Here is a 56,328-nt window from a genome sequence, read left to right as displayed (position 1 = left end):
CTGTGGCCGCTGCTCGCCAGGCGTTTGAACGTGCGGGCCGTACCGCTGCCGATGTCGATGGTGTGATCGTCGCGTGCTCCAACCTGCAGCGCCCATACCCGGCCATTGCCATCGAAGTGCAAAATGCATTGGGCATCGAGGGCTTTGCCTTCGACATGAACGTGGCCTGCTCGTCAGCCACCTTCGGCATCCAGACCGCCGCCAACAGCGTGCAGCTGGGCCAGGCGCGTTCGGTACTGATGGTCAACCCCGAGGTCTGCACCGGCCACCTGAACTTCCGCGACCGCGACAGCCACTTCATCTTCGGTGATGCCGCCACCGCCGTGCTGATCGAGCGTGCCGACCAGGCCACCTCGAAGCACCAGTTCGAGATTGTCAGCAGCAAGTTGTGGACCGGGTTTTCCAACAACATCCGTAACAACTTCGGCTTCCTCAACCGCGCGGCGGAGGAGGGGGAAGGTGCTGCGGACAAGTTGTTCATCCAGGAAGGCCGCAAGGTGTTCCGTGAAGTGTGCCCGAAGGTGGCTGAGCTGATCGGTGAGCACCTTGAAGCGAATGACCTGCAGCCGAGCGACGTCAAGCGCTTCTGGTTGCACCAGGCCAACCTGAGCATGAACCACTTGATCGTCAAGAAGCTGTTGGGGCGTGAAGCCACCGAGGAAGAGGCACCGGTGATTCTGGACCGTTATGCCAACACCAGTTCGGCCGGGTCGGTGATTGCATTCCACCTGTACCAGGATGACCTGGCCGAGGGTGCGGTGGGCGTGCTGAGCTCGTTTGGCGCGGGGTATTCGGTGGGTAGCGTGATTTTGCGCAAACGCTGATTGCCGGGGCCGCTTTGCGGCCCATTCGCAGCGCAAGGCTGCTCCTACAGGGGAACGCGAACCGCACCTGTAGGCGCAGCTTTGCGCTGCGAATGGGCTGCAAAGCGGCCCCCTACAATGTCACAGACAAAAAAAGGCAGGAAATACCGGATGGGGTCGGCATTTCCCGCCTTGAGTGAAGCAGTGAAGCGGTTGCTTAGAACTTGGCTTCCAGGTCTACCTGCAGCGTGTCTACGTCAGCATTGCTGTTCGGCAACTGCGACAAATCGGTCTTGGCCATCAGGTACGCCGCGCCCAGCGAGAAGTTCTTGTCGATCTCGTAACCGACCTTGAACTTGTGGCCGCGAGAGCCGGTGAAGCCGTTGCCGAAATCGGAGTCGGTGAACAGGCTGACCACGGCGTTACGTTGAACATCGCGGTAGTTGTAGTCCAGGCTCCAAGCGCCGACCTTGGTTTTCAGACCGGCCAGCCAGGCTTGGTCTTCACCATCGGTGCTCTCGGTGTTTTTCACGTATTGGCCGTAGGCCGACAGCGGGATGGCGAAGCCAGTGAAGTCGAGCTGACCGAAGCCTTCCACCAGGTTGAACTCATTGGTGGTGTTGCCGAACGACTGCAGAATGGCCGCTTCCTTGTCGTTGTCGTAGCCATAGATGCTCGCACCTACAGTGACCTTCATCACGTCGGCAGGGGCGAACTTGGCGCCCAGCTGGCCATGGTAGACCTGCGCATCGTGCTTGTACTGCACGCCGTCGCCGTCGACGTTGTCCTTGAGGGTGTACTGACCGGCACTTGCGAACACTTCGGCGCCGCCCAGGTCAGCCTTGTAGGTCGCGGCCACGCCTTCCGGGTTGATGTCGCTGTCCCAGATGATATCGCCCATGCTCACCCACGGCTGTGGCATCTTGCCGCCGATCAGGTGCAGGTTTGGCACTGCGGTCGGGTGCCAGTCGAGGTAGGCCAGGTCGACCCACAGCGATTTCTTGTCGAAATAGTTGTCGAAGCTCTGGTTGGTCGAGCGGCGGTCGGCGCTGCTACCGGTGGCGATACGCACGCCAGCATCGACTTGCGGGTTGATTTCGCTGTAGAAGCCGACACGGGCGCGGACGCGCTGGCGGTCCTGGTTGCCGCTGCTGCTGTTCGGGTCGTCAACGTTGACGTCTTCGTAACGCAGGCGCACATCACCCTTGATCTGGGTCTTGGCGGCCCATGCCACTTTTTGTTCAAAGGAACTCATACGCTCGGACTGCGCTTTCTGGTCGGCCTTTTCCTTGGTCTCTTTTGCCAGATCGCCTTGCAGTTCGTTGTACTGCGCCTGGTTGATCGAGCCATTGGCGCGGAGCATTTCGAGCAGCTTGGCGTCGACAGCAGCACTGGCCGGAGTACTCAGAGCCAGCATCATGCCGGTGAGGCTCACTCCGGTAAGTGTGGAAACAAGACGCATAAGGTTCTCCCTACTAGAAAAAAATGGGGGAGGCTCAGCGCCCGCCCCTGTGTTGGCATGTCTTCGGAAAGGGCCTGAATAGACAGGTTCTGGGGTTCCGGAAAACAGGCGCAAGTATTGCGGGGGGGAATGACAGATTAATGTCTAATTAGTGGCACTGTTGTTAAGTAATCGGCAATGAACGGATTGGCCAGGTGATCGTCATTTGAGTGATGGGCCATTCTTCCGGGATACTGAGGGCCTCAAGATAGCGAGTCGAAACCGTGACTAGCCTGTACAGCCTTGCTCATCTGCGTGATCTTCCGGCGGCCACCTGGGATGCCCTGGTGCCTGCGGGCCAACCGTTTCTGCGCCACGCCTTTCTCACCGCCCTGGAGGACAGTGGCAGCGTTGCCCCCGCGACTGGCTGGGCTGCCGAGCACTTGGTGCTGGAGCGTGAAGGGCAGGTACGCGCCGTGCTGCCGGCCTACCGCAAGTGGCATTCGTTTGGCGAATACGTGTTTGACCACGGCTGGGCCGATGCCTGTGAGCGGGCAGGCATTGCCTACTACCCCAAGCTGCTGGGCGCCGTGCCGTTCAGCCCGGTCAGTGGCCCGCGCCTGCTGGCCGCCGACCCCGCCGATGGCCTGCTGGTGTTGCAAGCATTGCCCGAGTACCTGGGCAAGGGCGGGCTTTCTGGCGCGCACATCAACTTCACCGACCCGGCATTGGACCAGCAGATGGCCGGCTTGCCAGGCTGGATGGAGCGGCTGGGTTGCCAGTTCCACTGGCGCAACCGAGGCTATCGGGACTTCCAGGACTTTCTCGACACGCTCAGCTCGCGCAAGCGCAAGCAGATGCGCAAAGAGCGCGAGCAAGTGGCCGGGCAGGGCATCGACTTTCAGTGGTACCGGGGTGATGAACTGGATGAGGCGCAGTGGGACTTCGTCTACCTGTGCTACGCCAACACCTATGCAGTACGCCGGCGCGCGCCGTACCTGACCCGTGAGTTCTTCAGCCTGCTGGCCGAGCGCATGCCCGAGGCGCTGCGGGTGGTGATGGCCAGGCAAGGCGGGCGTGACGTGGCCATGGCCCTGAGCCTGGTGGGCGGTGACAGCCTGTATGGCCGTTACTGGGGATGCCTGGATGAGTTCGACCGGCTGCACTTTGAGACGTGCTTCTACCAGGGCATGGACTTTGCCATTGCTGAAGGCTTGCAGCGGTTCGATGCGGGGGCTCAGGGTGAGCACAAGCTGATCCGAGGGTTCGAGCCGGTGCTGACGCGGTCGTGGCATTACCTGCTGCATCCCGGGTTGCGGCGGGCGGTGGAAGGGTTTTTGTTGCAGGAGCGGGAAGGGGTGCAGGGGTATGCCGAAGAGGCGCGGGGGATGTTGCCTTACCGCAGGGATTGAATTTTATGTCGCTTTCCCCGGCCTCTTCGCGGGGCAAGCCCGCTCCCACAGGTGCATCACTGGTTTTACGGGCAGTGATGAACCTGTGGGAGCGGGCTTGCCCCGCGAAGAGGCCGGCGCAGGCAACCGCTCATCTCAATCCACCCCAACAAACCCGCCGGTCTGGTGATGCCACAACCGCGCATACAACCCTTGCTGCGCCAGCAACTCACTGTGGCTGCCACTCTCGACGATATGCCCTTTGTCCAGCACCACCAGCCGGTCCATCCGGGCAATGGTCGAAAGCCGGTGGGCGATGGCGATCACGGTCTTGCCCTGCATCAGTGTCTCAAGGCTCTCCTGGATCGCGGCTTCAACCTCAGAGTCCAGCGCTGAAGTGGCCTCGTCCATGATCAGGATCGGTGCGTTCTTCAATAGCACCCTCGCAATCGCGATACGTTGACGCTGGCCGCCAGACAACTTGACTCCACGCTCGCCCACATGCGCATCGAAGCCGGTACGCCCTTGGGCGTCGGTCAACTGCGGAATGAACTCGTCGGCGCGGGCGCGGCGTACGGCTTCAAGCAGTGCCGCTTCGCTGGCCTCTGGGCGGCCGTACAGCAGGTTGTCACGGATCGAGCGGTGCAGCAGCGAGGTGTCTTGGGTGATCATGCCAATCTGCGCACGCAGGCTGGCCTGGCTCACTTCGGCAATGTCCTGGCCATCGATGAGGATGCGCCCACCCTGCACGTCATACAGCCGCAGCAGCAGGTTCACCAGGGTCGATTTGCCCGCGCCAGAAGGGCCGATCAGGCCAATCTTTTCGCCCGGGCGGATGTTCAGATTGAGCCCTTCGATCACGTTGCTGGCTTTGCCGTAGTGGAAGTCCACATCGTCGAAATGCACCGCGCCACGGCTCACCTTCAATGCCGGCGCATTGGGCTTGTCGGTGACGGTGACCGGCTGGGCGATGGTCTGCAGGCCGTCCTGGACCATGCCGATGTTCTCGAAGATGCCGTTGACCACCCACATGATCCAGCCCGACATGTTGACGATGCGGATCACCAACCCGGTGGTCAGGGCAATTGCCCCCACGGTGATCAGCGACTGGCTCCACAGCCACAGCGCCAGGCCGGTGGTGCCGACCACCAGCAAGCCGTTGAGGGTGGTGATGACCACGTCCATGCTGGTGATCACCCGCGAGGCCAGTTGCGTTTTTTCGGTCTGCTCGCGGATCGCCTCACGGGCGTACTGCTGTTCGTAGTCGGTGTGGGCGAACAGCTTGAGGGTGGCGATGTTGGTGTAGCCGTCGACGATGCGCCCCATCAGTTTGGAGCGTGCGTCGGACGAAATTACCGAGCGCGCCTTTACCCGTGGCACGAAGTAGAACAGCGCGGCGATGTAACAGGCGATCCACGCCAACAGTGGCAGCATCAGGCGCCAGTCGGCCTCGGCGAACAGGACCAGCGAGCTGACGGCATAGATCAGCACGTGCCACAGGGCATCCACTGCCTGTACCGCCGAATCGCGCAGCGAGTTGCCGGTTTGCATGATGCGCTGGGCAATACGCCCGGCGAAGTCGCTTTGAAAGAAGTTCAGACTCTGCTTGAGCACATAGGAGTGGTTTTGCCAGCGAATCAGGCTGGTCATGCCCGGGTTGATGGTCTGGTGCACCAGCAGGTCGTGCAGGCCGAAGAACAGCGGGCGCAGCAGCAGGATCACCACCAGCATCCAGATCAGCTCACCGCTGTGTTCGCTGAAGAAGTTGGCATTGGGCGTGCCTTGGGCCAGGTCGATGATACGGCTCAGGTAGCTGAACATCGCCACCTCGATCAACGAAGCGACCAGGCCGACCACCAGCAGGGCGGCGAAGCTTGGCCAGACCTGGCGCAGGTAATACAGGTAGAACGGCCACACCGTGCTCGGCGGTGCTTCGCTCGGTGCCTCGCGAAAAATGTCGATAAGTCGTTCGAAACGGCGGTACAGCATGGGTGACAACACTCCTGTTGGTCCGGCCTTCAGGCGGGTTCACGTCCCTGTGAAACCTGCATTCAGTCGATACGTTTGGCGGACTTGATATAGACCGGATCGGCCGGCACGTCGCGCATGCCCTTTTTCACAGTGGTCGGTGAGTTGACGATCTGGTCGACCACTTCCATTCCTTTGGTCACCTTGCCAAACACGGCATAGCCACGGTCACGGCCTGGGTTGAGGAAGTCGTTGTCAGCCACGTTGATGAAGAACTGGCTGGTAGCCGAATTCGGGTCCGAGGTGCGGGCCATGGACAGGGTGCCGCGGGTGTTCAGCAAGCCATTGCTGGCTTCGTTGCGGATCGGGTCCTGGGTGCTCTTCTGCACCATCTGGTCGGTGAAGCCGCCGCCCTGGACCATGAAGCCCGGGATCACGCGGTGGAAGATGGTGTTGTTGTAGAAGCCGCTGTCGACGTACTGGAGGAAGTTCTTGGTACTGATCGGCGCCTTCTCGGCATTCAACTCGATTTCGACCTGACCGAAGCTGGTGTCCAGCAACACGTGAGGGGTCTTGTCGGACGCCATGACGCTGGTGGCGAAGGCGACCGAGCAGGCGGTGAGCAGGAGTTTTTTCAGCATGGGCTCAAAGATCCTTGAGAGGTGGAAGCAGCTGCAAGAAACTGCAGCAGGGTCTGGTTGAAGACCTCGGGTTGATCGAGGGGCGTAGCGTGCCGGGAATCGTCGATGACTACCAGCCTGGCCTGCGGCATCAGGGCTACGTAGCGCTCTTTCAGATGTATCGGCGTGTAATCGTGGTCGGCGGCAATCACCAGCGTGGGACAGCGAATTTGCCCAATGCGTTCCTGCACGCCCCAGTCAACGATGGCGTCGAAGCTTTTGAGGTAGGCGCGCTTGTCGTTGCGTGCCCAGCGCTGCGCCATCTTCTGGCGCAGGTCAGCTTGGCCGGGCTTGGGGAACAGGCGCTGGGCCAGGCCTTTGCCCACGGTCTCGACGCTGAGCAGGCGTGCCAGGCCCCAACGCTTGGCCCACCAGGCCCAGTCGCTGCGGGTGCGGCGCTTCACCTCTGGGGCGCTGTTGACAATGCACAGGCTGCGCAGCCAGCGCGGGTGATCGACGGCAAACTGGAAGCCGACCATCCCACCCATCGACAGGCCCACGAAGTGCACCGGGCCGGTCTGCAGGTGTTCGAGCAGGGCCAGCAGGTCTTCGCTGAAGGTGGCGATCTGGTAACCGTCGCGGGGTTTGTCGGAGCGGCCGTGCCCGCGAATGTCCATGACGATGACCCGGTAGTGGCGGCTCAACAGCGGTATCTGCAGCTCCCAGTCCTGGCAGCTGGAGCCCAGGCCATGCAGCAGCACCAAGGGTTCGCCCTGGCCATATTCCTCGTAATGCAGTAAGCATCCTTCGTGTTCGAAATAGGCCATGGGCGCGGTCCTCTCAGGCTTGTGGGGGGGCTGCGAAGGGCACGTCCAGAGGCGCGGTGTCGAAGTTGCGCAGCAGGTCGATGAGAATCTGCGTAGCCGGGCCCAGGGTCTTCTCTTTGCTCGAATAAAGGTAGAACAGTGGGTGACGGCTGCCACCCTGATCCAGCGGCAACGGCTTGAGCACGCCTTCACGCAGTTCGCGCTCGATCATGTGCCGCGGCAGCCAGGCAAAGCCCAGGCCGCTGCTGACGAAGGTGGTGGCGGTGCCCAAGCTGCCGACGGTCCAGCGCTGTTCTGCGCCCAGCCAGCCGACATCCAGCGGTTGGGCGCGGCCAGAGTCGCGGATCACCACCTGCAGCTGGCTTTCCAGGTCCTGGAAGGTAATTTCACGGCCCAGGCGGTGCAGGCTGTGTTCGGGGTGGGCAACGGCGATGAACTCTACCGCGCTCAGTTCGGCGCCCAGGTAGCCGCCGATGCTGTAGCTGCTGATGGCCAGGTCAGCGATGCCTTCGCGTAGCACTTCCTCGACGCCCGACAACACCTCTTCACGCAGACGCACCCGGCAACCGCGGCTTTGCGGCATGAACGCACTCAGCGCACGAACCAGCCGGGCGCTGGGGTAGGCGGCGTCGACCACCACGCGCACCTCGGCTTCCCAGCCTTGCTCCATGTGATGGGCAAGGTCTTCGAGCTGGCTGGCCTGTTTGACCAGGTGGCGTGAGCGGCGCAGCAGCACGTTGCCAGCCTCGGTGAGCACCGCTTTGCGCCCATCGATGCGCAGCAGCGGAACACCGAGCTGCTCTTGCATGCGGGCCACGGTGTAGCTGACCGACGACTGCGAACGGTGCAGCGCCTCGGCGGCCTGGGCAAACCCCCCGTGATCGACCACTGCTTGCAGTGTTCGCCACTGATCAAGGGTTACGCGCGGCGCTTTCATGTTTCGCTCCTGTTGTCCTAAGCTGCGCTCTTCCAAGGAGAGCGCCCCATGAAGAAATGTTGTGCGGCAATACTGATGTGCCTGCCCCTCGGTGCCATGGCTTACCCCATCGATGTGGAGAAGCAATTGGAGGATGGGGTCAAGCTCGACTACACGGCCTACGATACCGCCTACGACATTGGCGCCATCACCCTCAACAACTATGGGCAGGTGCCTGCAGCCTGCAAGGTGATGTTCCGCAACGGCCCGGAAGCGCCGCGGGTGCGCCGGGTGAACGTGCCGGCGGGTAAAAGCGTCGACGTCACCGCCAAGTTCAATCGCCAGATCATCAAATTGCGGATCAGCGTGAACTGTACAGCGGAATAAACGGATTAATCGATTGATTGAACCCACTTTTTACGCTTTTTTATCGATAGGTCAAGCCTTAATCTCACCTCCATCGAATCGCACCCTTTTTGCCGATGGAGGCACCCCATGTCCCGCGTACTGATCATCGAAAGCAGCGCCCGCCAGCAGGATTCCGTTTCCCGTCAACTGACCCGCGACTTCATCCAGCAATGGCAGGCCGCTCACCCGAGCGATGAGATCACCGTACGTGACCTGGCTGTGACCTCGGTGCCGCACCTGGATGCCAACCTGCTCGGTGGCTGGATGAAGCCCGAAGAGCAGCGCAGTGCCGCCGAACTCGAAGCACTGGCCCGCTCCAATGAGCTGACGGATGAACTGCTGGCGGCCGACGTGCTGGTGATGGCTGCGCCGATGTACAACTTCACCATCCCCAGCACCCTCAAGGCCTGGCTGGACCACGTGCTGCGCGCCGGCATCACCTTCAAGTACACCCCGACCGGCCCGCAGGGCCTGCTGACTGGCAAGCGCGCCATCGTCCTGACCGCCCGCGGTGGCATTCATGCCGGCGCCACCAGCGACCACCAGGAACCCTACCTGCGCCAGGTGATGGCGTTCATCGGCATTCACGATGTGAATTTCATCCATGCCGAAGGCCTGAACATGAGCGGCGACTTCCACGAGAAGGGCATCAACCAGGCCAAGGCCAAGGCCAAGCTGGCTGCGGTGGCCTGAGCGTCAACGAATTCCCAACCCTGACACCTGTTTTTGCTCCTTTGGGTGTACCTGCCCGGCCTGATGGCCGGGCTTTTTTATGCCTGCGGCCCATGCGATCAATTGTAGGAGCGGCCTTGTGTCGCGAAAGGGCTGCAAAGCAGCCCCATCGTGCTTGAGGTGAAGCGTAAATCTGGGGCCGCTACGCAGCCCTTTCGCGACGCAAGGCCGCTCCTACAAAAACTCAGCCCCCACATTCCGCAGGGTTGAACAGATTGCCCGCAACCCGCTAAGGTCGCCGCCTTGATCCACGAGAGGCAACCATGGGCTACCTGATTATCGTCGCGCTGATTCAGGCGTTTTCCTTCAGCCTGATCGGCGAGTACCTGGCTGGGCACGTCGACAGCTACTTTGCCGTGCTCGCCCGGGTGCTGCTGGCAGGCCTGGTGTTCTTGCCGCTGACCCGCTGGCGCCAGGTCGAGCCGCGCTTCATGCGTTCGATGCTGCTGATCGGTGCGCTGCAATATGGCATTACCTATGTCTGCCTGTACCTGAGCTTTCGCGTGCTCACCGTGCCAGAAGTGCTGCTGTTCACCATCCTCACGCCGTTGCACGTGACCCTGATCGAAGATGCCTTGAACCGGCGTTTCAACCCATGGGCCTTGCTGGCCGCGCTGGTGGCCGTGGCGGGAGCCGCGGTGATTCGTTTCGACAGCATCAGTGGTGAGTTCTTCATCGGCTTCCTGCTGCTGCAACTGGCCAACTTCACCTATGCCGCCGGCCAGGTGCTGTACCGTCACCTGATCGCCCGAAACCCCAGCGACCTGCCGCACTACAAGCGCTTCGGCTACTTCTACCTCGGGGCCTTGATCGTCGTGCTGCCGGCGTTTTTGCTGTTCGGCAATGCCCAGCACCTGCCCAGCACCGATGTGCAATGGCTGGTGCTGTTGTTCCTCGGGTTGTGCCCGACCGCGCTGGGCTTGTACTGGTGGAACAAGGGCGCGTGCCTGGTTTCCGGGGCGACGCTGGCCGTGATGAACAACCTGCATGTGCCGGTGGGGCTGTTGCTCAACCTGTTGATCTGGAACCAGCACGAGCCACTGGGGCGGTTGCTTATTGGAGGCGCGGTGATTCTGGCGTCGGTGTGGATGAGCCGGTTGGGTAGCCGCACTGACGTCGCGCTGACCCGCAAGGCCTGATATGCATACCCTCTTTGTCATCGTCGCGCCGATCTTTGCCCTCATCCTGGTCGGCTACCTGTGCCGTCGCGCCAACAAGCTCGGCGACAAGGCCGCTGCCGAAATCAACAAGATGGTGGTCTGGCTCTGCCTGCCGGCCTTGCTGTTCAAGGTGACCGCCACTGCGACCTGGAGCGAGATCTGGCACCCAGGCTTCATCGTGGCGTTTGGCACGGGCGCTCTGGCCATGTTCGTGGTCACGCTGGCGTGGCGGCTGTACAGCGGCCATAACCTGGTTGCCGCGAGCATCGACGGGCTCAGTGCAGGGTATGCCAACACCGGCTACATCGGCATCCCGCTGTGCCTGTTGCTGTTCGGCCAGGCGGGCTTGCAGCCGGCGCTGATCTCGTCGTTGATCGTGGTGTGCCTGGTGTTCGCCATTTCGCTGACCTTTATTGAGGTCGGGCTGCAGGAAGAGCGGCAGGTCGGCCGGGCGGTGCTGGTGGTGAGCAAGGCGCTGGCGAAGAACCCGCTGGTGATTTCGCCGGTGGTGGGGGGGGGTGGGCCATGAGCGGGTTGGGGCTGGCCGAGCCGGTGATGCATTTTCTCGACATGCTGGCGTTGGCCACCACGCCGTGCGCCTTGATATCGCTGGGCGCATTCCTGGCAGAAAAGCGCGCGGGTGCGCAAGCCAGCCCGTGGCCGTTGGTGGGATTGAAACTGGTTGGGCAGCCGGCCCTGACTTGGGTGCTGGCGTACAAGGTATTCAGCCTGCCGAGCATGTGGGCGGCTTCGGCGGTGCTGCTGGCGGCGCTGCCGACCGGGACCGGGCCGTACATGCTGGCGGAGTACTACAACCGCGAGGCGGGGTTGATTTCGCGGACGATCCTGTTGTCGACCGTGGCTTCGTTGGTGACCCTGACCGGGTTGTTGTACCTGCTGGGTTACGCGGGGTGATTCGGGGGCGCTTTGCGCCCCATTCGCAGCACAAGGCTGCTCCTACAGGGAGCGCGTACCTCCGGTAGGAGCGGCCTTGTGCTGCGAATGGGCTGCAAAGCAGCCCCGGCGATCTCAAGCCTCGCTCATCTCTTCCAACCGGTGCGGCACTCGCCCGCTCAACCCCACCCGCATGTCATTGCCACTCGGCTGTTGATACAAGCTCAAACCAAACTCCGGCAACACCGCCAGCAGATAATCGAAGATATCCCCCTGAATCCGCTCGTACTCCGCCCACACCGTGGTGGTGGTGAAGCAGTAGATTTCCAGCGGCACACCCTCGGCGCCGGTCTGCATCTGCCGGACCATGCAGGTCATGCCCTGATGCACATTGGGGTGGTTCTTCAGGTAAGCCAGCGCAAACGCGCGGAAGGTGCCGATATTGGTCAGCTTGCGGCGGTTGGCGGACAGCTCTGCCACCGGCCCCAGCGCTTCGTTCCAGGTTTGCAGTTCCTGGCGCTTGCCAGCCAGGTAGTCGCCCAGCAGGCGCACTTGGGTCAGGCGCTGTTCCTCTTCGCGGGTCAGAAAACGCACACCCGCCGCGTCGATGAACAGGCTGCGCTTGATGCGCCGGCCGCCTGACTGCTGCATGCCGCGGTAGTTGCGGAACGATTCGCTCATCAAGCGCCAGGTCGGGATCGAGACGATGGTCTTGTCGAAGTTCTGCACCTTCACCGTGTGCAAGGTGATGTCCACCACATCGCCATCGGCACCGACCTGGGGCATTTCGATCCAGTCACCCACATGCAGCATGTCGTTGCTGGTCAATTGCACGCTGGCCACGAACGACAGCAGGGTGTCCTTGTAGACCAACAGCAGCACCGCCGACATGGCACCCAGGCCCGACAGCAGCAGCAACGGCGAGCGGTCGATAAGCGTGGCGACGATGACGATGGAGGCGAAGATCCACAGCATCATCTTGGCCAGTTGCACATAGCCCTTGATCGAGCGGGTGCGGGCATGCTCGGTGCGCGCGTAGATGTCGAGTAAGGCATCCAGCAGGCACGACAGGGCCATGGTCATGAACAGCAGGGTAAAGGCCAGGGCAACGTTGCCGAGGAAGTGCTGCGCCGTGTCGGACAGCTCCGGCACCAGCTTCAGGCCAAACTGCAGCACCAGCGACGGTGTGGTCTGGGCCAGCCGGTGCAACACTTTGTTGTGGCGCAGGTCATCCAGCCATTTCAGCGCCTGTTGGCGCGCCAGCAGGCGGGTGCCGTGCAGCATCAGGAAGCGCGAAATGCGGCCGACGACTAGAGAAATCAGCAGCAGGACGGCCAGGCCGATGGCGGCGTGGAGCATGGGATGTTGATCGAGGGTGCCCCAGAGGTCGAGGGAGTCACGCCAGATTCGTTGGATATCCATGGGGTTTTGAACAGTCTGTATTGCCAAACGAAGCGCCATTAGAGCGCGGATGCCGATAAAGTTGCCAAAAGAAATTCGGCTATGGCGGCAGAAAACGTTACCCTATGCAACTGAATTTCCCGCACTTGCCTGAGGTTACCTCCGTGTTTTCCCAATTCGCCCTGCACGAACGCCTGCTTAAAGCCGTGGCCGAGCTTAAATTTGTCGAGCCGACCCCGGTGCAGGCAGCGGCCATCCCCCTGGCCCTGCAAGGGCGTGACCTGCGTGTGACCGCGCAGACCGGCAGCGGCAAGACCGCGGCATTCGTCCTGCCAATGCTCAATCGCCTGGTCGACCTGAGCGGCCCGCGCGTAGAAATCCGTGCGCTGATCCTGCTGCCCACCCGTGAGCTGGCACAACAGACCCTCAAGCAGGTGCAACTGTTCTCCCAGTTCACCTACATCAAGGCTGGCCTGGTTACCGGCGGTGAGGACTTCAAGGAACAGGCCGCCATGCTGCGCAAGGTGCCGGACGTGCTGATCGGCACCCCGGGCCGCCTGCTCGAGCAACTCAACGCCGGCAACCTGGACCTGTCCCACGTCAAGGTCATGATCCTCGATGAAGCCGACCGCATGCTCGACATGGGCTTTGCCGAAGACATGGAGCGCCTGTGCAAGGAGTGTGAGAACCGTGAGCAGACCCTGCTGTTCTCCGCCACCACAGGCGGCGCGGCCCTGCGCGACATCATCGGCAAGGTGTTGAAAGACCCTGAGCACCTGATGCTCAACAGCGTCTCGCAGCTGGCCGAAGGCACCCGTCAGCAGATCATCATGGCTGACCACGACCAGCACAAAGAGAAGATCGTCCAGTGGTTGCTGGAAAACGAGACCTACCAGAAGGCGATCATCTTCACCAACACCCGTGCCCTGGCCGACCGTATCTATGGCCACCTGGTGGCCAAGGACGTGAAGGCCTTCGTCCTGCACGGTGAGAAAGACCAGAAAGACCGCAAGCTGGCCATTGAACGCTTCAAGCAGGGCAGCTCCAACGTGCTGGTGGCAACCGACGTTGCCGCCCGTGGCCTGGACATCGACGGCCTGGACCTGGTGATCAACTTCGACATGCCACGCAGCGGTGACGAGTACGTGCACCGTATTGGCCGTACCGGGCGTGCGGGGGGCGAAGGCCTGGCGATCTCGTTGATCACCCACAACGACTGGAACTTGATGTCGAGCGTCGAACGCTACCTCAAGCAGCAGTTCGAGCGCCGGGTGATCAAGGAAGTCAAAGGCACCTACACCGGGCCTAAAAAGGTCAAGGCGTCGGGCAAGGCTGCCGGTACCAAGAAGAAAAAGGTCGAGAAGAAGTCGGGTGACAAGAAGGCTGGCGCTAAGCGCAAGCCGACCGCCAAGCCAAAGGCCAACGCGCCACTGGCCAGCTCCGACGGCATGGCGCCGCTGAAAAAGCGCACGCCAGCGGCTGAGTAAGTCGTCTGTAGCCCTATCGCCGCCTTGCCGGCGATAGGGCCTTTACCGCCTCTGCCGTCACTCCGCTTTCTTCTCCGCTGTCTTCAATTCCTTGATTCGCGTATCGATCAGCTGGCACTTGTCCGGCAGGTCCTTGCTCGCCGTCCCCAGCTCCATACCCTGGAGCTCATCGTTGATCTCCTTGGCCTTCTGCGGGTTCTGTTCGGTCAGCTGGCTGACCAGCCCGGCCAGTTCTTCGCGCTTCTGGGTGGCCTCCTCCGGCGTACAGGCCCAAGCGGGCAGTGCGCAGAGCAAGGCGGTTGCACAGGTGATACGCAGCAGCGATTTCATCCTTTCTACCTCTCGCGTTGGCTATGCGCGGTGGAGGGTTCGGCTCCCTGAGAAGTTCAGCATCTGCGACAGGTGGCCTCCAGCTTTGCAGTTCCGTCCTGACTGGATTTTTTTCGCCAGGCCGACCTGCGGGTTCCTGCAAAGCAGGCGGTGACCATTCGCCTGGACGCTGATGTTCTTTCCTGGTTCAAGGATCAGGGCGCCGGGTATCAGACGCGTATAAATCAGTTGCTGCGCCAGTACATGCAGGCTCAGCAAAGACAGCGCTGATATCTTTCTGAACGCAGCCTGTCAGCGGCAGGTCCCAACCTGTGTACCCCTTCCGTCCACAGCAGGAGCCTGCCACCATGAGCACCACCTACGACTGGGACTTGATCGAACGCTTGCTGCATGAAGTGCAGAACAGCGCCGGTCACAGCTTTACGCCACGCCCCTATGCCGAGCAGCACGCCGCGGCGCTAGCCGCCAAAGGCCAGCCGATAGGCGATCTGGACCACCTGAAGACCCGAGCCTGCGAATACGAAAAACTGCTGTTCGAGCGCGGCTTCATCGAAAGTCGGCCTGATGAAGAGGGGGGCAACGGCGAAAACTTTGTCCTCAGCGAACGCGGTTCGCGCCTGTTGAGCCTGATCGACAGCAGCATCCCGGGCTTCGAGCACCCGCGTCAGGTCTTGGATGAACAAGCCGATGCGCTGGATGAAGCGACCTTTGAGCAGGTGTCATCGAAGGCACAGATTGCTTGAGGTCGTTTTGAGGGTGGCATGGGTGGGCCTGTAAACCCGATAATCGGCAGTCTTTGAAGACTGCCGAGCTGATCCCATGCCAATGATTACCCCAAAGGCCCGCCGATGAGCGCGGCCCGGAAGAACCCCGACGCCTTCGCTTTCCAGGTCATGCTTGGGTTGTGCCTGATCTGGGGCTGCCAGCAAGTGCTGATCAAGACGGCTGCCGTCGACATCGCCCCGGTCATGCAGGCCGCCTTGCGCAACTGCATCGCCGCTGTGCTGGTGGGCCTGATGATCTGCTGGCGCGGTGGTTGGGAGCAGGTGGGCAGCACTTGGCGCGCCGGGCTGTTGGCGGGTGGGTTGTTTGGTGTCGAATTTCTGTTCATCGCTGAAGGGTTGAAGCTGACGTCGGCAGCGCACATGTCGGTCTTCCTCTACACGGCACCCGTTTTCACGGCGTTGGGCCTGCACTTCATGCTGCCCAGTGAGCGGCTGCGGCTGCTGCAGTGGCTGGGGATCTTGCTGGCCTTCGGTGGGATTGCCACCGCGTTTGCCGGTGGCATGTCGTTTGAAGAGATGGACAGCCGCACGTTGCTGGGCGATGCCTTTGGCGTTGTGGCGGGGTTGGCCTGGGGTGCGACGACGGTGGTGGTGCGCTGTTCCCGGCTTTCGGAAGCACCGGCGACCTTGACCCTGTTCTATCAGTTGGCAGTGGGCTTTGCCGGGCTGCTGCTGATTGCCTTGCTCAGCGGCCAGATCGGCGCGGTGTCGCTGACGCCTTTGGCGGTGGGCAGTGTGCTGTTCCAGGGGGTCGTGGTGTCGTTTGTCAGCTACCTGACGTGGTTCTGGTTATTGCGCAAATACCTGGCGTCGAACCTCGCGGTGTTTTCGTTCATCACGCCGCTGTTCGGCGTCACGTTCGGCGTGCTGCTGCTGGATGAGCCGCTGAGCGTGAACTTTGTACTTGGCGCGGTGATGGTGTTGCTTGGCGTAGTGCTGGTGAGCGCCGAGCCTTGGGTGAAGCAGCAATTGCGCAAATGGGTGGGGTGATAGCCGCTGCCCTAGGCTTCACTGACCGTCAACCGAAACCCCTGTAGGAGCAGCCTTGCGCTGCGAAGAGGCCAGTGACAACAACGTAGATGCTCGCTGCTGCCACTGGCCTCTTCGCAGCGCAAGGCTGCTCCTACACGGATTGCGCAGTGGTTGAAGGGGCCGCCAGGCAGCTGGGGTTGGCATGGGCTGCAGTCAGCACCAACACCCCGGCCACTGCCAAGCCGCTCGCAGCCAGCATCAATGCCAACTCCAGGCTCCCCGTGTAATGGTTGCTGACTGCCGCCAACAGCGGCCCGCTGAGTTGCCCGAGCGCAAAGCACGCAGTGAGCAGCCCGGCATTACGCTGCGTCGCGTGTGGCGCCAGCTCCCGCGAGCGCTGCATCACCAGCTGCATGCAGGCCAAGAACGGCGCGCCGCACAGCACCACACCCAACCCCAAGCCAAGGCCACCGCCCATCAGGCATGCCAGCACGCCGAGCCCTTGCAGCCACAGGGTGGCGGTCAGCCAGGCAGAGGTCCGGCCGGCCCGGCGCACGCTCACCAGCAGCACGCCCAGCGCGGCTGCCAGGCCAAAGGCCGGCCAGAACAGGTCGGCCATCCACTGGCCGTGAAACTGCTGGTTGGCCATCTGTGACAAGAAGGTGGCCGGCAGGATGTAACCGACGCCGTACAAGGCATAGACCAGCCCAAGGCGCGCAATCCCGGCATTGCCTACCCTACCGGGCTGCGCAGTGGCCGGGTGCACGGTTTGCGCTTGCGCCTGCGGCAACCAGGGCCGTACGGCCAACAGCATCATCAGCGCCGCCACCGCGTAGATCAGCCACAGCGCTGCCGAACCCAGCCCCAGCCCATGCGCCACCAGTGCCAGCAGCCCGGTAACGGCGATCCCCAGGCCCGGCCCGGCAAACACCAAGGCGCCCAAGCGTGGTTGATGGTGTGCATTGGCAGCCTGCTGGCTGAGGCTGGTGATCATCACCAATACCCAGGCGCTGGCCACGCCGGTGCCGAAGCGCAACAGCAGGTGGCTCCAGAAGCCATCGGCGGCCCACGAGGCCAAGGTCAACAGCACGCACAGCCATAGGCCACCCTGTAGGCGCAGGCGTACCTGGGCAGGCTTGCGAGCGAACATGCCATCCACCGCACCGATGAAGTAACCCAGGTAATTGGCCGCTGCGACCAGCCCGGCGGCCGTGAGGTCGAACTGGCCTTCGGCAATCAGTTGCGGCAGTTGTGGGGTCAGGGCGAAGCGGCCGATGCCCATGGCCATCATCAGGGCCACGGCGCTGGCCAGCAGTTGTATACGGGGCGACATGGAAGGGCTCCTGCACGTTGGTAAGCGATGGATGGCAGGTTAGGGGGGTATCGCGTTCAATGAAATTGAATAATGATGATGAAGTTGTTCTGTTTTGGAGAAAGGTATGGAGTTCAGCCAACTGCGCATCTTCCAGGCGGTGGCCGAGGAAGGTTCGGTCACACGCGCCGCCGAGCGCCTGCATCGGGTGCCGTCGAACTTGTCGACGCGCCTACGCCAGCTCGAAGAGCAATTGGGTGTGGAGCTGTTTCTGCGCGAGCGCCAGCGCCTGCAATTGTCGCCCGCGGGCAAGGTGCTGCTGGACTACGCTAATCGCTTGTCGGCGCTACGTGACGAGGCGATGGCGGCCGTGCAAGGTGGCCAGCCGGCTGGGGAGTTTGTGCTGGGCACCATGTACAGCACCGCAGCCACCCACCTGCCAGCGTTGCTGGCGCATTATCACCAGGCGTACCCGGCGGTGAACCTGCAGGTGCGTGCAGCGCCCAGCGGTGAGCTGTTCGAGGGCTTGCTCAGCCATGGCCTGGACGCGGCCTTGGTAGATGGCCCGCCAAGCCTGGCCGGGCTGGACGGTGTGCCGCTGTGCGACGAACAGCTGGTGCTGATCACCAGCCCTGAACACCCGCCCGTGCACACGGCAAAAGACGTGGCAGGCAAAGCGGTGTTCACCTTCCGCCAGGGCTGTTCATACCGGATGCGCCTTGAGGCCTGGTACGCCCACGCCCATACGCCGATGGGCCGGGTGATGGAGATCGAGTCGTACCAGAGCATGCTGGCCTGTGTGATTGCCGGCGCAGGTGTGGCCATGATGGCGCAATCCATGCTCGACAGCCTGCCTGGGCGCGACCGGGTGCGGGTCCACCGGCTGCAGGCACCCTTCGATCAGGCGGTCACGTGGTTGATGTGGCGCCAGGGCATGCGCGGGGCAAATTTGCAGGCCTGGATCGATCTGCAACAAAGCGAAACGATTAACCAATCGTCGGAATGCGCCGTTCAGGCTTGATCCGCGTCAAAATGGCCCTTATCTCTAAGACCAGATGCATGCGCAATACAGGACATCGGGCTATGATCTGTATGAAACATCACTGGATTGATTGACCGTGAGGCTGACCCGTCAAGGGGGCACTATGAAGAAACCACTGTTCAACTGGCTCCACGACTTGGCTGTCGCACTGGGGTTGATTCCACCCCCCCTGCAGCCGGTGCCGATCCCGACTGATGAAGAGCAGCGCAAGCGCCAACCGCGCCGTCGCTGAAATGACAAAGGCCGCCGCATCATTGCTGATGCTGCGGCTTTTTTGTTGCGGTTAATCGTCTGTATGGCCTAGTGCGTATCAGGCCAGCTTGACTGCTGCCATCGATTTACGCGACATCAGGCTGACTGCGACAAAGCTCACCAAGCCAACTGCCAGGCTGTAGTAGATCGGCGTGTTGGCTTCCAGCCCATCCTTGAACATGAACAGCAGCGCAGTAGCGAAGCCCAGCGACATGCTGGCGATGGCGCCTGCGGTGGTTGCGCGTTTCCAGAAGATCGCACCAATCAGCGGGATCAGCATGCCGCCGACCAGCAGGTTGTAGGCCAGGGTCAGGGCGTTGATTACATCGTTCACCACCAAGGCGATACCCAGTACCACCAGGCCGGTCAGCAGGGTGAACAGGCGGCTGATGGCCAGGCTCGACTGCTTGCCGCCGCGCAGTTTGGGCAGCAGGTCTTCAGTCAGGGTGGTGGACGCGGCCAGCAGGCCAGCGCTGGCGGTCGACATCATGGCTGCCAGGGCCGCCGCCATCAGCAGGCCACGAATGCCATCGGGCAGGGTGCTCTTGATCATCTCCGCAAAGGCATTGTTTGGGTTGGCCAGGTCGGGCATCAGTACGTGCGCGGCCATGCCGATCAGGGCGCAGGCCAGGCCGTACACCACGCAGTAGACGCCTGCGGTGGTACCGGCACGTTGGCAGACCTTCTCGTCACGGGCAGTGAATACGCGCTGCCAGATGTCTTGGCCGATGAGGATGCCGAAGAAGTAGATCAGGAAGTAGGTGATGATGGTGTCCCAACCGATGGTGGTCAGCTGGAAGCTGGCCGCAGGCAGTTTGGCCACCAAGGTGTCCCAGCCACCGGCCTTGTACAGGCATACCGGCAACAGGATGAACATCAGGCCGACGGTCTTGATGACGAACTGGACGATGTCGGTCAGGGTCAGCGACCACATGCCACCGATGGTCGAGTACAGCACCACCACGCCACCGCCGAGCATCAGCGACATCCAGAACGGCAGCTCGAGCAGCACTTGCAGCACGGTCGCCATGGCCAGGGTCGAGGTCACGCCGATCATCAGCGCGTACGCCAGCATGATCGCCGCACTGGCCTGGCGTGCCATCGGGTTGTAGCGCCGCTCCAGAACCTGGGTCACGGTGTAGATGCGCAGGCGCAGCAGCGGTTTGGCGAGGAACAGGTTGAGGGCGATGATGCCCAGGCCCAGGGCTGCGCACAGCCAGAAGCCAGAAATGCCGTGGACATAGCCCAGGCGCACAGTGCCGACGGTGGAGGCGCCGCCGAGTACGGTAGTGGCCATGGTGCCCATGTACAGGGTCGGGCCGAGGTTGCGTCCGGCCACCAGGTAGTCTTCCTGGGTTTTTGCCCGACGCATGCCATACCAGCCAAGCCCGAGCATGCCGGCGGTATAGATCATTACAACGATGATGTCCAAGGCCATTGGGGGTCTCCCGATTATCTTTATTATGGCGAGATCGACCGCACGGGCTTAGCGCCACCCGGCGGTCTAGTCTTGTGTTGGCGGGCCTCAGTGGCCCTCCCTCATGGCTCCTGCCGGGGTATTGCAGTCAAGCGGTGCCGTGCTATCGCCAGGATCAGCGACGCACGACGCCCGGCAGCACGCAGAGCATCTCGAACAGCAGGTTGGCGCCGAGCAGCGAGGTGTTGCCGGTGGTGTCGTAAGGCGGGGAGACTTCGACGAGGTCACAGCCGATCAGGTCCAGGCCGTGGCAGCCGCGAATGATCTCCATCGCTTGGATCGTGGTCAAGCCTCCAATTTCAGGCGTGCCGGTGCCAGGGGCCCAAGCGGGGTCGATACCGTCGATGTCGAACGACAGGTAAACCGGGCCGCCGCCGACTTTTTCACGGACTTCGGCCATCAGCGGTTCCAGCGATTTGTGCCAGCATTCCTCGGCCTGCACCACGCGGAAGCCCTGGCGACGGCTCCAGTTGAAGTCGTCGGCGGTGTAGCCCTGGGCGCGCAGGCCGATCTGCACCACGCGGTCACAGTCGAGCAGGCCCTCTTCCACGGCGCGGCGGAAGGTAGTGCCGTGGGCGATCTTCTCGCCGAACATGTGGTCGTTGACGTCGGCGTGGGCATCGATGTGCACCAGGCCGATCTTGCCGTGCTTTTTATGCAGGGCGCGCAGGATCGGCAGGGTGATGGTGTGGTCGCCGCCCAGGGTCATCGGGATAACGTTGTGCTCGACGATTTCGTCGTAGGCTTCTTCGATGATGCGCACGGCATCGAGCAGGTTGAAGGTGTTGATGGCCACGTCACCGATGTCGGCGACCGACAGCGAGTCGAATGGCGCAGCCCCGGTGGCCATGTTGTACGGGCGGATCATCACCGACTCGGCGCGGATCTGACGCGGGCCGAAGCGGGTGCCGGAGCGCAGCGAAGTGCCGATGTCCAGGGGCACGCCGATGAATGCGGCATCCAGGCCGGCGGCGCTTTGCAGGTGGGGGAGACGGAGCATGGTGGCGATGCCGCCGAAACGCGGCATTTCGTTGCCGCCCAGTGGTTGGTGGAGAGTCTTGTCCACGGTGGGCCTCATCAGTCGGTCGATTGTTGTGTTTGTTCGAACCTGTGCCGCGGCGCGCCTGTGTAGTCTGGTTGTGCCGGCGGGCAGGACATTTCGGCCGAGTTTGCGCAAGGTAGTGCGTAGGAAGAATCGCTACCGGCAAATACTTACTTCAGGAATTTCTGAACTAATGCCCGCGCAACCGGTTAGACTTCACGCATTTACTGTTGCGGAACCGTTGCACCATGACCTCGACCCTGCCCGATCTGAAACTCCTGCGCATCTTCGTCAGCGTGGTGCGTCACCAGGGCTTCGCCAACGCCCAGCGTGATTTGAACCTGTCGACGTCAGCCATCAGCACGTACATGAGCCAGCTGGAGGGCGGGCTGGGGATTGTGCTGTGTCACCGTGGTCGCGGCGGTTTCAGCCTCACCAGCAAGGGCGAGCTGTTTCATCAGGAGAGCCTGCGCTTGCTGGCCGAGCTGGATGGCTTTGAGCAATATGCCGCGGCCCTCAAGGGTGAATTGCGCGGCACGCTCAACCTGGGCGTGATCGACTCCACCGTGGGTGACCGCGCGCTGCCTCTGGCCGAAGCCATCGGCGCCTACAGCCAGGAGCACCCGGCGGTGCACTTGCACCTGTCGGTGTCCAGCCCGTACGAACTGCAATTGGGTGTACAGGACAACCGCCTCGACCTGGCCATCGGGGCGTTTTCTTCGCGCATGAGCGGCCTGGTTTACCAGCCGCTGTACCGTGAGCAGCACTGGCTGTACTGCAGCAGCCGCCATCCGTTGTTCAACGAGCGGCGCATCCCTGAGCAGGTGGTGACCCAGCAGCGCATGGTCGGGCGCGGCTACTGGAGCCAGGCAGAGCTGGCCCGGCATGGCTTCAAGCACAGTGCGGCGACGGTGGAAAGCATGGAGGCGCAGCTGATCCTGATTCTCTCGGGTGCCTACATTGGCTACCTGCCAGAGCATTACGCCCAGGCTTGGGTGGAGAAGGGCGATCTACGGGTGTTGTCGCCGTCTACCTTCGGCTATCAGGCACCCTTTTCGTTGATCATTCGTCGTGGCCGCAGCCGCGAGCCGTTGATTCAGACGTTCCGTGACCTGCTTAAAAGCCAGCTCAACGTGGGCTGATACACAGCCTGTTCATGCATTCCGTCGGGACGGGCTCAATTCCTACAGAACTTGACCGCTAACCTGATAGCGCTCTGCTAAACATCAACTTGCGCTGATGATTCCTCCCTATTTCATCCTGCAAGGATCGCCCAAGATGCGCATGAATTTGCCCGTCACTGAGCACGAAAGAACCTTCTCCAGCGATCAACGCCTGATCTCCACGACGGACCTCAACAGCCGCATCACCTACTGCAATGACGCCTTCGTGGCGATCAGCGGTTTTACCTACGACGAACTGGTCGGCCAGACCCACAACCTGGTGCGTCACCCCGACATGCCCCCGGCGGTGTTCGGGCACATGTGGGACACCATCAAGCAAGGCAAACCCTGGATGGGCGTGGTCAAGAACCGCGCCAAAAACGGTGATTACTATTGGGTCAGCGCTTACGTCACCCCGGTGTATGAGCAGGGCAGGGTCAGTGGCTATGAGTCGGTGCGTTCAGTGCCGACGCGTGAGCAGATTCGCCGTGCCGAAGCGCTTTACTCGCGCTTGCGTGCCGGCCGTTCGCCGGTGTCGTGGGCGGCGCGGCTAGGGCATGCATTGGGGCACGGCTGGCCACTGATCGGCGCGGGCCTGCTGTCGGCGGCAAGCTACCTGTGGCTGCCGCCCTACGCGGCCCTGGGGGTGCTGATGACCAGCCTGTTGCTGACCTGGTACCTGGTCGAGCATCACCACAGCCAGGCCATTCGGCGCACACTTGGCGAGCACCCGAAAGCCTTCACCAGCCCGTTGGTGGCATTGACCTACAGCGACAACCTGGGCCTACAGGGCCAATTGGACATGGCCATCATCAGCGAAGAGGCCCGTTTGCAAACCGCCTTGACCCGCCTGGTGGATGCCGGCGTTGGGGTGAAGTCGCGGGCGGCGCAGTCGGCTGACCTGTCCGACGCCCAGGCGCAGATGCTTGACCGCCAGCGCAACGAAACCGACCAGTCCGCCACGGCCATCGCGCAGATGGCGGCGACTATCCAGGAGGTTACCCACAACGTGCAAAGCACTGCCCATGCGGCAGGCGATGCCGACCAGTTGGCGCAGCAAGGCAGTGAGTTGGCCCAGCAGAGTCTCAAGGCCATGGGCAGCATGAGCGATGCGGTCAACGACATCGGGCAGGCGGTCAACGCGTTGGCTGAGCAGACCCAGTCGATCGGTAGCGTGGTCGATACGATCACCTCGATTGCCGAGCAAACCAACCTGCTTGCGCTCAATGCCGCGATCGAAGCAGCGCGCGCCGGGGAGCAGGGGCGCGGCTTTGCCGTGGTGGCCGATGAGGTCCGCTCTTTGGCCCAGCGCACCCGTGCCTCGACCGAGGAGATCCACCAGATCATCGCCTCGTTGCGGGCAGGGGCAGAGCGGGCGGTGAGCACGGCCAGCCGCGGCGAGCAGATTTCGCGCGACAGCGTACACAGTGTCGAAGCGGTGCAAGCGGCGTTGACCGGTATCGCCCAGGCGGTCAGCCGGATTACCGGTATGAGCCAGCAGATGGCGACCGCCTCTGAGCAGCAAAGCCATGTTGCCGAGGATATCAATCAGCAGATCGTGAGGATTGCACAGCTGTGTGATCAGAGCGCCGGGCAGGCCAGGCAAGGGGCGGAAATCAGCCAGGACCTGGAGCGTATGGCGGAGTATCTGCATAGCTTGGCGGAGCGTTTCAACCGCTGATGTTCGGCGTATCCCACAAGGAAGTGGGGCTTTTCTGCAGGGCTATGGCACACTGCGCCCGGTAAGGAGAAGCCGATGCCCAGACCCCGCTGCGAGCGCTGCCAGCGCCCGCTCGACCACTGCCTTTGCCCACTGATACCCTCGCTCGACAGCCGCACCCGCGTGGTTCTGCTGCAGCACCCCAGTGAAAGCTCGCACGCCCTGAATACCGCCCGCCTGGCCGCCCTTGGCCTGGTCAATGCCCAATTGCGCGTTGGCGAGGTGTTCGACGACCTCGTTGAATTGCTGCAGACGCCAGGCTACCGGCCGGCGCTGCTGTTCCCGGGTGAGCATGCCCAGGTGCTGACGGCTTATGGTGAGGTGGATGACAGGCCCTTGCTGTTGATCGTGCCCGACGGTACCTGGCGCAAGGCACGCAAGCTGCTGTACCTGAATCCTTTGCTGGAGGCCCTGCCGCGTGTGACGCTGGGGGCGGTCGCGCCTTCGCGCTACCGGTTGCGCAAGGCGCCGGAGCCGGGGGCATTGTCGACCCTTGAGGCGGTGGTGGAGGCGCTGAACGTGCTGGAGCAACCTGTCAGCTTCGATGCATTGCTCAAACCGTTCGAAGCCCTGATCGAGGGGCAGATCAAAGCCATGGGCGCCGAGACGTTCCAGCGCAATCACGGCACCCCATAAACGTGTAGGAGCAGCGCAAGGCTGCTCCTACACGTAAGGCGTATCAGCCAACAGTCAGGTTGCCCCGACTGTTGATCAACGCATCTCAGGCAGCTGTGCGTCGGTCTTCACCTCATTGCTGGCGATGGCTTCTGGCGGCAGCGAAATACGCTGCTTGCTCAACAGCTCACCCATGGTTGCCAACACGCGGTACATCGAGAATTCCTCGGTGTAACGTACTTCGGTGTAACGACGGTCGGCGTTGTACAGCTCGTTCTCACTGTCGAGCACGTCGAGCAGGGTGCGTTGGCCAAGGCCGAACTGATCCTGGTAAGCCGCGCGCACGCGCTTGGTGGTTTCGGCGTATTCACGCGCAGTCGGGGTCTGCTTGCGTGCGTTGTTCATGGCGTTCCAGGCCAGGCTCAGGTTCTCGGTCAGTTCGCGCAGCGCGTTGTTGCGGATGTCCAGGGCCTGGTTGATCTTGTGGGCATCGGACTGCAGGCGGGCCTTGTCGCTGCCGCCGCGGAACACGTTGTAGTTCAGCTCGACACCGGCCTGCCAATCGTTGTTGCTGTGGCCCTTCTCACCGCCAAGGTTGTTGTTGGCACCCGTGGCCAGCACAGCGTCCAGGCGTGGGTAGAAGGTCGACTTGGCCACTTCGTACTGCCGCTCGGCCGCATTGACGTCGGCCTGGGCGGACTTGATGTAAGGGTTGTTCTGGCGCATGGCTTCCCGGGCATCGTCGAGGGTGCCAGGAATTTCAACCTTGATCGATTGCGGCCCTTCCAGTTCATCGGGGTGTTTGCCGATGACGCTGAAGAAGTTGGCCTCGGCATCGGCCAGGTCGACTTCGGCGGTGTCCAGGTTGTTCTCCGCCAAGGCACGGCGGGCGCGGGACTGATCGAGGTCGGCGGTGCTGCCGACACCGCGCTCGGTGCGCAGGCCGATCTGGTCGTTCACCCGCAGGTGGGCTTGCAGGTTGTTCTTGGCCAGCGTCACCAGCTCACGGCGCTTGAGCACTTCGAGGTAAACCTCCACTGCGCGCAGGGCAACATCCTGGGCGACCGCCTGGGTGTAGTAGGCGCGGGAGGTGGCGACCGCTTCGGTGCGGCCTACTTCGTTCGAGGTGTTGAAGCCATCGAACAGCATCTGCCGCAGGCGCAGCTCAGACTGGGTGTAGCTGAGGGTGGCCTTGTCATGGTTGCGCGTACCGTCTGGGTTGGTGCCGCGGGTATTGAGGTTGTCCGAACGCTGGCGGCCATAGCCTGCGACCAGGTCAACGGAAGGATAGTAGCCGCCACGCGCGAATTTCACGTCTTCATCGGCAGACAGCTTGCTGTTGCGGTTGGAGCTGATCTGCGGATGGTAGTCCACGGCGCTCTGAACAGCCTCGGTAATCGACATCGCCTGTACGTTGGCACACGCCATTGCCAACAGTAATGCACTGGTGATGGGGGTCAAAACGCGCATGGGTACCTCTCCCTGATCCTAAAATAAGTCCTGCTGGTCGCCAAAAAAATGACGATATAGTTATCATGCAAATCGTTTCAGGTTTTTAACAACAGAGCTAAGAACATTCAATCAAAGTGATAAGAAGATTTTCTCATAACAGATATTGATATTTGACTTATCAGGTCTAAGAGGGCGTGGGCGACGCTGAAGGGCCACCGAAATCAAAGCGGCTGAAAGTCTCGTTATACAAGGTTTACAGCGAGTTCCAGAACTTTTGTAGCTAAAAAAAAGGTTGGATAGGCGAAATAGATATTTGGCGACAAAAAAATGACGATCGAGGATTTAAGCCCGCTATGTGTTCACCAAGAGGGTGCTATTACTGGCGCACGCAGCATTGATCACTGCTTGCGCAGGGTCTTTTGCTTGAGGATATAGAGACTGACCAGCACCGCGCTGGTGAGCATGAACGCTCTAGCCCAGAACAGCGGTACCAAGTAGCACGACAGGCCAATGCTGGCCCACATCAGGCCGATGGCGTAAACCTTGCCTTTTAGTGGTATGCCTTCGCCACTGAGGTAATCACGGATCCACGGCCCGAGCTTCGGGTGATGGACCAGCCAGTAGTGAAAGCGAGGCGAGCTGCGCGCGAAACACGCCGCCGCCAATAGCAGAAAAGGGGTGGTGGGCAACACCGGCAGGAATATCCCCAGCACCCCCAGCGCAACGCTGAGCCAGCCGACGGCCAGCAGCAGGTAGCGCACAGCCGACTCAGTGGTGGCGAGGCTTGAGCAGCGCCGGCTTCTCGTCAGGGGCGTGCAGCAGCAGGAACAGCGCGCTGAGTGCTTCCGGGATTTGCACGATCATGTCGTCCTGCAGGTTGGCATTGCTGGCGATGTCGGCGAACTCTGGTTGCTCGTCGAACAGGCCCGAACCGACCATGATCGGCAGCAGCATCTCGCTGACTTCTTCTTCAGCGTTCTCGAACCAGGCCTCTTCACGCAGGAACACGCCCTCCATGAAGCCGATGCACCAGCCGCGCAGATCGGAATCGTCCGGCTCGTCGGTCAGGTCCAGGTCGCACGGCAGGTCGAATTCTTCGTCGCTGGCCAGTTGACGCGCGATATGCGCCTTCAGTGCCACCAGGGTCGCTTCGATCTCGGTGCGCTGGGCCTCGCTGGCGTAGTGGGGTTCTTCGGCGAACAGGGCGTCGATCCACTCGCGCTCCGGTACGTCCTCGGCATTGATCGACAGGGCCGTGAGGTAGCCGTGAGCGGCGACGTAGTCCAGCGCTTCTTCGTGCAGCTCGTCGGCGTCGAGGAAGGCTTGCAGGCGGGTGAGTTGCTCGGCGAAGGACATTACAGGGCTACCTTGGGGAATAAACGATACCGAATTCTAGCACCTTGCAGCGTTGGCGGGGCAAAGGGAACGTCTGTCACAGCGGCACCCTGCGTGGGTTAGCACTGGGGTATAATCCGCGATTTTTCATCCAGGGGCGGTCTTTGTCGGCCGTCTGGTAAAAACCGCTTACGCATTCGGCGTGTGCGGGGCGGGTTTTTCGTCCAGCCTGTCTCCAGGATGGTACGGCGATTTGTGGAGTTGCACATGCTCGAACAGGCTCAGCGCGTTCTCAAGGATATCTTCGGCTACGACAGTTTCCGTGGGCGCCAGGCAGCAATCATCGAATGCGTGGCCAACGGCGGCGATGCGCTGGTACTGATGCCCACCGGCGGCGGCAAGTCGCTGTGCTTCCAGGTGCCGGGGCTGCTGCGCCCAGGCCTGACCGTGGTGGTTTCGCCGCTGATTGCGTTGATGGACGACCAGGTCGCTACGCTCGACGAGCTTGGCGTGGCCGCGGCCGCACTCAACTCGACGCTGAGCGCCGAGCAGCAACGTGAGCTGGCCGGGCGCATGCGCCGCGGTGAGCTGAAGATGCTGTACCTGGCGCCTGAACGTCTGGTTCAGCCGCGCATGCTCGACTTCCTGCGCGACCTGGACATCTCGCTGTTCGCCATCGACGAGGCCCACTGCGTGTCGCAATGGGGCCACGATTTCCGTCCGGAATACCTGCAGTTGGGCCAACTGGCCGAGCTGTTCCCGCATGTGCCGCGCATCGCCCTGACCGCCACCGCCGACATGCGCACCCGCGAAGAGATCGTCCAGCGCCTGCACCTGCAGGGCGCCGAGCGTTTTCTTTCCAGTTTCGACCGGCCCAACATCTTCTACCGCATCGTGCCCAAGGAGGCGCCGCGCAAGCAGCTGATGGCCTTCCTCGGCGAGCGTCGCGGCAACGCAGGCATCGTCTACTGCCTGTCGCGCAAGAAGGTCGACGAGACCGCTGCCTTCCTCTGCGACCAGGGCTTCCCGGCACTGCCGTATCACGCCGGCCTGGCTGCCGAAACGCGATCCGCCAACCAGCACCGCTTCCTCAACGAGGAAGGCTTGATCATGGTCGCCACCATTGCCTTCGGCATGGGCATCGACAAGCCCAACGTGCGCTTTGTCGCCCACCTCGACCTGCCCAAGTCGCTCGAGGCCTATTACCAGGAGACCGGCCGTGCCGGCCGTGATGGCTTGCCGTCCGATGCCTGGATGGCCTACGGCCTGCAGGACATGGTGATGCTCAAGCAGATGCTGCAGAACTCCGAGGGCGACGAGCGCCACAAGCGCGTCGAGCAGCACAAGCTCGACGCCATGCTGGCCCTGTGTGAAGAAACCCGCTGCCGCCGCCAGTCGTTGCTGGCGTACTTCGACGAAACCCTTGAGCAGCCCTGCGGGCATTGCGACAACTGCATCGACCAAGTGCAGACCTGGGACGCCACCGAACCTGCTCGCCAGGCGCTGTCGGCCGTATTCCGTACCGGCCAGCGCTATGGTGTCGGGCACCTGGTGGACGTCCTGCTGGGCAAGGACACCGAGAAAGTGCGCAATTTCGGCCACGAGAAGCTTTCGGTGTTCGGTGTCGGCAAGTCGCTGGCCGAGGTCGAGTGGCGTTCGTTGTTCCGCCAGTTGGTCGCACGCGGCCTGGTAGATATCGACCTTGAAGGCTACGGGGGCCTGCGCCTTTCCGACAGCTGCCGGCCGCTGTTGCGCGGCGAGGTGACCTTGCAACTGCGCCGCGACCTCAAGCCGCAGACGGTGGCCAAGAGCGCTGGCAGCGGCGGCAGCCCGGCCAGCCAGTTGGTGCGTGCCGAAGAACGCGAGCTGTGGGAGGCGCTGCGTACCCTGCGGCGCAAGCTGGCCGAGGAGCACAGCGTGCCGCCTTACGTCATCTTCCCCGATTCGACGCTGCTCGAAATGCTGCGCAGCCAACCCGCCAGCCTCAGCGACATGGCCCAGGTCAGCGGCGTGGGTGCGCGCAAGCTGGAGCGCTACGGTCAGGCCTTTCTGGAGGTGCTCAACAACAGCGGTGGCACCGATGAGGCGCCCAAGGTGGTGCTCGACCTGCGCCACGAGCTGGTCAGCCTGGCGCGCGCGGGCATGACCCCCGCGCAGATCGCCGGCCAGCTCAATTGCAGCGAAAAGAACGTGTACAGCCTGCTGGCCGAGGCCATCGGTCGCCAGGAACTGAGCCTTGATCAGGCCCTCGACCTGCCGGAAGACCTGATGATGGAGGTGCAGGACGCCTTCCTCGACGGCGAAGGCGAGCTGCCGCCGGTGTCGACTATCGCGCCCTTGTTTGGGCCACGGGTACCGGAGGGGGTGCTGTATTGCATACGCGCAGCATTGGCCGCGGAGTTCGACGTTTAACAGCCGGCAGGTTCGAGGCCAGAACCGCCAACTGCTGACCTTTGTCATGCTTTTTGACGATTATCGAACACTGGCAAGCGCCCGAGCCTTGCCACGTGGTCCGGGGCATGGTTAGCTGCCTAATAATTAGATCTATTCAATGAGTTGCTTATGCCCCTGACCGACAACCAACACCGCTTCGGCATGCAGCTGGCCCAGATGTCCCGGGGCTGGCGTGCCGAGTTGGACCGCCGCTTGGCCGGGTTAAACCTGTCCCAGGCGCGCTGGCTGGTGTTGCTGCACCTGGCCCGTTTCGAAGAAGCACCGACCCAGCGTGAGCTGGCCCAGAGTGTGGGTGTCGAAGGCCCGACCCTGGCGCGCTTGCTCGACAGCCTGGAGGCGCAGGGCTTGGTGCGCAGGCAGGCAGTGCTTGAAGACCGGCGGGCGAAGAAGATTTTGCTGTGCCCACCGGCCAAGCCGCTGATCGAACAGATCGAGACCATTGCCAACGCGCTGCGGGTAGAGCTGTTCACCGGGGTGGATGAGGCGGACCTGGAAGTGTGCATGCGGGTGCATGCGAAGATTCTGGGTAACCTCGAAAAGTCCTGATTTCGGGGGCTGCTTTGCAGCCCATTCGCGGGACAAGTCGGATCGCCGCACCGCCGCTCCCACCCGAACTATGTAGCCTCCAAGGCTAGCGCCGCACCTGTGGGAGCGGCGGTGCGGCGATCCGACTTGTCCCGCGAATGGGCCGGATACGGCCCCATCGATTCAGAAGGTATGCCCCAGGTTCAGGTAAACCGCCTGCTCATGCGCACTGTTGGCCCCATAGCTCAGGTTCAACGGCCCCAACGGTGTCTCCAGCCCCAGGAAGATACTCGCCGCATTGATGTAGCCACTGTCGAACTCATTGTCGTTGTTCCACGCCCGCCCACGTTCCAGCGAGCCGCCGATGTACAACGGGAAGTCCAGCGGCACGTAGGCCCGTGGCGTCAGGCGGCGGTAATAGACCATGCGCAGCAAGCTGATGTTCTGCCCCGACACCGAGTCTTGGCGGAACCCTGACAGCTCCCGCGCGCCGCCCATCACGAAGCTTGAGGTCACCACCTCGGCATCATCCAATGTGCGCCCGTAGCGCCCGCCCAGCACCCAGGTATTCGGGCCACTGCTGATGGCCTTGTCCAGGTTGAACAGCCACTGGCGGTAGTCCTGGTCGGAGTCGAGCGATTTGTCGTACTTGCGCAGTGTCAGGCCGATGTCTTCGCCGCTGTGCGGGAAGTACACGTTGTCGAGGGTATCGAACGAGTACTTGAGCTCGTAGAACCCTTCATTGAAGCTGACCTTGGGCAGGTCCTGGTCACCGATACGCACTTCGGCTTCCCCCCAGGCCTTGCCCGCGCCAAGGCGCACTTCGCCATAGGTGCCGATCTGCCGGCCGAGGTTGAGGCCAAAACCATAACGTTCCAGGCGGTACTCGGCGATCGGGTCATTGTCCAGGGTCGCTTCGATGTTGCGCGAGCCTATGTCCAGGTAGGGCGCGACGAAGTAGCGCGAGCCCACATCCAGCGGCTGATAGAACTCGCTGTAAAGCTCTTGCTGGTCGCCGATTTGGGCGCGGGTCAGCCATTCGGCGCCCAGGCTGTTGATGCCGTTGACCCGGTAGCTGGCGCCGAGGTTGAAGGCGCTGTCGCCGCGCAGGTCATCCGACAGGTTCAGGCCCAGGCGCAAGTAGTCGGTGCCGCCGCGCCTGCCGCGGGCATTGATCACCAAGGTGTTGTCAGCGCCTTTGTGCACCACGCGGTACTGCACCCGGTCGAAGTAGTCCAGGCCATACAGCGTGCCCATGTCGGTCTGCAGGCGGTCGAGCTCCAGCGGCGCATCGATCGGCTGGCGGATATAGGAGCGGATCACGTCATCGCTGACCTTGGAGTCGTTTTCCACCCGGATCGCAGTGATCACCGGCGTGCGTTGACGCGGCGAGCGGGCAACGGCCAGGCTGCTGTCGCCCTCGGGCTGGCGCAACGCGGCCAGGCGCGGGTCGAGCAGGCGGGTGGCGCGGTAGCCGGCTTCGATCATCTCGCGGGCGCGGCCGAAGTCGGTCACGCCAAATGCGGCCAGCGTCGGCTGGATCAGGATGTCGTCGCGGTGCAGGCTGGCCAGTTGTTCTTCAGAGTTGCGCCGGGTCATCAGGGTGATCGACTGGTTCAGCACATCAACCACCGTGGCCAGTTGCTTGCGGTCACGCAGCGGCGTACCGATGTCGACCACGATAGCCAGGTCCACACCCATGTCGCGGGCCACATCCAGCGGGATGTTGTCGACCATGCCGCCATCCACCAGCAAGCGGCCATCCAGCTCGACCGGGGCGAACACCGCGGGGATCGACATGCTGGCGCGGATCACCTGGGGCAGGTGGCCGCGGCGGAACACCACCTTTTCGCCGCTGGCGATGTCGGTGGCCACCGCACGGAAGGGGATGGGCAGTTTGTCGAAGTCGCGGGTGTCGGCGGTATGAGCCAGCTTGCTTTCCAGCAGCAACGCCAGGTTCTGGCCCTGGATCACGCCCAGCGGCAGGCCCAGGCTGCCGTCGTCGCGAAAGCTCAGCTTCTGCTTGACCAGAAAATCACGGTCGTCCTGCTTGCGCCGGAACGGCACATCCTTGCGCGGGGGCGCATCCGACAAGGCCTGTTGCCAGTCCAGGGTAGTGGCTAGCTTTTCCAGTTCTTCGACGCTGTAACCCGAGGCGTACAGCCCGCCGATCACCGCCCCCATGCTGGTGCCCGCGATGGCGTCGATGTGCACGCCTTGTTCCTCCAGGGCCTTGAGCACGCCGATATGGGCCAGGCCGCGTGCCGCGCCGCCAGAGAGCACCAGGCCAACCTTGGGCCGTACCTGCTCGGCGGCATTGACCGTGGCAGCAACCAGCATCAGCAAAAAGCAGAACAGCGAACGGCGCATCGTGAGTCTCAAACCGTGGGCGAAAGACCGCTAGTATAAGCGGCCCCTTACCTGGAGATGCTTCGCAATGGCCATCAGCAAGCCTGAAATCGTCATCACGTATTGCACGCAGTGCCAGTGGCTGCTGCGCGCTGCCTGGCTGGCCCAAGAACTGCTCAGCACCTTTGCCGACGACCTTGGTCGGGTAGCACTGGAGCCGGGTACCGGTGGCATCTTCCGCATCACCTGTGATGGCGTGCAGATTTGGGAGCGCAAGGCCGACGGTGGGTTCCCGGAGGCCAAGGTGCTCAAGCAGCGGGTGCGTGACCAAATCGACCCGCAGCGCGACCTGGGCCACAACGATCGCTGATCAGGCGCCTTCGGCCAGCGGCCGTGGCTTTACGGGTTGTTCGGCTGCCAGGCGGCTGGACAGCACGATGGCGAAAATGATCAGCGCGCCACCCAGCAGCATGCGTACCGTGGGCGTTTCGGCGAACACGGCCCAGGCCACGGCGATGCCGTAGACCGGCTCCATGCCGAACACCACGGCAGCCGTGCGCGCCTTGATCACGGCCAGGCTGGCGACAAACAGGCTGTGGGCCACGCCCGTGCAGAAGACGCCGAGCAGGGCGATCCACAACCAGTCCATCGGCGTCACCGCGCCCAGCCCAGGTGCTGCGTACGGCAACAGGCAAAGGCTGACCACCAGGTTTTGCCACAGTGCTGCCTGCACGGCGGGCAAGCGGCCGGAGCCGGCGCGGTTGGTCAGCGACAGCAACGAGAACAACAGCCCCGACAGCAGCGCCCAGAGCAGGCCGCCAGTGGCCTCGCTGGCCAGGTCGAAGGCCGGTGTGACCAGCACCAGGCCGATGCTCACCAGCAGCACCAGCACGGCTTCGTTGCGGCGGATGCGTTCGCGGAACAGCAGGCCTTCGAGGATCACGGTAAAGGCTGGAAAGCTGGCGAAGCCCAGGGTGGCGATGGCCACGCCGCCCACCTTGACGGCGATGAAGAAGCTGACCCAGTGCCCCGCCAGCAGCACGCCGCCGAGCAGTAGGCGGCGCACATCCTGGCCACTGAGCCGGTGCCAGCCTTGGCGGGCAAAACTGGCGAACAGGGCCAGGGCCAGGACGGCAAAAACGGCGCGGCCGAAAACGATGATGGCCGGGCTGGCGCTGGCGGCCAGCTTGCCGAAGACGCCGGTAAGGCCGAAGAACAGCGCGCCAATGTGCAGGGCGCCTAGGGCTGTGCGGTGGTTCATGGTGGTCCTTGAGCAAGAGTATGTCAGTACTGGCGCTTTCGCGGGGCAAGCCCGCTCCCACAGGTACGGCGCAACCCCCGAAGCATGTGGGGGCGGGCTTGCCCCGCGAAAGGGCCAGTGCAGGCACAGTGTAAGTCTTCAGGCAGACCCGTTCTGTCGCCCATCTAGCGTCCGTTATCGCCAGACTCTCGCCGCAACGCCAAAGGCGTACAGCCAAACGCTCGCAACATCGCCGCCGAAAACGCACTCTGCGAGCTGTACCCCACACGCGCCGCAATCTCCCCCATTGGCAGCACCGTCTGCTCCACCAGATGCCGTGCCTTGAGCAAGCGCCGCTGGCGCATGTAGTCCATCGGCGTCATCGCGCATTCGGCAATAAAGCGTGCATGCAGGCGAGCAGTGGACAGCCCGGCCAGGCGTGCCAGGTCGGCGACCTGCAACGGGTAGGCAGCATGTTGCTCGATATGCGCATCGAACGCCGCATAAGGCAGGCGCTGGCTGGCCCTGATGCTGGCGGCTGCCGGCGGGGTAAGGCTGGCCAACAGCAGCGCCGCGCCTTGGCGGGCGATCAGCGGGTCGCCCATGGGGCTGGCCGCCAGCCAGTCCACCAGCTGCTGCTGGCGAGCGTCCAAGCTCAAGGCCGCGGGACGATCGAGCAGCCGGCGGCTGGCATCGGCATGCTCGCCCAGTTGCTCGCGCAACCACTGCTCCCCAGGCACGTCCAGCACCAGGCAGTCGCTGCCAGCGCCGCTGGAGCAGGTGTGATGTGCGCCGGCTGGCACCACCATCAGGCCCTGACGATCAACCCGTGCTCCCTGGCCCTGGACCTCAAATTCCAAGCGGCCGCTCAGGCCGAACACCAGTTGCGGATATTCGTGGCTGTGGGTGATCAAGCTGTCTCGGTAACGACGCAGCGAAAGGATCGGGCCGGTGGTCATGGGGAGTCCTCGCAGGGCATAAGCGCATTGTGCCTCATTCACTGCAAACCATCATTCGTAACCCTTTTGCCACCGCACTGTCATCCGTGCCTGCCAGTCTCCAGCAAACTGCGCCGGAGCCCGCCCATGACCCATGCCGAACTCTCCCGTCCCTTACGCAAGCAGCGCGTGCGCACGTTATGGATTTCCGATGTACACCTGGGCACACGCGATTGCCAGGCCGAGCACTTGTCGCGGTTTCTCAAGGGCTACCAGGCGGATCGCATTTACCTGGTCGGCGATATCATCGATGGCTGGAAGCTGCGCGGCGGCATCTATTGGCCGCAAGCCCACACCAACGTCATCCGGCGCCTGTTGACCATGAGTAAGCGAGGCACCGAGGTCATTTATGTCACCGGCAACCATGACGAATTCCTGCGCCGTTATTCGAAGCTGATGCTGGGTAACATCCAGTTGGTGGATGAGGCCGAGCACCTGACGGCCGATGGGCGCCGCCTGCTGGTGATCCACGGCGACCAGTTCGATGTAATAACCCGCTACCACCGCTGGCTGGCGTTTCTAGGTGACCGCGCCTATGAGTTCACCCTCGTGCTCAACCGTTGGCTCAACCACTGGCGTGCCCGTTACGGCTATGGCTACTGGTCGTTGTCGGCTTACCTCAAGCACAAGGTGAAGGGCGCTGTGAGCTTCATCAGCGACTTCGAGGATGCCATTGCCCACGAGTGCACCCGCCGCGGGTTTCAGGGGGTGGTATGCGGGCACATCCATCACGCCGAGATCCGCAAGGTGGGGGAGGTGGAGTACCTCAATTGCGGGGATTGGGTGGAGTCGTGCACGGCCTTGATCGAGCACTGGGATGGCAGCATCGAGCTGTATCGCCTGGCGGATGCGCAGGCGCGACACGCTGAAGGCCGCAAAGTGGCCCAGGCCAGTTAAAGGCTGATCTTGCCCAGCAAGATGTCACGGAACATGGCGAAATCACCGATCAGGCTGTAAAGCGGATAGGTAAACGTCGCCGGCCGGTTCTTCTCGAAGAAGAAATGCCCGACCCACGCAAAGCCATAGCCAAACAGCGGCACGGCCAGCAGCAGCAACCATTTGCCGCTGCCGATGGTGTACGCCAGCAAGGCAATCACCAAGCTTGTCCCGACAAAATGCAGGCGGCGGCAGGTGGGGTTGCTGTGCTCACCCAGGTAGTAGGGGTAGAACTCGGCAAAACTGCGAAACTGCGCTGTGCTGTTCATGGCACTGCTCCGGGATTAATACTTCTGGATAAGATGCACGGCGTGGAGCCTGAATCGAGTCTAGAGTCATTGGCGGGGCCTACCAGTGACAATAGGCGCCAATTGAGTATCCTTGGGGTTCACCGCAGGAGCGGTCAGCATAAGAAGCCTGTCATGAGTGAAAGAACCACGTCAGCCAGCTGGGCATCAGGGATCGTCAAGGCACTCGAGCTGGAAGGGCTCGATTGCCCAGCCATGTTCAAGCAACTCGGGCTCGACTTCGCCGCCCTCGACGACCCCGACGCGCGTTTCCCTCAGGATTCCATGACCCGGCTGTGGCAGCTAGCGGTGGAACTGTCGGGCAACGAAGCCATCGGCCTGAACATGGCACGGGTAGTTCGCCCGGCTTCGTTCCATGTGGTGGGCTATGCGTTGATGTCCAGCCGCACTTTGGCCGAAGGCTTCGAGCGGCTGGTGCGTTACCAGCGCATCATTGCCGAAAGCTCCGACTTGAGCTTCCGCCTCGGCCCTGAGGGCTATTCGCTGATTCTGACCGTGCATGGCGACCATCTGCCACCGACCCGGCACAGCGCCGAAGCGTCGTTGGCGTGCGCGCTGTCGTTGTGCACCTGGCTCAGCGGGCGGGTCATACAGCCTCGCCGGGTATTGGTGCAGGGGCCGCAGCCGAAGAACATCGAACCCTACAAGGTCGCCTTCCATTCACCGTTGGTGTTCGATGCACCGCACGATGCGCTGGTGTTCGAGCGTGCCGACATGGAAGCGCCACTGCCGACGGCCAACGAGGCCATGGCCATATTGCACGACCGTTTTGCCGGTGAGTACCTGGCGCGCTTTTCTGAAAGCCGGGTCACCCACCGGGTGCGCCAAGTGCTGTGCCGCATCCTGCCCCAGGGCGAGCCTAAGCGTGAAACCCTGGCCCAGGCCCTGCACCTGTCTCAGCGGACCTTGCAGCGGCGCCTGCAAGAGGAGGGCACCAGCTTCCAGACCTTGCTCGACGATACCCGCCGCGAGCTGGCCGAGCAGTACCTGGCCCAGCCCGGCATGACGCTGCTGGAAACCGCCTACCTGCTGGGTTTCGCCGACCCGAGCAATTTCTACCGGGCGTTCCGCCGCTGGTTCGATGCCACCCCCAGCGAATACCGCGCCCGCCTGGGCGCGGAGCCTGAAGGGGTCAGTGACGCCAGAACGCCGGCATGCACAACACTAGCACCGTGATGATCTCCAGCCGGCCGAGCAGCATGCCGCCGGCGAGGATCCACTTGGCGGCGTCCGGCAGCGTCGCATAGTTGCCGGCTGGGCCGATCACTTCGCCCAGCCCTGGGCCTACGCCCGACACGGTGCCGGCAGCACCGGTCAGCGCGGTCATCCAGTCCACGCCCAGCAGCGACAGCAGCAACGCCATCACGCAGATGGTGATCGCGAAAAAGAACGAGAACGTCAGGATCGAGCGCACGATTTCTTCGTCGAGGCGGTGCCCGTTGTACTTCTGCTTGATCACTGCGCGCGGGTGGATCAACTGGTTAAGGCTGGCCTTGAGCAGGATGTAGGCGACCTGGAAGCGGAAGATCTTGATGCCGCCTGCGGTCGAGCCGGAGCAGCCGCCGACGAAGCCCAGGTAGAAGAACAGCATCAGCGAGAAATTGCCCCACAGGCTGTAGTCGCCCAGGGCGAAGCCGGTGGTGGTGACCACCGAGGTCACGTTCAGCGCCACGTGGCGCAAGGCATCCAGCCAGTGCAGGTTGGTGGTGGCCCAATACCAGGTACCCAGCACGACCCATGTGACCACCAACATGCCGAGCAACCCCTGAACCTGCTGGTCGCGGATCAACGCCCGGCGGTTGCCGCGCAGGGTGGCCACATACAAGGTGAAGGGCAGGCTGCCGAGGATCATCACCACCACCGCGACCCAATGCACAGCAGGGATATCCCATTTCGCCAACGACTGGTCGGAGGTCGAGAAGCCCCCGGTGGAAATCGCCGACATGGCGTGGTTGATGGCATCGAATGGCCGCATGCCGGCCCACCAGAAGGCCAGCGCGCCGAGCACGGAGAAACCGACGTACACGCCGACGATCGACTTGGCGACCATGTGTGAACGCGGCATGACCTTTTCGGAGCGGTCCGAGGACTCGGTCTGGAACAGGCGCATGCCACCAATGCGCAGCAGCGGCAGGATCGCCACGGCCATGGCGATAAAGCCGATGCCGCCGAGCCAGTGCAGCATCGAGCGCCACATCAAGATCCCCGGCGACATGCTGTCCAGGCCGCTGAGCACCGTGGCGCCGGTCGCGGTGATGCCGGACATGCTCTCGAAGAAGGCGTCGGTGTAACTGATGTGTTGCGTCAACAGGAACGGCAAGGCCGCGAACACGCACACCACCAGCCAACTGCTGACGGTCAGCAGGTACATGTCGCGCGGGCGCAGGTGCACGTGCTCGGGCCGGCCCTGCACGACCATGAGCAGGCCGGCGATGAAGGTGATCAGGCTGGACCAGAGGAACGACGGCATGTCGCCAGTGCGCTCGAAGATCACCAGGGTCGCCATGGGCACGACCATGCTGACGGCCAGGGTGATCAGGAAGATGCCGATGATGAAACCAATGATCCTTAAGGTCGGCAACGCCATGTGATCTGCTCTGACTCTGAACGGAAGGGCGCCATTCTACCTATGGGTCTGGTGATGTAAACGCTAGAATGGCCGCACATTCACCTGCCAGGAGGGTAGCCGATGGAGGCTCTCGACGCATTGCTCAACCGTGTTTCCGTGCCACGTCTGACCGACCCCGCGCCAAATGATGCCCAGCGTGAGGCGTTGTTCCAGGCTGCATTGCGTGCACCGGACCACGGCCAGCTGCGCCCGTGGCGGTTCCTGACCATCGAAGGCCAGGGCCGTGAGAAGCTGGGCGAGCTGTTCGCCGAAGCGGTGCAGCACAAGGGCGATGCCAGCCAGGCAGCGCTGGACAAGGCACGCGCCATGCCGCTGCGTGCGCCGTTGCTGATCGTGGTGATCGCCAAGCTGCAGGATCATTTCAAGGTGCCCAAGTCCGAGCAGCGCCTGGCGGCCGGGTGTGCGGCCCACGGGATTCTGATCGCGGCGCATGCCCAGGGTGTCGGTGCGGTGTGGCGTACCGGTGACATGGCGTTCGATGCGCATGTGCACAAAGGGCTGGGGTTGGCCGAGCATGAGGAGTTGATCGGTTACCTGTATGTCGGCACGCCGGTGAACGAGCCGCGTACCGCGCCGGTGCTGGACACTGCTGATTTTGTCAGTGCCTGGGGCGAGTAAACGCTGAGATTGTTGGGGCCGCTATCGCGTAACCCGTGTAGGAGCAGCCTTGTGCTGCGAATGGGGCGCAAAGCGGCCCCGCCCCAGGCTCAACCAACAACCTGTGCCACAGGCAACTCCAGCCGTGCCACAAATCCCCCTTGCGGATGGTTCGCCAGCACCAGGCTGCCGCCATGGCGCTCGGCTGCCTTGCGCGCAATCGCCAGCCCCAATCCATGCCCAGCGGCTTGCTGCCCCGGGGCGCGGAAAAACGGCTCACCCAGCTGCGCCAGGTGTTCTGCCGCCACCCCAGGCCCATGGTCACGCACGCTCAGCACGATGCGGCCCTGCTCACGCTCGGCGCTGACTTCGATCGGCTGCCCGACCGGGTTGAAGCGCAAGGCATTGCGCAGCAGGTTGTCGACGGCGCGCTCGATCAAGGTTGGCCAACCCTGCAAGGTCAGCCCAGGTTGCGCCTGCAGGCGGACCTCCTGCTCCGGCGCGCTGAGCAACGCATCCTTGCGCACGCCGCCCAGCAAGGCGTTGAGGTCGACCGGCTCGGCATGCGCCTGCTCGGCATCGACACGGGCCAGGGCAAGGATTTCGCTGATCAGGTCTTCCAGCCGGTCGCATTCGCGGGTCAGGCGCGGCCACAGCGCCTGACGCTGCTCGGGCTCAGCCCGTTCGGCCAAGGCCAGCGCGATACGCAGCCTAGCCAGCGGTGAGCGCAGTTCATGGGAGACGTCGCGTAGCAACTGGCGCTGGCTGCCGATGGTGCTCTGCAGGCGGGCACCCATCTTGTTGAAGTCGTTGGCCAAGACCCCGAACTCGTCGCGCCGGGCGGCCAGGCGCGCCAGGCTGTTCTGTTGGTAGCTGGTCTGGCCGAGGTCGTGCACTGCGCTGCGCAGGCGGCTCAAGGGGCGGGTGATGGACAGGGTCACCAACAGGCTGAACAAGGTCAGTACCACCAAGGCGATGCCCAGTGCACTGAGTGGCCAGAGCAGGCTCTCGCGGTGCCACGCGTCCAGCTCGGGGTGCGGGATCCGGTAAATCAGCAGGTACGTCTCACCGCTGTAGGGGCTGGTGTATTCCTCGGTCAGGCGCCGCCACGGCAAGCGCCGCTCGTCATTGTGCTGGCGCGCCTCGAAGGCCGCTGCGCGGCGCGGGAAGGTGCCGGGCACCACCGCCTCGCCGCTGTCGTCGAGCACTTGCACATCGATCTTGAAGCGCTGCTTGCGGCGTTCGAGGAACTGCTGCGCCGAGACCGTGCCTTCCTGTTCGTAGTGCTTGGCCCAGTGGCTGGCGAGGGTGTTGAGGCCTGGGTGGCGGCTGAGGATCCAGGCGTCCTGGTTGAGCATGTGGCCCAACAGGATCGATAGCCCGGCAACCAGGGTGATGGCCAGCCAGAAACTGGCCAGGATGCGCCAGAACAGTGAACGCAAGTGCACCTCCTGCAAACGGGAAAAGCCCGGCCCGCAAGGGTGCGGGCCGGGCGTCGGGCGGTTAGCTTACTGGGCCTTCGCGGCTTTTTCAGCTTTCCAGGCCTGGAACGCTTGCCATTCGGCTTTCTTTGCAGCCCGCTCTTTCTGCAGTTCGTCGAACTGCTTTTGTTGCTCAGGCTTGAGCAGGGCGCGGACCTGGCTGTCGGTCTTGTCGTGGCTGGCCTTGAGTTCATCCTGCATGGCTTTCTGGTCGGCGGCCGGCAGCTTGGACAGGTAGCGCTCAGTGATGTCGCGGCGTTGCTTCATCTGCTCGCCCATCAGCTTGCCGATCTGCTGACGCTGGTCGCGGCTCAGGTCCAGTTGGGCGAAAGGCGCATCACCGCGATGATGCGGGCCGTCGTGACGCGGGCCGCCTTCAGGCATGGCCATGGCCACGGTCGGCAGGGCGGCGGCGAACATCAGGGCGATAAGGGTCTTGCGCATGGTGTCTCTCCTTTCATAGGCCGGTGGTTACCGGATGAGCACAGTCTACGCAGCCCACCGTCAAGGGCGGTCAGGGGAGGGTAAAGGCTGGGTAAAGATGGCGGCTGAGATTTTGGGGCCGCTGCGCAGCCCATCGCCGGCAAGCCAGCTCCTACAGCGATAGCGCTGCCCTTGAACACTGCACTGCTCATGTGGGAGCTGGCTTGCCGGCGATGGGCTGCGCAGCGGCCCCAGCGATCTCACAAGCTGTAGTAATAGCCCCGGCTACGCAACGCAACGATGCGCGGGCGGCCATCGGCATGGGGCCCGATTTTCTTGCGCAGGTTGCTGACGTGCATGTCCAGGCTGCGGTCATACAGGGTCAGCTTGCGGCCAAGACCAATCTGCGCCAGTTCCTGCTTGTCCAGCGGTTCACCGGGCTGGCGCAGCAGGGCTTCGAGGATGCGGCTTTCGGACAGGGTCAGGGTCATCTCGCGGCCATCGATGCTGGCCACGCCACGTGCCGGGCTGTAGATCAGGTCGCCAATCTCTACCTGGGTGGTGGTGGCGGCCGGGTGGCTGCGGCGCAACACGGCGCGCAGGCGGGCAGTGAGCTCGCGGGGGTCGCAGGGTTTGGCCAGGTAATCGTCGGCGCCCAGTTCGAGGCCAAGGATGCGGTCCAGCGGCTCGCCGCGCGCCGACAGCATCAGCACCGGCAGCTCGGCATGGTCATTGCGCAGTTGTTTGAGCAGCTCCAGGCCGCTGCCGTCAGGCAGCATCACATCCAGCACCACCGCCGCTGGCGCATGCGCGGCCAGGGCCTGACGTGCGCTCAGGCCATCGTGGCAGGCACGTACAGAAAAACCTTCCTGGGTCAGCCAGCTGCCGAGCAGCTCGCACAGCTCCTGGTCATCATCAATCAGTAACAGCTCACTCATGACTCACTCAACTCAACCATCGACGGCGTCATATTGGTCCGCCAGTGGCAAAGATACCGCAGACTGATGGCAAGTGTGTAACCAGTAGCACCGCGTGGCCTGCTTTCGCGGCCAAGCTCGCGCCGGCAGGTTTGCGCAAAGCGCGAAGCTTGCGCTGTCCCTGTGGGAGCGGGCTTGCCCGCGAAAGTAGGCGACACGGCCTTGAATCAAGGCAGAACTTGCTTGAATGGCTTGACGATGACGCTGTCGTACACGCCCGCGGCAATGTACGGATCGGCATCGGCCCAGGCCTGTGCAGCGGCCAGGGAATCAAACTCAGCCACGATCAGGCTACCGCTGAAACCGGCTTCACCTGGGTCATTGCTGTCGATGGCAGGGTGTGGCCCGGCCAGCACCACGCGGCCTTCGGCCTTGAGTTGCTGCAGGCGCTCGATGTGCGCAGGGCGGGCAGCCAGGCGCTTTTCCAGGGAGTTCGCGACGTCGCTGGCGATGATGGCGTAGAGCATGTCAATCCTTGGGTTTGGAGGTAGAAGGGTCGTCGTGCAGGTGACGCGACAGGTAGACACCTTGGGCAACCAGGAAGATCACAGTCATGCCCAGGCTGCCGAACACCTTGAAATCGACCCAGAAGGCCTGGAAGGTGAAGGCGACGAACAGGTTGGCCGCGCCGCAGACCAGGAAGAAGCAGATCCAGGCCAGGTTCAGGCGGGTCCAGATGGCATCGGGCAGGGTCAGGGCGTGGCCCATGATGCGCTTGATCAGCACCCGGTCACCGATGAAGTGGCTGCCGGCGAATGCCAGGGCGAACAACCAGTTGACCACCGGCGCTTTCCATTTGAGGAAGGTTTCGCTGTGGAAGGTCAGGGTCAGGCCGCCGAACACCAGGCAGGCGACCAGGGTCAGCCATTGGCCTTTTTCCAGCTTGCGCTGGCGCAGGAACAGGGCACCGTACACCACCAGGGAACTGGCGATGAGCATGGCCGTGGCACTGTAGATACCGCCGAATTCGAAGCTGTGGCCGGCGACCTCCATGGGCCGCGGGTCGAGCTTGTAGACGATGAAGAACAGCAGCAGCGGGATGAAATCGATGAATTGTTTCACAATGGCAGCCAGAATCGGGATGTGACGGCATAATAACAAACATCGATTCCAGCGGTAGCGCTCCTCCATGAATGTTGATCTGCACTGTCACAGCACGGCCTCCGACGGCGCCCTGTCGCCCACGGTCCTGGTCGCCCGGGCCCATGAGCACGGGGTGCAAACGCTGGCACTGACCGACCATGACACCCTCGAAGGGCTCGTCGAAGCACGCCAGGCCTGCCACGCGCACGGCATGCACTGGGTCAGCGGGGTAGAGCTGTCGTGCACCTGGGGCGGGGCAACCATCCATGTGCTGGGCTATGACTTCCCGCTCGACGCACCGCCCTTGCTCGACGCCATCGAGGCGTTGCACCGTGGCCGCTGGCTGCGCGCGGAGGAAATCGACAAACGGCTGGCGGCCAAGGGCATGCCGGGTGCGCTCGACGGTGCCAGGGCCGTGCAACAAGAACTCGGCGACAGCGGCAACGCCCCAGCGCGCCCGCACTTTGCCGAGTTTCTGGTGCGCGCAGGGCACGTCAAGGACCGCGGCGAGGCCTTCCGCAAGTGGCTGGGCGCCGGCAAACTCGGCGACGTCAAGCAGCATTGGCCGACCCTGGACGAAACCGTTGCGACCCTTCGCCAGTCCAATGCTTGGGTGAGCCTGGCCCATCCGATGCATTACGATCTGACCCGCAGCAAGCGCAGACGGCTGATTGCCGACTATATTCAGGCAGGCGGGCAAGCACTTGAGGTGGTCAACGGGATGATGCCAGCCGAGCAGGTGGGCACGATGTCTATCCTCACCCGTGAGTTCGGCCTGCTGGCAAGCGCTGGCAGTGACTTCCACGGCCCCGGCACCTGGGGAGAGATCGGTGCCTACCGGCCTTTGCCCGAGGACCTGCCACCTCTGTGGCGCCGATTCAGCCATGAACAGCCTATGGCGGTATGAACAGGAAGACTATGTGAGCCAATTTTTCCAGATACATGCGGAAAACCCGCAAGCGCGCCTGATCAAACAGGCCGTCGAAATCATTCGCAAGGGCGGTGTGGTGGTCTATCCCACCGACTCGGCCTATGCACTGGGCTGCCAGATCGGTGACAAGAACGCCATCGAACGGGTCCGCCGTCTGCGCCAGTTGGACAAGCAACACAATTTCACCCTGTTGTGCTGCGACCTGTCGCAAATGGGCCTGTTTGCCAAGATCGATACCTCCACGTTCCGTCTGCTCAAAGCGCACATTCCGGGGCCCTATACCTTTATCCTCAATGCCACCCGGGAAGTGCCGCGGCTCTTGATGCACGAGAAGCGCCGCACCATCGGCCTGCGCGTGCCCTCCAACCCTATCGTCCTGGCGCTGCTCGAGGAGCTGGGAGAGCCGTTGATGAGTGTGAGCCTGATCTTGCCGGGCGATGAAGAACCCATGACGGACCCCTACGAGATCCGCCAACGCCTGGAACACCATGTCGACCTGATCATCGATGGCGGCTTCGGCGACCTCAAGGCATCCACGGTGATCGACCTGACGGGCGATGAGCCTGCCTTGATCCGCGAAGGCTGTGGCGACCCGTCCCCGTTCCTGGTCAACGCGTGAGCCAGGTGGAAGCGCCCGAGGCGCCGGCCGAGGAGGTCGAGTCGCCTCAACAGTTGCAACTGGCGCTGGTCTACGGCGAAGCCCTGACCGAGATGCCGGTGGACTTGTACATCCCACCGGACGCCCTGGAAGTCATTCTTGAAGCGTTCGAAGGCCCGTTGGACTTACTGCTGTACCTGATCCGCAAACAGAACATCGACATCCTCGACATTCCCGTGGCAGAGATCACCCGCCAGTACATGGGGTATGTCGAGCTGATGAAAAGCGTGCGCCTGGAGCTGGCTGCCGAATACCTGGTCATGGCTGCCATGCTGGCCGAGATCAAGTCGCGCATGCTGTTGCCACGTTCCACCGAGGTCGAGGAAGAAGAGGGCGACCCGCGCGCCGAGCTGATCCGCCGCTTGCAGGAATACGAGCGCTTCAAGGCGGCGGCTGAAGGTATCGACACGTTGCCACGGGTGGGCCGCGACATTGTCGTGCCACGCCTGGAGGCCCCCCAGGCCAAGGTGCGCAAGCTGCTGCCACAGGTCAGCCTGGAAGAGCTGCTGGTCTCGATGGCCGACGTCATGCGCCGCAATGACCTGTTCGAAAGCCACCAGATCACCCGCGAGACGCTGTCGACCCGCGAGCGCATGAGCCAGGTGCTCGACCGCCTCAAGGGCGGCGCCTTTGTGCCCTTTGTCGAGCTGTTTGCGGCTGAAGAGGGCAAGCTGGGGGTGGTGGTGACGTTCATGGCGATTCTTGAGCTGGTGAAGGAATCGCTGATCGAACTGGTGCAGAATGAGGCTTTCGCCGCGATCCACGTGCGGCTTCGCGCCGAGTTTGTTGAAGAACCTGATGAACCTGAATGAACCCCGCGACCTGGCGTCGCTGATCGAAGCCTTTCTGCTTGCCTCGGGCAAACCGCAGTCCCTTGAGCGCCTGTACGAGTTGTTCGAAGAGGCGGAACGGCCGGAGCCCAAGGTGTTCAAGAAGGCCCTGGAAGTACTCGGCAAGTCGTGCAACGGCCGCGCTTTCGAACTCAAGGAAGTGGCCACCGGTTATCGCCTGCAGATCCGCGAAGACTTTGCCCCTTGGGTCGGGCGCCTGTGGGAGGAGCGGCCGCAGCGTTATTCCCGTGCGTTGCTCGAGACCATGGCGCTGATCGCCTACCGCCAGCCCATCACCCGTGGCGAGATCGAAGACGTGCGCGGTGTGGCGGTGAACAGCAACATCATCAAGACCCTGATGGAGCGCGAGTGGATCCGCATCGTCGGCTACCGCGAAGTGCCGGGCCGGCCGGCGATGTTCGCCACCACCAAGGCCTTTCTCGACCACTTCAACCTCAAGAGCCTTGAGGAGCTGCCGGCGTTGGCCGAGTTGCGCGAGATGGAGCCCGAACCCTTGCTCGACCCCGACGAGGCGCCGGTGCCTGCGCACCTTCAGGCGTTGGCCGATGCAAGCCTTGGGGATGAGGCTGAAGCCGAGGCGCCGAAGGATGAGACCAGCTTCCGCAGCTTGCTGGTGGAGTTGGATGCGATGGAAGAAGGGTTGAAGACCGACTTCGATGATTTACGTGAGCAGGACGTGGTTGAGCCAGAGCCTTCGGTTGAGGGTGAAGACCCGGTACAGCCCTGAGCCCTCTACCACCAGTGCCGGCCTCTTCGCGGGGCAAGCCCGCTCCCACAGGTAAGTAGCAAGCTTCAGGCATTCTGTATGGGAGCGGGCTTGCCCCGCGAAGAGGCCGGCACTGCCAACGCCAAACCATTGGGCAGAAAACCCATCCAGCCCCCACAAAACCCACTACGCTCCAGTGCGTTCCCGACACGAACCGCGTATGATGCGCGGCCCTTTGGCGCGTTCGTCGCCAAGACCCCTTTTTCATTCCTACACCGGGAGGTGCCCAGATGAGTGAGCAAGACCTGCAAAATACCGAAATTACCCCTCCATCCGGCGAAAAGCTGCAGAAAGTGCTGGCGCGCATTGGCGTTGGTTCGCGCCGTGACGTCGAGGCCTGGATCAGCCAGGGCCGGATCAAGGTCAATGGCGTTGCCGCCACCCTCGGCCAGCGCGTCGACCTGCACGATGCCATCGCTGTCGACGGCAAGCTGATCAAGCGCGAGGAAGCCGCCGAGGCCACCCGCCGCGTGATCATGTACAACAAGCCCGACGGCGAGATCTGCACCCGTGACGACCCGGAAGGCCGCCCGACGGTGTTCGACCGCCTGCCACGCCCGAAAGAAGGGCGCTGGATCAACATCGGCCGCCTGGACATCAACACCACCGGCCTGTTGCTGTTCACCACCGACGGTGAATTGGCCAACCGCCTGATGCACCCGTCCTACGAGATGGACCGTGAATACGCGGTGCGTGTACGGGGTGAGGTCGACGACGAGATGATCGAGCGCCTGAAGGCGGGCGTGATGCTCGAAGACGGCCCGGCCAAGTTCACCGACATCCAGAAGGCCCCGGGCGGCGAAGGCTTCAACCATTGGTACCACTGCGTGGTGATGGAAGGCCGTAACCGCGAAGTGCGTCGCCTGTGGGAGTCCCAGGGCATGGTGGTCAGCCGCCTGAAGCGCGTGCGTTTCGGCCCGGTGTTCCTCAACTCCGACCTGCCGATGGGCCGCTGGCGCGAAATGACCCAGGGCGAAATCGACATCCTGGCCGCCGAAGTGGGCCTGCAGCCGGTGGCGCTGCCGACCTTGAACCTCAAGGCCAAGGACAAGATGGAGCGCATGCAGCGCAAGTCGAGCCGTCCGATGGGGCGTGGCGAGCGCGTGCGTAACCTGCGCCCAGCCAGCGATGCGACGGCTGGCGAGCGCCCAGCGCGTCAGCCGCGTGACACCGCCGCCGAGCGCCCAGCGCGCCCGTCGCGTGATGAAGCGCCACGCAAAGGCAACCGTGGCAGCACGGTGGCCGAGCGCCCGAGCGAGATGCGCAAGCGTACCGGCAAGCCAGAGGGCGACAAGCCGGCAGGCCGTGGCCGCGGCAAGCCGCGCGGTTGATCCGCAGCGTGAGATAAAAAACCAGCCTTCGGGCTGGTTTTTTTTCGCCTCCACCCAACCGAATGAAGCGCGGACCTGGGGCGTGAAGCGGCCCCAACTCATTGATCAATCACCCTTTTTCTGACGAGTGGAAAGCTGGCAAACCACCGTGTAACGTTTTTTATACAAAATCATCCCTTTCTGGCCATCGAATGCGTATTTTCCTAGACCTGTAAACAGAACTTGCCGCGCCCACGTCGCCAGCACACCCCGTCTACCCTGCCTACCTATTGCCCAAACCCCCGCCGCACGCTGATATAGCAGGCATTGCCGTGTGCAAGAGCTCGCCCACAGAGGCGTGCTGACAAAACAACAAATGGAGGCGCCATGTACGCCGATCACTCCGCCTTTCAAGGCTCACACCACAGGATCGCTGCGTTTTTTCCCAAGGAAATGACGCAACGCGTTGACGCCTGCGCGCTTGCAGGGGTATACAGTGCGCCGCGTTTTACCTGTGACCCTCTTGCGTACCGCGCACTCTTGATCACACCCGGCTGAACCGCCTCGGCGGCGCCCGCGTTCAAGAAACCCAAGGTAACCACCTTGCCCATTCCGCTGCGCCACGAGCGCGGTGGGTCCGATTTCGTCACAGATAAAAACAATGCAGGTGACTTCGTTCATGAGTGGACAAAACATGCATTCAGGCGAGCTAAAGCGGGGCCTGAAGAACCGCCACATCCAGTTGATCGCTCTCGGCGGTGCGATTGGTACGGGTCTGTTCCTCGGCTCGGCAGGCGTGATGAAATCCGCCGGCCCGTCGATGATCCTTGGTTACGCCATCTGCGGCTTCATCGCCTTCATGATCATGCGCCAGTTGGGCGAGATGATCGTCGAAGAGCCGGTGGCCGGTTCGTTCAGCCACTTTGCCCACAAATACTGGGGCGGTTTCGCGGGCTTCATGTCGGGCTGGAACTGCTGGGTGCTTTACATCCTGGTGGGCATGTCGGAACTGACGGCGGTCGGCAAGTACATCCACTACTGGTGGCCGGAGATCCCGACCTGGGTCACGGCGGCGGGCTTCTTCCTGCTGATCAACTTCATCAACCTGATGAACGTGAAAGTATTCGGTGAGGCCGAGTTCTGGTTCGCGATCATCAAGGTCGTGGCCATCGTCGGCATGATCGGCCTGGGTGCCTACCTGCTGACCAGCGGCAGCGGTGGCCCGGACGCGTCGGTGACCAACCTGTGGGCACACGGTGGGTTCTTCCCGCATGGTGTCAGCGGCCTGGTCATGGCCCTGGCGTTCATCATGTTCTCCTTCGGTGGCCTGGAGATGCTCGGTTTTACCGCAGCCGAGGCCGACAAACCGAAAACCGTGATCCCCAAGGCTATCAACCAGGTCATCTACCGCATCCTGATCTTCTACATCGGCGCGTTGGTCGTGCTGTTGTCGCTGACCCCATGGGACAACCTGGTCGCCAGCATCGACGCGTCCGGCGGCAGCTACGGCAGCAGCCCGTTCGTGCAGGTGTTCTCCCTGCTGGGCAGCGATGTGGCCGCCCACCTGCTGAACTTCGTGGTCCTGACCGCAGCATTGTCGGTGTACAACAGCGGCACTTACTGCAACGCCCGCATGCTGCTGGGCATGGCCGAGCAGGGTGATGCCCCGGCGGCCCTGGCCAAGGTTGACAAGCGCGGTGTGCCGGTGCGTTCGATCCTGGTCTCGGCGGCGGTGACCCTGATTGCCGTGCTGCTCAACTACTTCATCCCGCAGAATGCGCTGGAGTTGCTGATGTCGCTGGTCGTGGCGACCCTGGTGATCAACTGGGCGATGATCAGCTACTCGCACCTGAAGTTCCGCCAGCACCTGAACCGCACCGGCCAGAAGCCGCTGTTCAAGGCGCTGTGGTACCCCTACGGCAACTACATCTGCCTGGCTTTCGTGGTGCTGATCCTGGGCATCATGCTGCAGATCCCGGGTATCCAGATCTCGGTGTATGCGATCCCGGTGTGGGTGGTGGTGATGTTCCTCTTCTACCTCATCAAGCCTAAGCGTGACGCGCAGGCTAACGGGGCTGCCAGTACCGTGGCCAAGTAATCGCCATAGGCGGCAAGAAAAACCCGATGCCAGGTGACTGGCATCGGGTTTTTTGCGTTACGCGCCCCTTGTAGGAGCAGCCTTGTGCTGTGAAGAGGCCAGTGCAACCAGCACAAAACTCAGATCTGCTCCAACAACCAACTGCGAAACGCCCGCAACGACGGCAGCGCTTCGTTGCGTGGCGGATAGATCAGGTAATAGCTGCGTTGGCTGGCAAACGCCTCGCCGGGGCTGAACAGCTCGCCCTTGGCCAGTTCCTCTTCCACCAGTATCCGCGGCACCAGGCCGATGCCGATGCCGGCGCGCACCGCCTGGATCAAGTGCGACGTCAGCTCGAAGCTCGGGCCCAGGCGCATCGCCCGGTGCGGCAGGCTGTGGTGCGAGAACCACTCGCCCCAGGCATGCGGGTTGTTGGCGACGTTCAGCAGCACTTCTTCGCTAACCCGGGCAGGGCTCCAGCCATGCGCGTCGGCGCCGGCCTCTGGCGGCAGAATCACCAGCAGTTCTTCGGCGTGCAGGCGGTGGCAGATCAGCCCCGGCAGGTCGTGGCTCGCCACACCGATTGCCGCATCGATCTCGCTGGTGTCGAAATTGATCGCTTCGATCCGTGAATGGATATGCACCAGCATGCCCGGGTGGGCGCTGTAGAACGCATGCAGCCGCGGCAGCAGCCATTTCGAGCCGAAGGTGGGCAGGGTGGCCAGGCGCAACGTGCCGACACCCGACTGGTAGGCCAGCGCCTGCAAGGTGGCGCTGCGGATGCGCCCCAAGGCTTCGCTCAGCTCGCGCTGGTACAGCCGGCCGACGTCGGTCAGCTGCACCTGGCGCCCCTCGCGGCGGAACAGCGTCAGCCCCAATTGCTGCTCCAGTGCCTGCACCTGGCGGCTGACAGCGCTTTGGGTCAACGACAGTTCGGCGGCGGCGCGAGTATAGCTTTCATGCCGGGCGGCAGCCTCGAACGCCAGCAGCAGCGACATGGACGGTGTCAGGTGGCGGTAATTCATTCATAAAAGTCATCGATAGCGGCAGGATTATCCGTTTGCCCTTGGCGCGAAACTACAGGAACATTGGCCTATTCGTCATCTGGTGTGAATCAACCCATGCCGGCTTGACAGGTTTTCCGTGAATTAGCCCATATCAAGAGGCCATCCGTCGATGATCGCCCAGCTGCCGACCAGTGCACCGACCGCCAACTACCCCGAATTCCTCGAGGCCCTGCGTAACAGCGGCTTCCGTGGCCAGATCAGTGCCGATTACGCCACCCGTACCGTGCTGGCCACCGACAACTCGATTTACCAGCGCCTGCCCCAGGCAGCGGTGTTCCCACGTGACGCCGATGACGTGGCGCGGGTCGCCGCGCTGATGGCGGACGCGCGCTTTGCCCAGGTCAAGCTGACCCCGCGTGGCGGCGGCACCGGCACCAACGGCCAGTCGCTGACCGATGGCATCGTCGTCGACCTGTCGCGGCACATGAACACCATCCTCGAAATCAACGCCGAGGAGCGTTGGGTGCGGGTCCAGGCCGGTGTGGTCAAGGACCAGCTCAATGCCGCGCTCAAGCCCCACGGGCTGTTCTTCGCCCCTGAGCTGTCCACCTCCAACCGCGCCACCGTCGGCGGCATGATCAACACCGATGCCAGCGGCCAGGGCAGCTGCACCTACGGCAAGACCCGCGATCACGTGCTCGAACTGCACAGCGTGCTGCTCGGCGGTGAGCGCCTGCACAGCCTGCCCATCGATGACGCTGCGCTGGCGCAGGCCTGCGCAGCGCCAGGCCGGGTTGGCGAGGTCTACCGTGTGGCCCGCGAGATCCAGGAAACCCAGGCCGAGCTGATCGAAAGCACCTTCCCCAAGCTCAACCGCTGCCTGACGGGTTACGACTTGGCACACCTGCGCGATGAACAGGGGCGCTTCAACCTCAACAGCGTGCTGTGCGGCGCCGAAGGCTCGCTGGGCTACGTGGTCGAAGCCAAGCTCAATGTGCTGCCGATTCCGAAATACGCGGTGCTGGTCAACGTCCGCTACACCAGCTTCATGGACGCCCTGCGTGACGCCAATGCGCTGATGGCGCACAAGCCGCTGTCGATCGAAACGGTCGACTCCAAGGTGTTGATGCTGGCCATGAAGGACATCGTCTGGCACAGCGTGGCCGAGTATTTCCCGGCTGACCCCGAGCGCCCGACCCTGGGCATCAACCTGGTGGAGTTCTGCGGTGATCAGCCGGACGAGGTCAATGCACGGGTGCAGGCGTTCATCCAGCACCTGCAGAACGACACCAGCGTAGAGCGCCTGGGGCACACCCTGGCCGAGGGCGCCGAGGCGGTCACTCGCGTCTACACCATGCGCAAACGCTCGGTGGGCCTGCTGGGCAACGTCGAGGGCGAGGTGCGCCCGCAGCCGTTCGTGGAAGACACCGCAGTACCACCGGAGCAGTTGGCCGACTACATCGCCGACTTCCGCGCATTGCTGGATGGCTACGGCCTGGCCTATGGCATGTTTGGCCACGTCGATGCCGGTGTACTGCACGTGCGCCCGGCGCTGGACATGAAAGACCCGGCCCAGGCCGCGCTGGTCAAGCCGATCTCCGATGCCGTGGCGGCGCTGACCAAAAGCTACGGCGGCCTGCTGTGGGGTGAGCACGGCAAGGGCCTGCGTTCAGAATACGTGCCCGAATATTTTGGCGAGCTGTACCCGGCGCTGCAGCGCCTGAAAGGCGCTTTCGACCCGCGCAACCAGCTCAACCCCGGCAAAATCTGCACCCCACCCGACAGCGCCGAAGGCCTGACCCGGGTCGATGGCGTGACCTTGCGCGGTGACCTCGACCGCACCATCGACGAGCGTGTCTGGCAGGACTTCAGCAGCGCTGTGCACTGTAACGGCAACGGTGCCTGCTACAACTACGACCCCAACGATGCTATGTGCCCGTCGTGGAAGGCCACCCGAGAGCGTCAGCATTCGCCCAAGGGCCGTGCCTCGTTGATGCGTGAGTGGCTGCGTTTGCAAGGCGCGGCGGATATCGACGTGCTGGCGGCGGCGCGTAACAAGGTGTCCTGGCTCAAGGGCCTGCCGGCACGGCTGCGCAACAACCGCGGGCGTGACCAGGGGCAGGCGGACTTCTCTCACGAGGTCTACGACGCCATGGCCGGTTGCCTGGCGTGCAAGTCCTGCGCGGGGCAGTGCCCGATCAAGGTCAACGTGCCGGACTTCCGCTCGCGTTTCCTCGAGCTGTACCACGGCCGCTACCAGCGCCCATTGCGGGATTACCTGATCGGTTCGCTGGAGTTCACCATCCCATACCTGGCGCATGCGCCGGGGCTGTATAACGCGGTGATGGGCTCGAAGTGGGTGAGCAAGCTGCTGGCCGACAAGGTCGGCATGGTCGACAGCCCGCTGATCAGTCGTTTCAACTTCCAGGCGACCCTGACCCGCTGCCGCGTTGGCGTGGCTAGCGTGCCAGCGCTGCGCGAGCTGACCCCGGCCCAGCGTGAGCGCAGCATCGTGCTGGTGCAAGATGCCTTCACCCGTTACTTCGAGACGCCGCTGCTGGCCGCGTTCATCGACCTGGCGCACCGCCTTGGCCACCGGGTGTTCCTGGCGCCGTACAGTGCCAACGGCAAACCGCTGCACGTACAGGGCTTCCTTGGCGCGTTCGCCAAGGCGGCGATCCGTAATGGCACCCAGCTCAAGGCCCTGGCCGATTGTGGTGTACCGCTGGTGGGGTTGGACCCTGCGATGACCTTGGTCTATCGCCAGGAGTACCAGAAGGTGCCAGGCCTGGAAGACTGCCCGAAGGTGCTGTTGCCGCAGGAATGGTTGATGGATGCATTGCCCGAGCAAGCGGCTGCCAATACTGGCAGCTTCCGCCTGATGGCGCACTGCACCGAGAAGACCAACGTGCCGGCCAGCACCCGGCAATGGGAGCAAGTGTTTGCCCGCTTGGGCTTGAAGCTGGTGACCGAGGCTACGGGTTGCTGTGGCATGTCCGGTACTTATGGGCATGAAGCGCGAAACCAGGAGACCTCGCGGACCATCTTCGAGCAGTCCTGGGCGACCAAGCTGGACAAGCAAGACGAGCCGCTGGCGACGGGGTATTCGTGCCGTAGCCAGGTCAAGCGCATGACCGAACGGCAGATGCGCCATCCGCTGGAAGTGGTGTTGCAGTACGCGCAGCGTTAAACCTGCACCGGCCTCTTCGCGGGCAAGCCCGCTCCCACAGGGATACCGTTGACTCGACGGTTGTGGTGATTCCTGTGGGAGCGGGCTTGCCCGCGAAGAGGCCGGTACAGGCAGTGCACAATCAGGACTGCTGCAGGGTATCCCGAGCCCGGCGCGCCTGCCTGTACAGGTAAAGGCTCAACACCAGCCCGCACGCCGCAGCCCCCGCCGCAAACAAGAACATCGAAGCAAACCCGAACCCCGCCGCCACTGCACCCACCAGCGGGCCGGTAATCCCCAGCGACAAATCGATGAACAGCGAATACGCCCCAACCGCCGCGCCGCGGTTGGCCGCCGACACTTGGTTCACCGCCTCCACGCCCAGCGCCGGGAACACCAGCGAAAAACCAAACCCGCTCAGTGCCGCACCTGCCAATGCCAGCTCGGCACTGGGTGCCAGCCACAGCATCAACAACCCCACGGTCTCCACCGAAAGGCAGGCAATCGCCACGCGAAAACCACCGATGCGATTGATCAGGTTGCCGAACAGCAAGCGGGCACTGATGAAGCTGGCGCCGAACAGGCTCAAGGTCAGTGCGGCATTCGGCCAGTCGCGGCTGGCGTAGTACAAGGTGATGAACGTGGCGATGGTGCCAAAGCCGATCGAGCCCAAGGCCAGGCCTGAGCCATGCGGGAACACCTTGCCCAATACGCTCAGGAAGGGCAGGCGCACGCCGCTGACGATGGGCGCCGCGCGCTTGGGCCAGGCCAGCAGAAGGCCGGCTGCGCACAGCAGCATGATGCTCACGCCCATGCTCCATAGCCCCAGTGTCTTGACCATCAGCACCCCCAGCGGCGCGCCAATGGCCAGAGCGCCATAGCTGGCAATGCCGTTCCAGGAGATGACCTTGGCGGTATTCTCAGCGCCCACTCGGCCGATGCCCCAGCCGATCGCGCCAGAGCCCACCAGGCTTTCGGCGCTGCCCAGCACCAGGCGGCCGATCAGCAAGCAGGTCAGGCTCAGCCAGGGCAGGTGGGTGAGAAAGGCGCAAGCCAGCATGAATACGCCGCTGAGCCCACAACCGGCCAGGCCATACATCACCGCCTTCTTGCTGCCGAGGTTGTCGATGATGCGGCTGGCCGTCGGGCGGCTGAGCAACGTGGCCAGGTATTGCACACTGATCACCAGGCCAGCGACCACGGCGCTGAAGCCCAGGTCGTTGTGCACATAGCTGGGCAATACGGCCAGGGGGATGCCGATGTTCAGGTAGCCGATAAAGGTGAAAAGGACGATGGAGACGACTTGCAGGGTAACCGCAAGGGGGCGCGGTGAGTGGGGCATGGGGGCCTTCGTGGCAGAGTTCTGGACGGTGTGAAAACGTGATGACGGGGGTGGCCCGCAGGTCAGCCGTTTTCACACAGTCGGGGGATGCGCAGTTATTCCTGGTCAGCGCTGGATTGATCGTCACCATCCTGGTCGACGGCAGGCGTCGGCTCGGCATGGACGGTAACGGTTTGCTCTTCTGGGTTCAGGCTTGGGAAGGGAAGATTCGGGATTTCATGCATCTCGTCGTTCCTCGCAAGTGTGAGTGAAAAGGCTGCGCCAGGCGCGTGTGGGGCTTTAAAAAGCTGGGGCAGGATACAGCAGTCTGGATGACAGTTTGAAATTTTTCCCGTTCGTTTGTCGGTTTTACGGGCGAATAACGGACATTTGCCTTACAAAAAACGGGGCCATTGCGGCCCCGTTTTCGCTAGTTACTTACGGCCTTCGGCCGTCTCGGCGACCTTGTCGGTGCGCGCGCACATGATGAAGTCGTTGCGGTGCAGGCCTTTGATCGAGTGGCTCCACCAGGTCACGGTGACCTTGCCCCACTCGGTCAGCAGGCCGGGGTGGTGGCCTTCGGCTTCAGCGATTTCACCCACGGCGTTGGTGAAGTCCAGGGCGTGCTTGAAGTTCTTGAACTTGAACACGCGCTCCAGCTCCATGTGGCCGTCGCGCACTTCGATGTTCCAG

The 56,328-nt window shown here is 62.8% G+C and carries 53 protein-coding genes and 2 pseudogenes (2 of these 55 cut by a window edge); 28 read left to right on the top strand and 27 right to left on the bottom strand.

The window, feature by feature from the left end; translation table 11 throughout:
- A protein-coding gene (locus tag HU764_RS19065; protein ID WP_186704189.1) for a beta-ketoacyl-ACP synthase III crosses the window boundary here: on the top strand, window positions 1–824 show its 3' portion. 298 nt of this gene lie to the left of the window's left edge; only the last 824 of its 1,122 coding nucleotides appear in the window; the start codon falls outside the window, past its left edge; the stop codon is at window positions 822–824.
- Window positions 825–1,020: 196 nt separating this feature from the next.
- Here HU764_RS19065 and HU764_RS19060 read toward each other — a convergent pair whose 3' ends face one another.
- Window positions 1,021–2,265, bottom strand: coding sequence for a putative porin (locus tag HU764_RS19060; RefSeq protein WP_099455012.1), 1,245 nt, complete (start codon window positions 2,263–2,265; stop codon window positions 1,021–1,023).
- Between the two features lie 263 nt (window positions 2,266–2,528).
- On the opposite strand from HU764_RS19060, the gene HU764_RS19055 reads away from it, so the two are divergent.
- On the top strand, window positions 2,529–3,656 hold the full coding sequence (locus HU764_RS19055) for a GNAT family N-acetyltransferase (protein ID WP_099430153.1): 1,128 nt from the start codon (window positions 2,529–2,531) through the stop codon (window positions 3,654–3,656).
- Between the two features lie 135 nt (window positions 3,657–3,791).
- Here the strand turns inward: HU764_RS19055 and HU764_RS19050 are convergent, their stop codons facing one another.
- The 4 genes from HU764_RS19050 to HU764_RS19035 form a co-directional block, all read right to left on the bottom strand.
- Window positions 3,792–5,624 carry an ABC transporter ATP-binding protein gene (locus HU764_RS19050; protein ID WP_027593144.1) on the bottom strand — a complete coding sequence of 611 codons (1,833 nt, stop codon included), beginning with the start codon at window positions 5,622–5,624 and terminating at the stop codon, window positions 3,792–3,794.
- A gap of 62 nt (window positions 5,625–5,686) precedes the next feature.
- Complete coding sequence (locus HU764_RS19045; RefSeq protein WP_186681932.1) at window positions 5,687–6,244, bottom strand: peptidylprolyl isomerase; 558 nt, start codon at window positions 6,242–6,244, stop codon at window positions 5,687–5,689.
- Entirely contained in the window at window positions 6,238–7,050 is an 813-nt protein-coding gene (locus tag HU764_RS19040) for an alpha/beta fold hydrolase (RefSeq protein ID WP_027593142.1), read from the bottom strand. The genes HU764_RS19045 and HU764_RS19040 overlap by 7 nt, the downstream gene beginning before the upstream one ends.
- A 13-nt stretch (window positions 7,051–7,063) precedes the next feature.
- Window positions 7,064–7,987: a LysR family transcriptional regulator gene (locus tag HU764_RS19035; RefSeq protein WP_027593141.1), complete on the bottom strand. Its 924-nt coding sequence runs from the start codon at window positions 7,985–7,987 to the stop codon at window positions 7,064–7,066.
- Between the two features lie 48 nt (window positions 7,988–8,035).
- On the opposite strand from HU764_RS19035, the gene HU764_RS19030 reads away from it, so the two are divergent.
- The 4 genes and pseudogenes from HU764_RS19030 to HU764_RS19015 all read left to right on the top strand — a co-directional run bounded on the left by HU764_RS19030 (window position 8,036) and on the right by HU764_RS19015 (window position 11,181).
- Window positions 8,036–8,353: a 3-phosphoglycerate kinase gene (locus tag HU764_RS19030; protein WP_099430150.1), complete on the top strand. Its 318-nt coding sequence runs from the start codon at window positions 8,036–8,038 to the stop codon at window positions 8,351–8,353.
- A 108-nt stretch (window positions 8,354–8,461) separates the two neighbouring features.
- The gene (locus tag HU764_RS19025; RefSeq protein ID WP_186704188.1) at window positions 8,462–9,067 is read left to right on the top strand and encodes an FMN-dependent NADH-azoreductase; all 606 of its coding nucleotides are present in this window, start codon (window positions 8,462–8,464) and stop codon (window positions 9,065–9,067) included.
- A 302-nt stretch (window positions 9,068–9,369) separates the two neighbouring features.
- Window positions 9,370–10,245 (top strand): carboxylate/amino acid/amine transporter, encoded by an 876-nt coding sequence (locus HU764_RS19020; RefSeq protein WP_186681928.1) that lies wholly within the window; start codon window positions 9,370–9,372, stop codon window positions 10,243–10,245.
- A gap of 1 nt (window position 10,246) precedes the next feature.
- Window positions 10,247–11,181: pseudogene (locus tag HU764_RS19015) on the top strand (AEC family transporter).
- 114 nt (window positions 11,182–11,295) lie between these two features.
- On the opposite strand, the gene HU764_RS19010 reads toward HU764_RS19015, so the two are convergent.
- Entirely contained in the window at window positions 11,296–12,582 is a 1,287-nt protein-coding gene (locus HU764_RS19010) for a mechanosensitive ion channel family protein (protein ID WP_186703662.1), read from the bottom strand.
- Between the two features lie 104 nt (window positions 12,583–12,686).
- On the opposite strand from HU764_RS19010, the gene HU764_RS19005 reads away from it, so the two are divergent.
- A complete protein-coding gene (locus HU764_RS19005; protein ID WP_085272470.1) occupies window positions 12,687–14,048 on the top strand; it encodes a DEAD/DEAH box helicase in 1,362 nt (453 codons plus the stop codon).
- A 57-nt stretch (window positions 14,049–14,105) separates the two neighbouring features.
- On the opposite strand, the gene HU764_RS19000 is transcribed toward HU764_RS19005, so the two are convergent.
- Complete coding sequence (locus tag HU764_RS19000; protein WP_099455003.1) at window positions 14,106–14,378, bottom strand: hypothetical protein; 273 nt, start codon at window positions 14,376–14,378, stop codon at window positions 14,106–14,108.
- Window positions 14,379–14,483: 105 nt separating this feature from the next.
- On the opposite strand from HU764_RS19000, the pseudogene HU764_RS18995 reads away from it, so the two are divergent.
- The 3 genes and pseudogenes from HU764_RS18995 to HU764_RS18985 form a co-directional block, all read left to right on the top strand.
- Window positions 14,484–14,648, top strand: a pseudogene (locus HU764_RS18995) (BrnA antitoxin family protein); the annotation flags it as partial.
- A 77-nt stretch (window positions 14,649–14,725) separates the two neighbouring features.
- A complete protein-coding gene (locus HU764_RS18990; RefSeq protein WP_027593132.1) occupies window positions 14,726–15,121 on the top strand; it encodes a hypothetical protein in 396 nt (131 codons plus the stop codon).
- A 105-nt stretch (window positions 15,122–15,226) separates the two neighbouring features.
- Window positions 15,227–16,153 (top strand): DMT family transporter, encoded by a 927-nt coding sequence (locus HU764_RS18985; protein ID WP_027593131.1) that lies wholly within the window; start codon window positions 15,227–15,229, stop codon window positions 16,151–16,153.
- A gap of 133 nt (window positions 16,154–16,286) precedes the next feature.
- On the opposite strand, the gene HU764_RS18980 is transcribed toward HU764_RS18985, so the two are convergent.
- The gene (locus HU764_RS18980) at window positions 16,287–17,468 is read right to left on the bottom strand and encodes an MFS transporter (RefSeq protein WP_186703661.1); all 1,182 of its coding nucleotides are present in this window, start codon (window positions 17,466–17,468) and stop codon (window positions 16,287–16,289) included.
- A 106-nt stretch (window positions 17,469–17,574) separates the two neighbouring features.
- Between HU764_RS18980 and ptrR the strand changes: the two genes are divergently transcribed.
- Both ptrR and HU764_RS27875 read left to right on the top strand, forming a co-directional pair.
- Window positions 17,575–18,468, top strand: a complete 894-nt coding sequence (ptrR, locus tag HU764_RS18975) for a putrescine utilization regulator PtrR (protein ID WP_186681922.1) — start codon at window positions 17,575–17,577, stop codon at window positions 18,466–18,468.
- Between the two features lie 124 nt (window positions 18,469–18,592).
- A complete protein-coding gene (locus tag HU764_RS27875) occupies window positions 18,593–18,721 on the top strand; it encodes a PA1414 family protein (RefSeq protein WP_256214945.1) in 129 nt (42 codons plus the stop codon).
- A gap of 78 nt (window positions 18,722–18,799) precedes the next feature.
- On the opposite strand, the gene HU764_RS18970 is transcribed toward HU764_RS27875, so the two are convergent.
- On the bottom strand, window positions 18,800–20,179 hold the full coding sequence (locus HU764_RS18970; protein WP_027593128.1) for a sodium:solute symporter family protein: 1,380 nt from the start codon (window positions 20,177–20,179) through the stop codon (window positions 18,800–18,802).
- A gap of 154 nt (window positions 20,180–20,333) precedes the next feature.
- On the bottom strand, window positions 20,334–21,284 hold the full coding sequence (gene speB / locus HU764_RS18965; protein WP_027593127.1) for an agmatinase: 951 nt from the start codon (window positions 21,282–21,284) through the stop codon (window positions 20,334–20,336).
- Window positions 21,285–21,508: 224 nt separating this feature from the next.
- Between speB and HU764_RS18960 the strand changes: the two genes are divergently transcribed.
- The 3 genes from HU764_RS18960 (at window position 21,509) to HU764_RS18950 (ending at window position 24,779) form a co-directional block, all read left to right on the top strand.
- Window positions 21,509–22,402, top strand: a complete 894-nt coding sequence (locus HU764_RS18960; RefSeq protein WP_027593126.1) for a LysR family transcriptional regulator — start codon at window positions 21,509–21,511, stop codon at window positions 22,400–22,402.
- Between the two features lie 136 nt (window positions 22,403–22,538).
- On the top strand, window positions 22,539–24,104 hold the full coding sequence (locus HU764_RS18955; protein WP_186703660.1) for a methyl-accepting chemotaxis protein: 1,566 nt from the start codon (window positions 22,539–22,541) through the stop codon (window positions 24,102–24,104).
- A 75-nt stretch (window positions 24,105–24,179) separates the two neighbouring features.
- Window positions 24,180–24,779 (top strand): tRNA-uridine aminocarboxypropyltransferase, encoded by a 600-nt coding sequence (locus HU764_RS18950; RefSeq protein ID WP_186681916.1) that lies wholly within the window; start codon window positions 24,180–24,182, stop codon window positions 24,777–24,779.
- Window positions 24,780–24,854: 75 nt separating this feature from the next.
- On the opposite strand, the gene HU764_RS18945 is transcribed toward HU764_RS18950, so the two are convergent.
- The 3 genes from HU764_RS18945 to HU764_RS18935 all read right to left on the bottom strand — a co-directional run bounded on the left by HU764_RS18945 (window position 24,855) and on the right by HU764_RS18935 (window position 27,566).
- Complete coding sequence (locus HU764_RS18945; protein WP_099454995.1) at window positions 24,855–26,228, bottom strand: TolC family outer membrane protein; 1,374 nt, start codon at window positions 26,226–26,228, stop codon at window positions 24,855–24,857.
- A gap of 380 nt (window positions 26,229–26,608) precedes the next feature.
- Window positions 26,609–26,971, bottom strand: coding sequence for a YbaN family protein (locus HU764_RS18940; protein ID WP_027593122.1), 363 nt, complete (start codon window positions 26,969–26,971; stop codon window positions 26,609–26,611).
- A gap of 7 nt (window positions 26,972–26,978) precedes the next feature.
- Window positions 26,979–27,566: a YecA/YgfB family protein gene (locus HU764_RS18935; RefSeq protein ID WP_010955200.1), complete on the bottom strand. Its 588-nt coding sequence runs from the start codon at window positions 27,564–27,566 to the stop codon at window positions 26,979–26,981.
- 246 nt (window positions 27,567–27,812) lie between these two features.
- On the opposite strand from HU764_RS18935, the gene recQ reads away from it, so the two are divergent.
- The gene (recQ, locus tag HU764_RS18930; protein WP_085272475.1) at window positions 27,813–29,957 is read left to right on the top strand and encodes a DNA helicase RecQ; all 2,145 of its coding nucleotides are present in this window, start codon (window positions 27,813–27,815) and stop codon (window positions 29,955–29,957) included.
- A 150-nt stretch (window positions 29,958–30,107) separates the two neighbouring features.
- The gene (locus HU764_RS18925; protein WP_027593119.1) at window positions 30,108–30,545 is read left to right on the top strand and encodes a MarR family transcriptional regulator; all 438 of its coding nucleotides are present in this window, start codon (window positions 30,108–30,110) and stop codon (window positions 30,543–30,545) included.
- Between the two features lie 162 nt (window positions 30,546–30,707).
- On the opposite strand, the gene HU764_RS18920 is transcribed toward HU764_RS18925, so the two are convergent.
- Window positions 30,708–32,894: a patatin-like phospholipase family protein gene (locus HU764_RS18920; RefSeq protein ID WP_186703659.1), complete on the bottom strand. Its 2,187-nt coding sequence runs from the start codon at window positions 32,892–32,894 to the stop codon at window positions 30,708–30,710.
- A 67-nt stretch (window positions 32,895–32,961) separates the two neighbouring features.
- Here HU764_RS18920 and HU764_RS18915 point away from each other — a divergent pair, with 67 nt between their 5' ends.
- A complete protein-coding gene (locus tag HU764_RS18915; protein WP_027593117.1) occupies window positions 32,962–33,243 on the top strand; it encodes an Rdx family protein in 282 nt (93 codons plus the stop codon).
- On the opposite strand, the gene HU764_RS18910 is transcribed toward HU764_RS18915, so the two are convergent.
- Window positions 33,244–34,134 carry a DMT family transporter gene (locus HU764_RS18910; RefSeq protein ID WP_186681912.1) on the bottom strand — a complete coding sequence of 297 codons (891 nt, stop codon included), beginning with the start codon at window positions 34,132–34,134 and terminating at the stop codon, window positions 33,244–33,246.
- 164 nt (window positions 34,135–34,298) lie between these two features.
- The gene (locus HU764_RS18905) at window positions 34,299–35,072 is read right to left on the bottom strand and encodes a helix-turn-helix domain-containing protein (protein WP_186703658.1); all 774 of its coding nucleotides are present in this window, start codon (window positions 35,070–35,072) and stop codon (window positions 34,299–34,301) included.
- 126 nt (window positions 35,073–35,198) lie between these two features.
- On the opposite strand from HU764_RS18905, the gene HU764_RS18900 reads away from it, so the two are divergent.
- The gene (locus HU764_RS18900; protein ID WP_186703657.1) at window positions 35,199–36,008 is read left to right on the top strand and encodes a UDP-2,3-diacylglucosamine diphosphatase; all 810 of its coding nucleotides are present in this window, start codon (window positions 35,199–35,201) and stop codon (window positions 36,006–36,008) included.
- Here HU764_RS18900 and HU764_RS18895 read toward each other — a convergent pair.
- Window positions 36,005–36,316, bottom strand: coding sequence for an Mpo1-like protein (locus HU764_RS18895; protein WP_027593113.1), 312 nt, complete (start codon window positions 36,314–36,316; stop codon window positions 36,005–36,007). The two genes, HU764_RS18900 and HU764_RS18895, sit on opposite strands and share 4 nt — an antisense overlap.
- A 153-nt stretch (window positions 36,317–36,469) precedes the next feature.
- Between HU764_RS18895 and HU764_RS18890 the strand changes: the two genes are divergently transcribed.
- Window positions 36,470–37,531: an AraC family transcriptional regulator gene (locus HU764_RS18890; RefSeq protein WP_027593112.1), complete on the top strand. Its 1,062-nt coding sequence runs from the start codon at window positions 36,470–36,472 to the stop codon at window positions 37,529–37,531.
- On the opposite strand, the gene HU764_RS18885 is transcribed toward HU764_RS18890, so the two are convergent.
- A complete protein-coding gene (locus tag HU764_RS18885) occupies window positions 37,488–38,942 on the bottom strand; it encodes a TrkH family potassium uptake protein (protein WP_085272478.1) in 1,455 nt (484 codons plus the stop codon). The genes HU764_RS18890 and HU764_RS18885 overlap by 44 nt on opposite strands.
- Before the next feature lie 102 nt (window positions 38,943–39,044).
- Between HU764_RS18885 and HU764_RS18880 the strand changes: the two genes are divergently transcribed.
- A complete protein-coding gene (locus tag HU764_RS18880; protein WP_027593110.1) occupies window positions 39,045–39,602 on the top strand; it encodes an NAD(P)H nitroreductase in 558 nt (185 codons plus the stop codon).
- 89 nt (window positions 39,603–39,691) lie between these two features.
- Here the strand turns inward: HU764_RS18880 and HU764_RS18875 are convergent, their stop codons facing one another.
- The 5 genes from HU764_RS18875 to HU764_RS18855 all read right to left on the bottom strand — a co-directional run bounded on the left by HU764_RS18875 (window position 39,692) and on the right by HU764_RS18855 (window position 43,524).
- Window positions 39,692–41,029, bottom strand: coding sequence for an ATP-binding protein (locus HU764_RS18875; RefSeq protein ID WP_186703656.1), 1,338 nt, complete (start codon window positions 41,027–41,029; stop codon window positions 39,692–39,694).
- Between the two features lie 60 nt (window positions 41,030–41,089).
- On the bottom strand, window positions 41,090–41,506 hold the full coding sequence (locus tag HU764_RS18870; protein ID WP_027593108.1) for a Spy/CpxP family protein refolding chaperone: 417 nt from the start codon (window positions 41,504–41,506) through the stop codon (window positions 41,090–41,092).
- A gap of 239 nt (window positions 41,507–41,745) precedes the next feature.
- Window positions 41,746–42,423 carry a response regulator transcription factor gene (locus tag HU764_RS18865; protein ID WP_027593107.1) on the bottom strand — a complete coding sequence of 226 codons (678 nt, stop codon included), beginning with the start codon at window positions 42,421–42,423 and terminating at the stop codon, window positions 41,746–41,748.
- A gap of 206 nt (window positions 42,424–42,629) precedes the next feature.
- Complete coding sequence (locus tag HU764_RS18860; protein WP_027593106.1) at window positions 42,630–42,929, bottom strand: YciI family protein; 300 nt, start codon at window positions 42,927–42,929, stop codon at window positions 42,630–42,632.
- Window position 42,930: 1 nt separating this feature from the next.
- Window positions 42,931–43,524 carry a septation protein A gene (locus tag HU764_RS18855; protein ID WP_027593105.1) on the bottom strand — a complete coding sequence of 198 codons (594 nt, stop codon included), beginning with the start codon at window positions 43,522–43,524 and terminating at the stop codon, window positions 42,931–42,933.
- 67 nt (window positions 43,525–43,591) lie between these two features.
- Between HU764_RS18855 and HU764_RS18850 the strand changes: the two genes are divergently transcribed.
- From HU764_RS18850 to HU764_RS18825, 6 genes are all read left to right on the top strand, one after another.
- Entirely contained in the window at window positions 43,592–44,452 is an 861-nt protein-coding gene (locus HU764_RS18850; protein WP_099430134.1) for a PHP domain-containing protein, read from the top strand.
- A 13-nt stretch (window positions 44,453–44,465) separates the two neighbouring features.
- Complete coding sequence (locus tag HU764_RS18845; protein WP_217835010.1) at window positions 44,466–45,095, top strand: L-threonylcarbamoyladenylate synthase; 630 nt, start codon at window positions 44,466–44,468, stop codon at window positions 45,093–45,095.
- 125 nt (window positions 45,096–45,220) lie between these two features.
- Window positions 45,221–45,946, top strand: a complete 726-nt coding sequence (locus HU764_RS18840) for a segregation and condensation protein A (protein ID WP_172961408.1) — start codon at window positions 45,221–45,223, stop codon at window positions 45,944–45,946.
- Window positions 45,933–46,712: an SMC-Scp complex subunit ScpB gene (scpB, locus tag HU764_RS18835; protein ID WP_099430132.1), complete on the top strand. Its 780-nt coding sequence runs from the start codon at window positions 45,933–45,935 to the stop codon at window positions 46,710–46,712. The genes HU764_RS18840 and scpB overlap by 14 nt, the downstream gene beginning before the upstream one ends.
- 269 nt (window positions 46,713–46,981) lie before the next feature.
- Window positions 46,982–48,082 carry a 23S rRNA pseudouridine(2605) synthase RluB gene (rluB, locus tag HU764_RS18830; RefSeq protein WP_027593100.1) on the top strand — a complete coding sequence of 367 codons (1,101 nt, stop codon included), beginning with the start codon at window positions 46,982–46,984 and terminating at the stop codon, window positions 48,080–48,082.
- Window positions 48,083–48,740: 658 nt separating this feature from the next.
- A complete protein-coding gene (locus HU764_RS18825) occupies window positions 48,741–50,159 on the top strand; it encodes an amino acid permease (protein ID WP_186681899.1) in 1,419 nt (472 codons plus the stop codon).
- Between the two features lie 119 nt (window positions 50,160–50,278).
- Here HU764_RS18825 and HU764_RS18820 read toward each other — a convergent pair whose 3' ends face one another.
- Window positions 50,279–51,163 (bottom strand): LysR substrate-binding domain-containing protein, encoded by an 885-nt coding sequence (locus HU764_RS18820; RefSeq protein ID WP_027593098.1) that lies wholly within the window; start codon window positions 51,161–51,163, stop codon window positions 50,279–50,281.
- A 151-nt stretch (window positions 51,164–51,314) separates the two neighbouring features.
- Here HU764_RS18820 and ydiJ point away from each other — a divergent pair, with 151 nt between their 5' ends.
- Window positions 51,315–54,335 carry a D-2-hydroxyglutarate dehydrogenase YdiJ gene (gene ydiJ, locus HU764_RS18815; protein WP_186681897.1) on the top strand — a complete coding sequence of 1,007 codons (3,021 nt, stop codon included), beginning with the start codon at window positions 51,315–51,317 and terminating at the stop codon, window positions 54,333–54,335.
- 121 nt (window positions 54,336–54,456) lie between these two features.
- On the opposite strand, the gene HU764_RS18810 is transcribed toward ydiJ, so the two are convergent.
- The 3 genes from HU764_RS18810 to HU764_RS18805 all read right to left on the bottom strand — a co-directional run.
- On the bottom strand, window positions 54,457–55,656 hold the full coding sequence (locus HU764_RS18810; RefSeq protein WP_099430130.1) for an MFS transporter: 1,200 nt from the start codon (window positions 55,654–55,656) through the stop codon (window positions 54,457–54,459).
- 95 nt (window positions 55,657–55,751) lie between these two features.
- Window positions 55,752–55,880 (bottom strand): hypothetical protein, encoded by a 129-nt coding sequence (locus tag HU764_RS27870; protein ID WP_256214942.1) that lies wholly within the window; start codon window positions 55,878–55,880, stop codon window positions 55,752–55,754.
- Between the two features lie 189 nt (window positions 55,881–56,069).
- Window positions 56,070–56,328, bottom strand: the 3' portion of a protein-coding gene (locus tag HU764_RS18805) for a 4a-hydroxytetrahydrobiopterin dehydratase (RefSeq protein WP_027593094.1). The gene runs 98 nt beyond the window's last position; 259 of the gene's 357 nt are visible here — the last part of the coding sequence; its start codon lies beyond the right edge, outside the window; the stop codon is at window positions 56,070–56,072.

The organism is Pseudomonas kermanshahensis, assembly GCF_014269205.2.
Lineage (GTDB): Bacteria > Pseudomonadota > Gammaproteobacteria > Pseudomonadales > Pseudomonadaceae > Aquipseudomonas > Aquipseudomonas kermanshahensis.
This window is presented reverse-complemented; position numbering and strand designations above follow the sequence as displayed.

Coding starts and splice junctions, on each gene's coding strand:
- rluB (WP_027593100.1), top strand. CDS start 46,982: ATGAGTGAGCAAGACCTGCAAAATACCGAAATTACCCCTCCATCCGGC.
- HU764_RS18825 (WP_186681899.1), top strand. CDS start 48,741: ATGAGTGGACAAAACATGCATTCAGGCGAGCTAAAGCGGGGCCTGAAG.
- HU764_RS18990 (WP_027593132.1), top strand. CDS start 14,726: ATGAGCACCACCTACGACTGGGACTTGATCGAACGCTTGCTGCATGAA.
- HU764_RS19010 (WP_186703662.1), bottom strand. CDS start 12,582: ATGGATATCCAACGAATCTGGCGTGACTCCCTCGACCTCTGGGGCACC.
- HU764_RS18970 (WP_027593128.1), bottom strand. CDS start 20,179: ATGGCCTTGGACATCATCGTTGTAATGATCTATACCGCCGGCATGCTC.
- HU764_RS18905 (WP_186703658.1), bottom strand. CDS start 35,072: ATGACCACCGGCCCGATCCTTTCGCTGCGTCGTTACCGAGACAGCTTG.
- HU764_RS18850 (WP_099430134.1), top strand. CDS start 43,592: ATGAATGTTGATCTGCACTGTCACAGCACGGCCTCCGACGGCGCCCTG.
- HU764_RS18945 (WP_099454995.1), bottom strand. CDS start 26,228: ATGCGCGTTTTGACCCCCATCACCAGTGCATTACTGTTGGCAATGGCG.
- HU764_RS18870 (WP_027593108.1), bottom strand. CDS start 41,506: ATGCGCAAGACCCTTATCGCCCTGATGTTCGCCGCCGCCCTGCCGACC.
- HU764_RS19050 (WP_027593144.1), bottom strand. CDS start 5,624: ATGCTGTACCGCCGTTTCGAACGACTTATCGACATTTTTCGCGAGGCA.
- HU764_RS18865 (WP_027593107.1), bottom strand. CDS start 42,423: ATGAGTGAGCTGTTACTGATTGATGATGACCAGGAGCTGTGCGAGCTG.
- HU764_RS18960 (WP_027593126.1), top strand. CDS start 21,509: ATGACCTCGACCCTGCCCGATCTGAAACTCCTGCGCATCTTCGTCAGC.
- HU764_RS18915 (WP_027593117.1), top strand. CDS start 32,962: ATGGCCATCAGCAAGCCTGAAATCGTCATCACGTATTGCACGCAGTGC.
- HU764_RS18985 (WP_027593131.1), top strand. CDS start 15,227: ATGAGCGCGGCCCGGAAGAACCCCGACGCCTTCGCTTTCCAGGTCATG.
- HU764_RS19035 (WP_027593141.1), bottom strand. CDS start 7,987: ATGAAAGCGCCGCGCGTAACCCTTGATCAGTGGCGAACACTGCAAGCA.
- ptrR (WP_186681922.1), top strand. CDS start 17,575: ATGGAGTTCAGCCAACTGCGCATCTTCCAGGCGGTGGCCGAGGAAGGT.
- HU764_RS18885 (WP_085272478.1), bottom strand. CDS start 38,942: ATGGCGTTGCCGACCTTAAGGATCATTGGTTTCATCATCGGCATCTTC.
- HU764_RS19005 (WP_085272470.1), top strand. CDS start 12,687: ATGCAACTGAATTTCCCGCACTTGCCTGAGGTTACCTCCGTGTTTTCC.
- HU764_RS18925 (WP_027593119.1), top strand. CDS start 30,108: ATGCCCCTGACCGACAACCAACACCGCTTCGGCATGCAGCTGGCCCAG.
- HU764_RS18900 (WP_186703657.1), top strand. CDS start 35,199: ATGACCCATGCCGAACTCTCCCGTCCCTTACGCAAGCAGCGCGTGCGC.
- HU764_RS18935 (WP_010955200.1), bottom strand. CDS start 27,566: ATGTCCTTCGCCGAGCAACTCACCCGCCTGCAAGCCTTCCTCGACGCC.
- HU764_RS18955 (WP_186703660.1), top strand. CDS start 22,539: ATGCGCATGAATTTGCCCGTCACTGAGCACGAAAGAACCTTCTCCAGC.
- HU764_RS18820 (WP_027593098.1), bottom strand. CDS start 51,163: ATGAATTACCGCCACCTGACACCGTCCATGTCGCTGCTGCTGGCGTTC.
- HU764_RS19000 (WP_099455003.1), bottom strand. CDS start 14,378: ATGAAATCGCTGCTGCGTATCACCTGTGCAACCGCCTTGCTCTGCGCA.
- HU764_RS18880 (WP_027593110.1), top strand. CDS start 39,045: ATGGAGGCTCTCGACGCATTGCTCAACCGTGTTTCCGTGCCACGTCTG.
- HU764_RS19045 (WP_186681932.1), bottom strand. CDS start 6,244: ATGCTGAAAAAACTCCTGCTCACCGCCTGCTCGGTCGCCTTCGCCACC.
- HU764_RS19025 (WP_186704188.1), top strand. CDS start 8,462: ATGTCCCGCGTACTGATCATCGAAAGCAGCGCCCGCCAGCAGGATTCC.
- HU764_RS27875 (WP_256214945.1), top strand. CDS start 18,593: ATGAAGAAACCACTGTTCAACTGGCTCCACGACTTGGCTGTCGCACTG.
- HU764_RS27870 (WP_256214942.1), bottom strand. CDS start 55,880: ATGCATGAAATCCCGAATCTTCCCTTCCCAAGCCTGAACCCAGAAGAG.
- HU764_RS18950 (WP_186681916.1), top strand. CDS start 24,180: ATGCCCAGACCCCGCTGCGAGCGCTGCCAGCGCCCGCTCGACCACTGC.
- HU764_RS18910 (WP_186681912.1), bottom strand. CDS start 34,134: ATGAACCACCGCACAGCCCTAGGCGCCCTGCACATTGGCGCGCTGTTC.
- HU764_RS18890 (WP_027593112.1), top strand. CDS start 36,470: ATGAGTGAAAGAACCACGTCAGCCAGCTGGGCATCAGGGATCGTCAAG.
- HU764_RS19020 (WP_186681928.1), top strand. CDS start 9,370: ATGGGCTACCTGATTATCGTCGCGCTGATTCAGGCGTTTTCCTTCAGC.
- HU764_RS19040 (WP_027593142.1), bottom strand. CDS start 7,050: ATGGCCTATTTCGAACACGAAGGATGCTTACTGCATTACGAGGAATAT.
- HU764_RS19030 (WP_099430150.1), top strand. CDS start 8,036: ATGAAGAAATGTTGTGCGGCAATACTGATGTGCCTGCCCCTCGGTGCC.
- HU764_RS18810 (WP_099430130.1), bottom strand. CDS start 55,656: ATGCCCCACTCACCGCGCCCCCTTGCGGTTACCCTGCAAGTCGTCTCC.
- HU764_RS18895 (WP_027593113.1), bottom strand. CDS start 36,316: ATGAACAGCACAGCGCAGTTTCGCAGTTTTGCCGAGTTCTACCCCTAC.
- HU764_RS18980 (WP_186703661.1), bottom strand. CDS start 17,468: ATGTCGCCCCGTATACAACTGCTGGCCAGCGCCGTGGCCCTGATGATG.
- HU764_RS18860 (WP_027593106.1), bottom strand. CDS start 42,929: ATGCTCTACGCCATCATCGCCAGCGACGTCGCGAACTCCCTGGAAAAG.
- scpB (WP_099430132.1), top strand. CDS start 45,933: ATGAACCTGAATGAACCCCGCGACCTGGCGTCGCTGATCGAAGCCTTT.
- HU764_RS19060 (WP_099455012.1), bottom strand. CDS start 2,265: ATGCGTCTTGTTTCCACACTTACCGGAGTGAGCCTCACCGGCATGATG.
- ydiJ (WP_186681897.1), top strand. CDS start 51,315: ATGATCGCCCAGCTGCCGACCAGTGCACCGACCGCCAACTACCCCGAA.
- recQ (WP_085272475.1), top strand. CDS start 27,813: ATGCTCGAACAGGCTCAGCGCGTTCTCAAGGATATCTTCGGCTACGAC.
- HU764_RS18920 (WP_186703659.1), bottom strand. CDS start 32,894: ATGCGCCGTTCGCTGTTCTGCTTTTTGCTGATGCTGGTTGCTGCCACG.